The following is a 47,500-nucleotide window of genomic DNA, read 5'->3' as shown; positions in this document are numbered from 1 at the left end:
TACTCAACTAGAAAAACTGCCAGCAACTAACTGGCAGTTCTTCTTTCTTTCACGTAATTATAGGAAGTGTGTAGAAGAATGTCAATCTTCTCCGTCCTCCTTATTAACCAACGTAAATTGTTTGTTGTTTCGCCTCTACTTCTTCTACAAATGCACCTAATACATTCGCAAGGTCTTCACGCGTGTTGCAAGTATTGATACCATTACGCACACTCGCATTACCACGAACACCTTTTAAATACCAAGCCGCATGCTTTCTCATCTCTCTTACAGCAACATTTTCGTTCTTTAAATCGATAAGACGATCTAGATGCAACATACATACATCAATTTTCTCACGGACTGTTGGTTCCGGCATTAATTCACCTGTCTCTAAATACTTTACCGTACGATAAATCATCCATGGATCCCCAAGAGCTGCACGACCAATCATAACACCATCTACACCAATCTCATCAAGCATACGCTTCGCATCTTGCGGTGTTTCTACATCACCATTTCCGATAACCGGGATATTCACAGCTTGCTTTACTTGTTTAATGATATCCCAATCTGCTTTCCCTTCATACATTTGCACTCGCGTACGTCCGTGAACCGCCACAGCTTGTCCGCCAGCACGCTCAACAGCTCTAGCATTTTCTATTGCGAAAATATGTTCTTCATCCCAACCGATACGCATTTTAACCGTAACCGGCTTTTCAACAGCATCTACAACCGCTGCTACCATTTCGTATATTTTATTTGGATCTAGAAGCCACCTTGCCCCCGCATCACATTTAACGATTTTCGGTACTGGGCAACCCATATTAATATCAATAATGTCTGCTGTCGTATATTTATCTACGTATTTCGCAGCATCTACAAGCGTTTCTTTCTCTCCACCGAAAATTTGTAAACTTAATGGTTTTTCTCTCTCATCAATATATAACATATCTAATGTTCTTTTGTTATTCAGTAATATTGCCTTATCACTTACCATTTCAGCACAAACTAAACCTGCACCAAATTCTTTAACTGTTAAACGGAATGCAGAGTTACAAACTCCCGCCATCGGTGCTAATACAACCGGATTTTTCATCTCAATATTTGCAATCTTTAACAATCAACCTACTCCTTCCTGCACAGTCACTTTGGCATTAATTCATCTATCGAAACATTTAACGCCTTAGCAACTTCTACTACAAAATCTTGAGAAGGCGATCGATTCCCTCTCTCAACTTCACCTAAAACAGATACTGATACCCCTAATTCTTTAGCAAAACCTTCTTGCGTGTAGCCTTTTAGCTTTCGAAAAGCACGAATGCGTCTTCCCCATTTTTCTGCTTCCATACCGTTACTCCCTCTCGCCTTTTCATTTCTTCTACTTGTGAACGTGAAATGTTTTGTTTTATATCTTGATTAATCTCTAACAACGGAACGATAACAAAAGCTCTTTCGAACATCCGCGGATGCGGAACAATAAGATTCTCTGCTTCAATATTCTCTTGATTATAAAGTAAAATGTCAAGGTCGATAGTCCTCGGCCCCCACCTAATTTCCCTTTTTCTTCCTAGGTCATTTTCTACTTTTTGTGTTACTTTCAATAATTCTTGCGGTGATAAATTGGTAGAAATTTTTATAACTAAATTTAAAAAACAACTTTGGTCAGTATAGCCAACTGGATCAGTTTCATACACTGACGAAACATCATCAACTTGAATATACGGACTTTTATTTAAAAACTGAATGGCTTCAGTTAAATACGTATAACGCTCTCCAATATTTGACCCTAATGCAATGTACGCTATATTATTCATGGACGTTCTCTCGTAATTTCTACTGCTACAGCGCGATAATGGCCCGGTATCGGCGGATCTGGTTTAATCACCTTAATTGTACACCGTGAAATCCTTTTATATTGCTTTAATATATCTGCAGCAATATTTTCAGCGATACTCTCCACAAGCTTATACTTTCTATCCTCAACAACTTTTCTACATAATTCGAAAAGCTCTCCATAATTGACAGAATGCTCTAAGTCATCACTTTCCCCTGCACGCTTTAAATCCAACTCCACCGTTAAGTCAACTTTAAATCTCTGACCTAATCTATTCTCCTCTGGAAACACACCATGATAACCATAAAATTCCATATCATGGATATAAATTTTATCCAATTACCTTACCCCCTTACCAATCATCGCATCCATCATTTTAGCCATACGCGCCATTTCTTTCACATCATGGACACGAACAAACTCACAGCCCTTTTCAATACCAAGACAAACAGTAGCTCCCGTTCCCTCAAGGCGTTCCTCTACTGGCAAATCTAATACGTGCCCAATAAAGGACTTTCTCGAAGTACCTAAGAGAACCGGATAACCTAGCACATTTAACTGTTCTAAATTACGCATCGCCTCTAAGTTCTGCTCCGGTGTTTTAGCAAAACCGATACCTGGATCTAAAATAATATTCTCATCTCGCACACCAGCATTTTTAGCAATTTTAATACTGTCATACAAATCAGCAATCATATCCGCCATTAAATTACGATAATTCATATTATCACGGTTATGCATTAAAATGATGGGTACATCATAATGGGCTGCGACTTCAGCAATTTTCGGCTCCGCCTTCGCCCCCCAAATATCATTAATAATATGAGCACCAGCCTCAATTGCTTGTTTTGCAACTTCAGCTTTATATGTATCGATAGATATAGGTAATTTTACTTCTTTTGAAACTGCTTGAATCATCGGGACGACTCGCTTTATTTCTTCTTCTACTGATACTTTAGCAAAACCTGGGCGAGTAGATTCGCCACCAATATCAATAATATGAGCACCTTCACCTTGCATTTCTTTTGCGTGACGTACCGCAGCATCTACCTCGTTGTAACTCCCACCATCAGAAAACGAATCTGGTGTTACATTTAAAATCCCCATAATTAATGTCTTTTCATTTAAATTCAATGTATATTCGCCGCAGCGTAAATCATAATCCCACTTCAAACTACACATCTCCTCTTCGTAATTCATTTCTGCTCCATAATTTCTCTCTTTGCATTCCATAAAGGTACATTAAACTTTTTGTAACCACTCCTACTTTACCCGGGAAATCCTGCGCTTCTATACGATAAAGCGGAACAATTTCTTGAATGGAGTTTGTTACGAAGACTTCATCCGCTGAAAGTAGCTCATCTTTTGTAAAGAAACCTTCCTTTACTTCTATATTTAATTCTTCAGCACTCTTTATAATAAACGCACGAGTGATACCATTTAAAATACCTGTCTCTAACGAAGGTGTATATAAAACATCACCTTTCACAAAAAATAGATTCGAAACAATACCCTCTGCAACATAACCTGCTTCAGTAAGGAAAATACCTTCCTTGCTCACAACATTTCCAATTTCACGCTTACCTAAAATATTATTTAAATAGTGATGAGACTTCAGGCGAAATGTCCCTTCCGGTGTATTTCGCACTTGTTTTAAAATAACACCTTCTTTTTCTACTACATCTCCTGGAGCTGTTAAAGGTTTTATAAAAACAATAACCGAAGGCTCTTCGTATATTTCCGTTTGTAATCCTATTTCATCTATACCTGCCGATACATTAAAACGTACATATGCATGCTTCAATTCATTCTTAGCGAGTAAATCTTTCAAAATAAGCATCACATCATTTTTTGTCATTGTCCATTTAATTTGCAATGTATCCAGCGCCTCTATTAAACGGTCATAATGATCATCCAATAAGAAAGGATGACCATTATAAATACGAAACGTTTCAAAAACTCCAAGACCATATAAATAACCATGATCATAAGGAGAAATCCTCGCTTCACTTGCTTCTACATACTGACCATTTACGTAAATTAACATAATGTCGCACTTGGACTGTATTTACGAATGAAATTCTGCAATAACTCTTTCCCATGAGAAGTCATAATAGATTCCGGATGGAATTGCACACCCTCTATCGGCAATGTCTTATGACGAAGTGCCATAATTTCCCCTTCCTCCGTCCAAGATGTTACCTCTAAGCAATCTGGTAACGTCTCTTTCTTAACAATAAGGGAATGATAGCGCGTCGCAGTAAACGGATTAGGAATATCCGAAAAAATCGTCTTTCCATCATGATGCATAAGCGAAGTTTTCCCATGCATTAATCGTTCTGCACGAACAACCTCTCCACCAAACACTTGTGCAATAGATTGATGCCCTAAACAAACTCCAAAAATCGGAATCTTCCCCGCGAAGTATTTAATAACTTCCATACTAATCCCCGCTTCATTAGGACTACATGGACCTGGAGAAATCATTAGAAAATCTGGTTTCATATTCTCGATATCTGAAATCGTCACTTCATCGTTACGTTTAACAACGAGCTCTTGTCCAAGTTCTCCAAGAAACTGCACTAAATTAAATGTAAAAGAATCATAATTATCAATCATTAATATCATTTCTCTCACCTAACCGTTTCTTCGCTACGTTCTTTTGCACGCCATAAAGCAATCGCCTTTTTTAACGACTCTTTATATTCGTTTTCCGGATTTGAATCAATTACAATTCCCGCCCCCGCTTGTACATGAGCTTTTCCATCTTTAGCAAGAAGTGTTCTAATTACAATATTCAATTCTGTATCTCCAGAATAACCAATCCAACCGATTGAACCTGTATAAATCCCTCGGCGAACAGGTTCTAATTCCTCAATAATTTCCATTGTACGTATTTTCGGGGCACCAGTAATTGTTCCACCAGGGAATACAGCCTTCACTAAATCAAAAGCATCTTTATCTTCTTCCACCTCACCACGCACATTAGAAACAATATGCATAACATGTGAGTATTTCTCAATTACCATAAATTCATCTACTTCTACAGTGCCATATTTACAAACACGCCCTAAATCATTTCTTTCTAAATCCACAAGCATTACATGCTCTGCTCTTTCTTTTTCGTTCTCAATTAATTCTCTTGCTAATTCTTCATCCTCTTGCTCATCCGCGCCTCTAGATCTCGTTCCAGCAATTGGTCTTGTACTTACTTCAGTTCCTTGTTTCTTAATTAACAACTCTGGCGATCCACTAACAATTTGAAAATCCCCAAGCTCCAGGTAACCCATATATGGAGATGGATTAATTTCACGAAGACTTGTATAAATTTCTAGTGGATGCGTTTGTAAAGTTCTTTCTTGTCTAGTCGACAAGTTTACTTGGAACACATCACCCGCTCCAATATATTCTTGAATACATTCAACTGCCTTCATAAAGCCTGTTTCTGTAAAGGCAACCGCTTCATTTTTCTTTTTAGGACGTTCAAACGGCATAGTCACTTCAGGCACTTCTGCCACCCAAAGATCCTTCCATTCATTTAAACGTTCTTCTGCTTCTGCATGCTTATCTACATAATGTGTAATAATCCACAATAGCTTTTCTTTTTGATCATAGACAAACACATCGTCAAATAATAAAAAGTATATATCGGGTATATTCAGATCATCCTCTGCAAGAGAAGGGAGTTTTTCGATATAACGGATACAATCATAACTAAAGTAGCCAATTGCACCACCTTGAAAAGGCGGGTACTCTGGATTGTAGTCTGTTTTCCATTTCTCCATATATTCTTGCATTAAATCTAATGGATTCCCTCTTTTTATTGTTTCCTTACCGCTTTCACTTATATGTAACTTTTCACCCTTCCCTTGGATTACCGCTACCGGGTTTAAACCCACTATGTTATAACGACCGCCACGTCCACTTTCCAGCAAAATATGTTGCGGCTTATCCTGAGAAAGAAATTTATATTGCTTAAAGAAATCTAACTGATATGGAATAGAAAGCGCTAAAGATTTTCTTCGTTGCATATCAACACCCCGTCTTCTTTTATCCCACCCTCTTAGATGAACCAGCTCCAACTACATAAGTTATTTATATAGAGATTGATTATACTCGAAGGCTAGTGAAAATAATTTAATTATACTACCTCTTATTTTACATGAAGTTTTCTAGTCATTCACTCTTTTCCTATTTCCAATCCAAAAAGAAAAAGCATCCTTTTTCAAGGATGCTTTTTCAATCGCATTTAATTATGATTCAAATTGATAAAGTGGTGTACTTAAATAACGTTCACCGTTACTCGGGATAATAACAAGTACCTTTTTCCCTTTACCTAACTTTTTCGCAACTTCTGTTGCTGCATAAATAACTGCGCCTGAAGAGATACCAACTAAAATACCTTCCTCTTTAGCCACTCTTCTCGCATATTCAAATGCTTGCTCTGTTTTCACTTGAATAATTTCATCATATACTTCTACATCCAACGTCTCCGGAACAAATCCCGCCCCAATTCCTTGGATTTTATGTGGACCTGGTTTCCCCCCAGATAATACTGGTGAATCTGCAGGTTCTACTGCATAAATTTTAATATCTTTATACGCTTCCTTCAGCACTTCACCAGCACCAGTAATCGTTCCACCTGTACCAATACCTGCAATAAACGCATCTAATTGGTCGCCCATTTGTTCAATAATTTCTGGACCTGTTGTTAAACGGTGAATTTCTGGATTTGATTGGTTTTTGAACTGTTGTGGTATAAAGTAGCCATGCTCTTTCGCTAATTCAGTCGCTTTACGAATTGCTCCACCCATCCCTTCAGGACCTGGAGTCAATACTAATTCAGCACCGTAAGCACGTAATAAATTACGACGCTCAATACTCATTGTTTCTGGCATTACTAAAATTGCATTATATCCTTTAGCAGCCGCTACCATCGCTAAACCAATCCCTGTGTTACCACTTGTTGGCTCAATGATTGTATCGCCCTCTTTTAACAATCCCTTTTTTTCAGCATCTTCAATCATAGCTAGTGCAATACGATCTTTAACGCTACTCCCTGGATTCATAAATTCTAGTTTTAAGTATATATCTGCGCTGTCTGATTCTACGATGCGGTTCAACTTAACGATCGGCGTTTTCCCGATTAATTCTGAAACTGATTGTGCCACTCGCATTCCTGTCACTCCTAACACCGAGTATTTTTATTGGTTTTATCTATATTTAGATTTTGTCAGAAAATTCCCTGTTTGTCAATCTATTCGGAGGGTTAATCCCCTTATTACAAATTCTCAATTAAATTTGTAATATCTTCTTTAGAGAACTTGTATCGTTCATTACAGAAATGACAATGAACTTCTGTTTCTTCTTCTTCTTCACGAATTTGCTCTAACTCTGTTTTACCTAAACTAATTAACACACTCTCAATACGTTCACGTGAGCACGTACAATTAAATTGAACATCCATTGTTTCTAATACTTTTACTTTATCTTCTCCAAGGACTGCATATAGTAGCTCTTCTGGAGAAAGACCTTGTTCGATCAATGTTGATACAGGCGGGATTTTTTGCAAACGATCTTCAATGAATGAAATTGTTTCTTCCTGTGCGCCCGGCATAATTTGAAGGATAAATCCACCCGCCGCTAATACGCTGTCATCTCCATTTACAAGTACACCCACACCAACAGAAGAAGGCGTCTGCTCAGAAACTGCGAAATAATACGTGAAATCTTCCCCTAGTTCTCCCGAAACGATTGGAGATTGACCGATAAACGGCTCACGCATACCAATATCTTTAATTACTGTTACAAACCCTTCTGTACCTACCGCTTGATATACACGTAATTTCCCTTGTTCCGTTCCTTCAAAATCAACATGTGGATTCGTTACGTAGCCACGTACATCCCCATTTGCATGAGCATCTACTAAGATAGGGCCAATCGGACCATTACCTTCTACCTTAATCGTTAACTTTTGATCACCTTTTAACATCGCACCCATCATTGTACCTGCAGTTAAAGAACGACCAAGTGCCGCCGAAGCTGTCCTCCATGTATCATGACGTCTTTGTGCCTCACTTACTGTATTCGTTGTACGTACACTATACGCACGTACTTCTCCATCAAACGCTAACGCTTTTACTAAATAATCTTTCATACTTATTTATTCACCTTTCTCATGCTGTAAATTTGCATTACGCTCATATAACATATACAAGCCTTTTAACGTTAAAAATGGATCTACAATATCAATTACATTCGATTCTTCTGAAATTAATTTCGCCAATCCACCTGTTGCAATAACTTTCGGTTCTTGTTTAGCTTCTTCTTTCATACGCTTAACAATACCTTCCACTTGTCCTACATAACCATAAAGAATACCTGATTGCATCGCACTTACTGTATTCTTCCCAACAACACTGCTCGGTTTTGTAATTTCAATACGAGGAAGTTTTGCTGCCCTACTATATAAAGCCTCTGCTGAAATCATAATTCCTGGCGTAATAACTCCACCCATATAATGCTTTTCTTCATTAATATAACAATATGTAGTAGCCGTACCAAAATCAACAATAATAAGTGGACTTCCATACAATTGGATTCCCGCTACTGCATTTACAATTCGATCTGCGCCTACTTCACGTGGATTTTCATATTTAATATTTAGCCCCGTTTTTATTCCAGGCCCTACTACAAGCGGTTTAATTTTAAAATATTTTTCACACATACGTTCTAAAGCGAACATAATTGGTGGTACGACTGAAGACACAATAATACCTTTCACATCTTCAAACGAAAGACCCTCATGATCAAGTAACTGTTTTACAAGCATTCCATATTCATCTTCTGTCTTATGACGATCTGTTTCCATGCGCCAATGCTGACGAAGTTCCCCCTCTTCAAACACGCCTAGTACAGCATTTGTGTTCCCTACATCCAATACAAAAATCATATTCTCACCACTTATCTTATTTAATCTATATTTGTGTAGTATGTATAAAACTTATAAAAACATCATATCACACATACTTATATAATCAGCTTTCCTATCCTCATCATTTTACAAAAAGATTGCTCTCTATTTCAATTTTTAATACTAGTTTTACTTAAATTACTTTATCCACTAAGCCCTTAATAGTAATTAACAAAAATCTTAACAAACAAAAAAGGAGTGACGATAGTCACTCCTTCATTTCTTACTTATCTTCTTTATCTTCATCGTCTTTCTTCATATTGATGTTTACTTTCACATCATCTGAAGATGTTGGACGCTCAGGTAATCTGCCATAATCATATAAATGATTAATTTGCTCTGCGTCTAATGTTTCTACTTCAAGTAACGTTTTCGCGATAATATCAAGCTTATCTCGTTTTTCAGTAAGAATATGTTTCGCACGAGCATAACATTCTTTAATAATTGTTTGCATTTCCACATCAATTTCATGTGCGATTGCATCACTGTAGTTTTGTTCTGAATGGAAGTCTCTTCCTAAGAATACCTGACCACCTTGTGAGCTACCAAATTGCATCGGTCCAAGCTTATCACTCATACCGAATTCCGTAACCATACGTCTTGCAATACCAGTTGCACGTTGGAAATCGTTGTGAGCACCTGTACTTGCTTCACCAAATACAATCTCCTCAGCTACTCGACCACCAAGTAAACCAGTGATTTTATCAAGTAACTCTGGCTTTGTCATGAAGTAACGATCTTCCTTCGGAAGCATTACCGCATATCCACCAGCCTGACCACGAGGGACAATTGTTACTTTATGAACGACATCAGCTTCATCAAGAACAACACCAATTACAGTATGGCCTGCTTCATGGAAAGCAACGATATTACGTTCTTTTTCAGAGATAACACGACTTTTCTTAGCTGGACCTGCAATAACACGATCCGTTGCTTCATCGATATCACTCATATCAATCTTCTTCTTATCTCGACGTGCAGCTACTAAAGCAGCTTCGTTTAATAAGTTTTCAAGATCCGCACCAGAGAATCCTGGTGTACGAGTCGCAATTGCTCTTAAATTAATATGCTCATCAAGCGGTTTATTACGCGCATGTACTTTCAGTACAGCTTCACGGCCATTTACATCTGGACGATCTACTGTAATTTGACGGTCAAAACGACCTGGACGTAATAACGCTGGGTCAAGAATGTCTGGACGGTTTGTCGCAGCAATGATAATAATACCTTCGTTTGCACCGAATCCATCCATTTCAACAAGTAACTGGTTCAATGTTTGCTCACGCTCATCATGACCACCACCAAGACCTGCGCCACGTTGACGACCTACTGCATCAATTTCATCAATGAAAATGATACAAGGAGCATTTTTCTTTGCATTTTCAAATAAATCACGTACACGTGATGCACCGACACCGACAAACATCTCTACAAAGTCAGAACCACTGATAGAGAAGAATGGAACGCCAGCCTCACCTGCAACAGCACGTGCTAATAAAGTTTTACCTGTACCTGGAGGTCCAACTAATAGGACACCCTTTGGAATACGGGCACCAACTTCAGAAAACTTACGAGGGTCTTTTAAGAATTCAACTACCTCGACAAGTTCTTGTTTCTCTTCATCCGCCCCAGCAACATCTCTGAAACGAACTTTTTTCTTTTCATCATTATATAACTTCGCCTTACTTTTCCCGAAGTTCATAACACGGCTACCGCCGCCTTGAGCCTGGTTTAATAAGAAGAAGAATAAAATGAAGATGATGACAAACGGAATGATTGAAGTAAAGAATGTTACCCAAGCACTTGTTTCTTCTGCTGGTTGATACTTAACTTCGGCACCTTTCGCTTTATCATTGATTTTCTTTTGTAATTCCTCAGTATTTGGTGCATAAGTAACAAATTGTTCTCCTTGGCTAGAGTTATTGAATTGTCCTTTTACCTCAAATACACCATTTTTCGGTTGAAGTTGCACATTACGCACTTCACCGCTTTCTAGTTTAGTAATGAATTTGTCGTAGCTAACTGATGTCGTTTTTTGTGTCGAACCATTAAAATAGCTCACGATTCCAATTACTACTAAGAATATCAGTAAATAAAAGATGGTATTACGGAAGATACGATTCATTCCTAACCTCCTCTCACGGCATAAACACTATAGTAAATCGTAACATAGAAAAACTTTCCTATACAATTGTAAAGCCTGTATTTAATTAATTTGAGTAAACGCTTGGTTTTAATACGCCTACATAAGGAAGATTACGGTACTGCTCTTTATAATCTAATCCATATCCTACTACAAATTCATGTGGAACAGTAAATCCAACATAATCCGCTTTCAGATCAACCTTACGGCCTGTTGGCTTATCTAATAATGTAACAATTTTTACAGACTTCGCTTTACGATATTTGAATAAGTCTACTAAGTAGCTTAGTGTAAGACCACTATCAATAATATCTTCGACGATTAAAATATCGCGACCTTCTACAGAAGTATCAAGATCTTTTAAAATTTTCACTTCGCCTGTTGAAACTGTAGAGTGACCATAACTAGATACAGCCATAAAATCCATTTCAAGATATGTATCTGTTCTCTTTAATAAATCTGCCATAAATGGCATTGCGCCTTTTAATACACCAATTGCAAGAGGTACTGTGTTTTTATAATCCTCTGCAATAACTGCACCTAGTTCGCGCACCTTTTCTTGTATTTGTTCTTCAGAAATTAATACTTTTTCGATATCTTGATTCATCATTTCATTATCCTCCCGGAAGACTCCTTGCTTTTGTAGTGAATAATCATATATTTACCCTTCTTTGCCATCTCTTTCGAAATTGCAAATGCAGATCGCTTCAACAAGGGTACCCAAATAATGTTCCCACTTGCATCACAAACGACCGGCCATTCTTCTCTTTTTTCTTTTGGTACTTTCGCTTCGATAAAAATAGCTTTTATCTTTTTCGTGCCATCCATACCTTGTATTGACATGCGATCTCCATTTTCCCTAGAACGAATACGAAGTGGATATGATATATCATTATACTTAGCAACAAATACTGTTTCATTCATGTTACTTGGTATATCTTCGCTCACCTCTGTTACAAATTCATCCCCGTTCAATAGTGTAATGGTCCCGGGTACTGATAAATCTTGCAAAAAAGGAGAGACAATTTCTTGTTTAAATCTAAAGCTACACTCCTCGTATGTGCGAACAATTTTCAAATCACCTGGAAAATCAAGTGAACCTGAAGGTTGTGTCCGCTTAAAAAACTCAATCACCTTGTCAATATGTATAGAAGAAAGAGAAGATGGAATCTTATATTCATAAAGATAGTTTAATATTAGTTGAATCCCTCTTCTTTGTAAAGGCATAGACATGGATTCAAAGGCAGGAATTGATAAGCTAATTTGTTTATCACTTTTTTTTGTAATTACTTTATTCATTTTCTCAAAAGCTAATTCCTGCAAATAAGCCTCATCCTCTTGCATCTGCACGCTAAATTTTTGGAATTTCTCATGCATTTGTGGATTTTCTTCTTTTAAGTGAGGAAGGACATATTTACGTAATCGATTCCTTGTATATACTTCCTTTTTATTACTCGGATCTATACGTGGAATTAAATTTAGCTTATTACAGTAATCAACAATTTCTTCCTTCGTTACCCCAAGTAACGGCCTAATTAAATATCCATTATGAAAAGGACGCTTCACTGCAATTCCTGCATATCCTTTCGGAGTACTCCCTCTTACAAGACGCATTAAAATTGTCTCGACTTGATCATCTCCATGATGTCCAAGAGCAACATATCTTGCATCATATTTCTTCATTATTCTTTCCAAAAATGCATATCTGCATTCTCTAGCAGCAACCTGTGCATTCATTCCGTATTGCTGTTGATATTGTGATACATTAATCCTTATCGTTTCACAAATAATTCCCAGTTCTTCACAAAGGTCCTGCACAAACTGTAAATCCTCATGAGATTCATCACCTCTAAACATATGATCCACATGAGCTACTACAATTTCCAACTGTTTTTCCGCTCTTTTTTCTAATAAATAATATAAAAGGGCTAACGAGTCAGGACCACCAGAAACTCCCACAACAATTGTTGAATCATTCTTTAATACATCATGCTGCTTTACAAAGTCATCTACTTTTTCAACAAATGTATCTTTCAACTTCGCAATCACCTTTCATTAAACAAGAACAGCAACGTTAGTTACCTTGTCTATAATGGTACAACTTTTACAAACATTGTGCAAAAAAAAGATATACAAAAATTACATTTTTATCTTACATCCTCCGTGTATATTCATAAAATCAATAACATTACCTTTTCCCACAAAAAAACCTAGGTATTCACCTAGGTTTTTAAAATCAAATTATAGATAAACATTCCACTTATATTTTACTGCGCCTGCATTCCTACAATCGGAATCGTAGCCCACTTCGGCATATTTTTCTTCACTTTTGCCACCACAATAGTCATATCATCATTTATATAACCATCACAAGAGCGAATCACTTCTTCCATAATGATATCAGCAATTTCTTGCGGGTCTTCGGTTTGCAATTCTTTAATTTTCCGCTTCATCCATAATTCATGATTCTCTACATGCTGCGCGCCCTCAAAAATCCCATCGCTCATCATAATAAGGATATCGCCCGTTTTTAATTGTTCACCCACCACATCAACTTCAACATCTTCGATGATTCCCATCGGTAAATTACTTGCTTCAATTTTCAAAATATTATTCGCGCGTTTAACAAAACTCGGCGTTGATCCAATCTTTAAAAACCTAGCACTCGCATCCCGCAAATCTACCATAGCTAAATCTAATGTTGTAAACATCTCTTCTGTCGTTCTCAAAGAAAGGATTGAATTGATAGACTTAATAGCTATTTCTTCATCAATACCCGATTGGAGTATTTTTTGTAATAATTTCACCGTTTCCTTACTTTCCATATGAGCTCTTTGCCCATTACCCATACCATCACTAATCGCAAGTGCGTATTTACCAACACTTAAATCCATCATCGCATAAGAGTCACCCGAAACAAACCCACCGCCTTTTGCGGCTGTAGCCAATCCTGTATCAAGAGAATACGTCTTCGCCGAACCAAATGATATTAAACTGTGACCATTCGGATAAGAAGACTTTTCTTCATGTTTAACGACAATATTTTCTTTAAGGATATCCGAAAGCATCGGTGCAACTAACTTTTCACATTCACCATGTTCATTAGATGCAACTGGAATCAACATTTCAATATCAATACTTCCTCTATCTAAACAATAAATATCAACATGCTCTACTTCGACACCAAAATCACGGAACGCTTGCATAATCTGCTCTTCCTGCACTTGATGATTTTCACGCTCTCGTTGTATCTCCTTAGCAAAATCTTCCATAACTTTTGATACACCTAATAGTTGCTCCGCTACTATTCTACGATTTTCCTTCATTTGTTTTCGCAATTTTTGTCCCTCATAGAAGTGATCTAATTCACCCGCTACTAAATCCGTCACTTTTTTCCCTCTCACACAATGCTTGTCCCACTCACGAACTAATTTACGATTATGTTGCAGGGTTCCTTCTTCCGTTTCATTCATTATTTGTTTCATATAATCGTACGTTTTATCGAAATTCACTACCCAGCATTGATCCTTTTTAAAGCACGTTTGACATGTTTTCGCAGTAATTGTACTCAAAAACAAATCTGCTTCTGTCTCTTTATCTTCTTCCTCTACATACCCATATACAGAAAAACTATTAGATAAAGCAGCAAATACATTTGCGAATTGGTTGATTTTGTTCGCTGTAACATCACGCATCCTTCTTAAATATTGTTGTTGATCTTGCGAATGCTCTTGTGTACCTGGCATAAATTTAGCAATACGATCCAAAACAAGCTTTGGCGTTAATAAGAAGATAGCAATCGCTACACCTGACTCAATTAAAGTTGTTACAATATTTGTCTGCTTGTCTACATATAATGTAATTAAGCTTGTCCCTATTAATAAACCTAAACTAACACCTAAACGCTTCCCTTCTTTTAACAACCCACCAAGTAATCCAGAAAAAGCGAGAAGGCTAAGCTGAGACAAACTAGACACATTTGCTAAACTTAATATCAATCCTGTTACGACCCCCACTGTAGATCCTGTAGCAGCACCCGCAATAAATGCAAATACTAGTACTAAATACCTTGTAAAAATATGTTGAATAGAAGCATCATATACAAACCAATCTGTTGTACCCGTTAAAACAGATGCTAGTAATATAATCAAACAAACAATTTCTTCTGTCTCTAAAGCCTGTTGTTTTCCTTTCCTTTCCACTAAAAGCGGGACACTTTGTAAAAATATCATAGTTAATACGAAACTAAGCCCAGCCTCAATGGTACTAACGAGTAAATCGTACATGGTGACAGTTTGTTGCGCAAAATATACAACAACTAAGTGTGCGGTTAATGCGGAGATAAATACTTGAAATGGAACAAGTCCAACGGTTTTACGTGTAAATCTACTAAAGAAGATATTATAAATGAAGAAAGTAAAGATAGATGCAAAAGTAAAAAACAAATTATCTATCGAGACTGAAAGAGCTCCTCCCATTAGAGCTAAAAATGCTAGCGGCATCTTATCCCGCTTCATAACATAAACAGCAGCAAAAAACGGTAGTGCAAACGGTAAAATATTTGTTAATATATATGCTCTTCCCAAAAGAAAACCAATAACAACAATAATAAATCCCCATCTAAAGAAAACTTGTTCGAATTTCATTCGCAACTTACTCGTCCACTTTATTCCTCCAAGCTGACTCTCATTCATTGCCAATGCACTTGTATTCATAGTATTCCTTCCTGCTTTAGGCATATTTTTAACACCACCTGCATAGTTTAATTACTGTCATTATAAAAGATGATTGTTGGGATTTTTGTCAAAACAACAGTTTTCACTTTTATAATCGTTCGACTTTTTATTCGAAATAACTCTACAGATATACACGGTATGTAAGTTATCCTTGATTTTTTAATTAAATATTCAGAAAATATAGGGTGATTTTGTAGAAGTGTTGTATGTCTTAATCCATTTAACAAAAAAAGATCATGCAAATTTGCATGATCTTTTTAGATGACCCGTACGGGATTCGAACCCGTGTTACCGCCGTGAAAGGGCGGTGTCTTAACCACTTGACCAACGGGCCGTTAAAATAAATATAGCGGCGGAGGGGATCGAACCCCCGACCTCACGGGTATGAACCGTACGCTCTAGCCAGCTGAGCTACACCGCCATGTCGTCTTATTTAACGGACAATTAGTATCTTACATCAGATATTATTTAAAGTCAACACATCTTGAAAACTTTTTTAAAATATATTTTCACATATAAAAAAGCACCCTGAGCCATCACTCTGGGTACCTCTCTATATGTTAAAAACTAAACGGCCTTATTATCCGCGACGTGCGCCACGGCCACCACGTTTAGACTCTGTGTTACGCTTTAAAGAAGTTAAACGATCTTCGCTATCCTTTAAGAAGCGTGCCATCTTTTGCTCAAATGTTTCTTTTGGAGCTCGGTCGTTACCGCCACCACGATTATCTCTGTTGAAAGAGCGATTATTACGTTGTGGACGTCCAGAACGTTGTTGATCACCACCGCGTTGGTATTCACCGCGTGGACGATCTCCTTCTGTTTTTTCACGTTCTTTCGCTTTTTTGATAGATAAACCAATCTTTCCATCTTTTTCAACATTAATAACTTTTACTTCTACTTGGTCGCCCACTTTTAAGTGATCGTTAATATCTTTTACATAGTTATCAGCAACTTCACTAATATGAACAAGACCAGTTAAGCCTTCTGGCAGCTCCACAAAAGCCCCAAAATTTGTAATACCTGTTACTTTACCCTGTAACTTGCTGCCTACCTCGATTGACATAAAAAAAATGCTCCTCCTTAGTGGTTAAAAAGTCAAATTTTACTTTATTATATATAATCCTAAAATATAGTGTCAATAAGACATACTCTACTTCGAAACAGGAAAAATTATCTCCCCTTTACCAGAGAAGAAATAATCCCTTCTAGCAATCTTTAATACGTACTCTTCATCATTTAACTTTTGAACTTCGTCTTTTAGACTTTTTTCTTTATTCGTTAATGAATCCAGTTCTTTTTTCATGTCCTTAACTTTTGCTTCTTTTGCTTTAATGGAACTGTTTTGTTGATAAAACGTTACACTAATACTCGCAATAATTGTAAAAGTAAAGACAAGAAAAACCGCTAAACGGCGATAAAGTCGCTTCCTGTTCTCATCCGTTTGTATTATATGCTCTTTAACAGGATTTGGACTCTGTTTTTCGATTGTTCTTTGTCTCAGTTCCCTCATTTCCGAGGTCCCCCTAACTTCTTTTTTATACGCTCCCATATTTGGAAGATATGTCCCTTCAATTTTGCTATATATTGCAGGAACCCTATATGTTTCACTATAAAAAGTTTAACACGATTAGGGAGAAGTTTCCATATGAGCGAAGCAATAAATCGAACAGGCCAGAAAAAAACTTTCCATATGAAAAGTAATATCCAAATCACAATTTTCCATAACACATGTCCAATTGAAAGCAGTATACGAAATAAGAATAATATAAATGCAATAAATAGCTGCGCTATAATAATAACAGGTTTTATCATGAGTAGCTGTATAATTCGAACAAAAAAATATGTTGTTTGCATAAAAATATAGATGAGAAAATTTAACAGCTTCATGTATAGTGCTTTCAGTAAGCTTTGATATGCCGCAAAACCACATAACAATGCCAAAAACACATATATACGTAGTTCAGCTTCATTTACGAGAAGCAATACATAAAAGACGAATAATGCTTGGACAATCCAAAATAATATATCTTGTATAAATACAAGCCAACGTTTACGTTCTTGGCGCTTTAAAAAACGTTGATATGTATCTAAAGACGCTCCAATCCAAGCACCCATTCCAATCATTGAAAGCATTGTATACAACTGAATTGTTAGACTCATTTAAACAACTTACTAAAGAAACCTTTAGTTTTTTCTCCTTGATTTTCATCAATATACAGCATCTCATTAACTTTCCCTTTAATCGACACAATACCTTTTTCTACATCTAAATTTTTCATTTGTAAATTTTGACCACGAATCGTTAAAAAACCCATTACGGTCTCTAGCAAAAACTCTTCGCTATCAAAACTCTCTACCTGCTTCACACCGGTAATATCAATTATACGCCTGCCACGCATAATAATGTCATGTTCTACAGAAACATTTTGTTGATTAGAAGACGTAGGTGAGTAACCATTATTCACGTAAATCCCCCCATAGGTTTTTACTAGCTAATAGTAATGTATGAGGGGATACATGATTTTAGAACAAGCCTTCTTCCGCTTTTACTTTTTCTTCACGAACTAAGCTATACATATTTGCTGCATCTTCTTTTTTAGTTGTTTCTTTCAATTCATTTATTTTTACAGTCACTATTTTTTGACCAAAACGAATTGTTAATTCATCAGCTACTTTCACATCAGAACTCGCTTTTGCCACTTGACCATTAATAGATATTCTTCCTTGATCAGCTACTTCTTTCGCTAATGTTCTTCTTTTAATTAAACGTGACACTTTTAAAAACTTATCTAGACGCATATCAAATCCCCCTATTAACGCTCTGTTTGTTTCGCTTCTTCCCATAAAACATCTAACTGTTCTAATGATAAATCTTCCATCTCTTTATTCATTTCAGCTACTTTTGCCTCCATGTATAAAAAACGACCAGTAAATTTCTCATTAGTTGAACGTAACGCCTCTTCTGGATCTATTTTGTAATGACGGGCTATATTAACAAATGCAAATAGTAAATCACCAAACTCACCTAGCATCTTTTCCTCATCCATGTTTGTAACTTCTTGTTGGAACTCTTGCCATTCTTCCAAAGCTTTCTCTATCATCGGCTGCACATCAACCCAATCAAATCCAACCTTACCAGCTTTCTTCTGAATTTCAAAGGCGCGTAGTAACTGCGGCAAACTTTTAGGAACGCCATTTAAAACAGATTCTTTCACGAATCCTTTTTCTTGTTTTTTAATTTCTTCCCAATTGGCAATCACTTCATCAGCATTGTTTACATCCGTATTTCCAAATACATGTGGATGGCGACGAACCATTTTTTCAGATAGAGTTCGAATGATATCATCTATAGAGAACCAACCTTCATCTTCTCCGATTTGAGCATGAAGCATAACTTGTAATAATATATCACCTAATTCTTCTACTAAGTGATCATCATCCTCTTCATCAATTGCTTCCAACACCTCATAAGCTTCCTCAATTAAATATTTCTTTAATGATTGATGCGTTTGCTTTTTATCCCACGGACAACCATTTGGACCACGCAGGTCTGCAATAATTTCTCTAAGAACATCAAACTGTTGATACAAGGACGCACGCTCCTGAACAGGTGGCACGTACACACTTGTTAAATTATTCAATTCCGTTTCATGATCTAACATGTACAACGGTACCTTCTTTACTTGTTCAAATGAAGTTCCTGCAGCTGTTACGATATACACTTCATAATCATCTGGCAACATCTCCATTAATGTTAATTTCACATCAGATGCAACGAATGCATCATATACTTGGCAAAAGATTAAATGTTGACGTAATTCTAATTGCCCTCTTTCAAATGATGTAGCATCAAGTAATTGAAATCCTTCAATCGGATCAATTTTTAGGCTTGCAAACATAGGATCAAGGAAACTTTGTCCACCCTCAATTCGCACTTCAACATTTGAAACGTCTCCTTTTTCCAACAATAGCTGAACTGTTCTTTCTGCTACAAGTGGATGCCCCGGAACCGCATAGATAATTTCTGTACCTTCAGCTTGTTCTAGCAATTTATTCGCAATTGTTTCATATACAATTTCAAACGTATCATGTGCTTCATATACAGCATCAAAAGCCGTATATTGTATACCTTCTTTCTCCAATTCTTCTATAACCGGATGTTCCTTCGTTCTAACAAACAGATGGTCTGCTTCTTTTATTTTTCGATATACACCCATCGTTAGCTGATCTAATTCACCAGCACCTAAACCTAAAACAGTAATGATTCCACTCACAACCTGTCACCTCTATCCACTCTTCTTCAATGAACCTTCTTTTTTCTCTTGTTTCATAACAGTTCCTAATTCTTTTTTTGTAAATACACGTAATTTTAAAATAAAAAACATATATGTCAATCCGCCGATGGCTACACCTAACAACGCTTCAAGCGTCGCGCTCGCTCTATGTTCCGTATCAATTACTAATCCAGACATCTGCAACACACGCGTGAACATCATTAATACAAATCCCATACAGATACCACTAATTACTACACCTAACATATTTCGCTTATTGATAAGTGACCCTGATACAGCTCTCATAAGCAACAAACTATTTAGTCCAGAAATTATGATTAACGCACATAAAGTCGCTAAGGCTGCCCCTTTCACACCAAAATAAGGCATGAATATATAATTTAACGCTAACTTTAAGCAACCTCCAAATACAACAAATAATGCTGGCTTAAATGTTTGTCCCAACCCTTGTAAAATAGAAGCCGTCGTAATTGACAATGAACTAAATAAAATAGATAAAGATAAAATAGATAAAACATCTGATCCATCACTATTTTCAAACAACATAATATTCGTAGGTTGAATAATACAAGTTAGTCCAATAGCTGCTGCAAATCCAATAACAAATGTTATTTTCATTGCTAACTTTACCTTTTCTTGAATAAAGGAAAGATCTCCTCTTTCCTTCGCCGCTGTAATAATTGGAATAAGTGATAACGAGAAAGAAGTCGTCACAACAGTACCTAATTGCATTAGCGGAATACTTCTATCATAAACACCCTTTAATACTTTTGCACTTTCAGCCTGTTCTCCCGCACCAATAAGTAAAGTGTACAAGGACATTGAATCAGCCATCTGTATAAAAATAAGCACTAAATTACTAACACAAATCGCTAACCCCTGCCAAAAAAGGATTTTAATTATCTTCCTTTTACCCTTAATTCTCGCTACACGTTTAAAAAATATGGAACGAAAATCTCGACGCATATACAACATAAGTACAATAATCCCAATAAGTCCACCCGCAATTGAGCCTAACATAGCCCCTGCACCAACTGTATATAAATCAAATCCGTGAGCAATTAGGAATAGCGATAAAAATACAATAATAGAAACTCGAATTGTTTGTTCTATTACTTGCGAAACAGCCGTTGGCATCATATTATTGAACCCTTGAAAATACCCTCTTGCTACAGACAAAAACGGCATCAATAAGAACGAAAATGAAATAACACGTACCAACTTATCTAAGTGCATATCGCCCATAGCTATCGCGATTGTTTCGGCCCCAAAAAACAATGTAAAGAAACCTATAAAACCAATTCCTAATAAAAACCAAAAAGATACACAAATAATTTCTTCTGCTTCTCTCTGTTTTCCCCACTCTAGTCGTTCTGCAACCATTTTTGAAATGATAACAGGAAATCCATAAGTAGCTAAAATTAAACAAAATCCATAAAACGGGTAAATTTGTTGGTAAATATAAAAACCAATATCCCCTGCTATATTTTGATATGGAATACGGTAAAAAGCGCTTAATACTTTTGTAACAAAACTTGCAATCGTTAATATAATAGCCCCACGCCAAAAGGCTTGATACTTCTTCGCTTCCATACAAGAAAACTCCTTTTTCTATTCTCACCTCTCGTATTATATCATAAAGAAAAGTACAAACTCCCTTACCACCACGGGTAATACTAGGTCCCTACACGTTAAAAATATTCAATGAAAAAAGGTAGCAAAGCGCTACCTTCATTCAATATACATATATCTCCAAATAATTGATTTCTCAAAAAGAAAGATCATAATTAGGAAAGATTGCTACTTCTAAAATCAATATACCCTTACTGTTCCATTTGTTTCGCTAAGAAACTGGCAGCAGTATTAACCGCTTTATGCTCGATTTCGCTTATAATAGCTTCTTTTGAAAAAATAATGACGGCTCCAATTGGGTCTCCGTTTGCAACAATCGGTCCAACTGTATAAGAATGAACCTTTTCTGTTACACCATCGATAATGGAAATATCACTTTCGTCCGTCATAATAACAGACTTTCTTTCTTCCATCGTTTTTTCGATTAGATCGCCAACACTTTTATTTAAGTATTCTTTTTTCGATACGCCTGATACTGCGATGATAGAATCTCGGTCACAGACAAGCACATTATGTCCTAAGCTGTCATATAAAGCCTCAGCATATTCCTTTGCAAAATCACCTAGTTCACTAATTGGAGAATACTTCTTTAAAATTACTTCTCCATCGCGATCAACAAATATTTCTAGTGGGTCTCCTTCTCGAATACGTAAAGTTCTACGAATTTCCTTTGGGATTACTACCCTGCCTAAATCATCAATTCGACGTACGATTCCAGTTGCTTTCATTCTAATGCTGCCTCACTTTCTACTGATGATCAAAGTGGTGAATTTACCTGTTCATGTAAAAATCACCAACTGTTAGACATAGTATTTTACACATTAGTTCTTCTATGCACGTCGAATTGTATTTTTTTATCTTATTTTAGGCATTTATTACTTCTTTTTTCACATCTGGTAAGCCTTTTAATAAATTTTCAGCAATTGTTAACCACTTCGATGTCTCTAAGCCATTTGTTTTCATAACAATTTTCAATTGTGATCCTTCCATTCCTAGACCGATCATACGCCCAAAACTATTTCCGAGCATGAATAATTTTCCACCATCAATATTTTGACTTGCTTGTTCAGAAAACAGGAATGTTACTTCAAATTTATTCTGCTTAATTAACTCAATTTGTTCTTTCATTGCCAACACTTTAATATTTGCAATTTGTAATAAATAACCAACTTCTTGTGGGTAATCACCGAATCTATCGATCATTTCTTCCTGCAATTCTTCAATATCCTCAATTGCAGAAACACCTCTAAATTGTTTATACATCATAATTTTTTGCTTACTATCTGAAATATAAGCATCTGGTAAGTATGCATCTACCTCTAAGTCAATTTCAACATTAACTGTATTTTCAGCCCCATCTGTTCCTCTTCGCTGTTCAATTGCATCTTTTAACATTTGAGAATACAGATCAAATCCGACAGAATCAATAAACCCATGCTGTTCTGCTCCTAACAAATTACCTGCTCCACGAATAGATAAATCTCTCATCGCAATTTTGAAACCAGATCCAAGTTCTGTGAACTCTTTAATTGCTTGCAGACGCTTCTCTGCAACTTCTGACAGCACTTTGTCACGTTTATAGGCAAAGTATGCATATGCAACACGATTAGAACGTCCAACACGCCCACGAAGCTGGTACAACTGTGATAACCCCATACGATCTGCATCAAATACAATTAACGTATTTACGTTCGGAATATCTACACCCGTCTCAATAATTGTTGTACTTACAAGAACATCATGCTGTCCTTCTAAAAATGATAGCATAACAGACTCTAATTCACTTTCGTTCATTTTCCCATGTGCGTACGTTACGCGAGCATCTGGAACTAACATCGAAATTTCATCTGCTTTTCTTTCAATATCCTCTACACGGTTATATAGGAAGTAAATTTGACCGCCTCTTGCAAGCTCTCGCTCTATCGCCTCTCGCATTAATGCTGGATTATACTCTACTACATACGTTTGGACTGGGAAACGATTTTCTGGCGGTGTCTCAATAACAGATAAGTCGCGCACACCAAGCATAGACATATGAAGCGTCCGCGGAATCGGAGTTGCCGTTAATGTTAATACGTCAACATTCGCCTTCAATTGTTTAATTTTTTCTTTATGCGTCACACCAAATCTTTGTTCTTCATCAATAATAAGAAGCCCTAAATCTTTATAAGTGACATCTTTAGATAAAATACGATGTGTTCCGATTACAATATCTATTGTGCCATCCTTTAAGCCCTTAATCGTTTCATTTTGTTGCTTTCTCGTACGGAATCTACTTAATAATCCTATATTGATTGGATAATCTTGAAAACGCTCTCGAATTGTTTCATAGTGTTGCTGCGCAAGAATCGTTGTCGGTACTAAAATCGCAACTTGTTTTTCATCCATAATTGCTTTAAATGCCGCACGAATAGCCACTTCCGTCTTTCCATACCCTACATCACCACAAAGGAGCCTATCCATCGGGCGTCCGCGTTCCATATCTTTTTTAATCTCGTCAATAGAACGTAACTGATCCTCTGTCTCTTGATATGGGAAAGATGATTCGAACTCTTGTTGTTCTGCCGTATCTGGCGTATATGCATAGCCTTTTGAAGCTTCGCGCTCAGCATATAGTTTAATTAGGTCATCCGCAATGTCTTGTACAGATTTTTCAACTTTCGTTTTAACCTTTTTCCAATCATTTCCGCCTAATTTGTAAACTTTCGGATCCTTACCTTCAGACCCTACATATTTTTGGACTTGATCAATTTGTTCAATTGGAACGTATAACTTATCATTACCTTGATATTTAATATTTAAATAATCTTTATGAACACCATTAATCTCTAATGTCTCAATACCTAAAAATTTACCTATACCATGATTTACGTGAACTACATAATCTCCAACTTTTAATTCCGAATAACTTTTAATACGTTCAGCATTCGATAACTTTTGTTTACGTTGTGATTTTTTAACTTTCTTATGAAAAAGCTCCTTTTCAGTAATGACAACAAGCTTTTGCATCGGCATTTCAAACCCTGCATGTAAATCACCTACAGCAATTTGTAGCCTTCCAGGCAATAAGATATCTGTGCCTTCTACAATATCTGCCTCAATATCATAATCACTTAAAATATGTTGTAATTTCTTCACACGTTCATCATCTGTTCCAAGTACAACAGTCGTAAAATGCCCTTCATTCCATCTATCAATTTCTGTTTTTAACAAATTCATCTGTCCATGGAAATCTTGCATTGTTTTACATGTTACATTTACAATATTTTGCGGATGTGTGTGTGCGATATGACGCAAGAATAACGTTAAATATACAAAACTTCTTTTTTTATGATGAAGAAACCCCTCAAATGCGTGAGAGAAAGATAAATCTTGAATAATTGTTCCTTCACCAAGAAGTGATATATACCATTCCGCCTCTTCTGTTTCAAGATGTGATGCTGTTTCTTGAATACGGGAAATCTCATCTAAAATTACAACACCATCTTCTGGTAAATAATCTATCAGACTAGCAGGTTCTTTATAGAAAATAGATAAGTATTTAAACATCTGTTCTATACTTTGCCCGTTTTTCAACATCTCAATTTCATGACTTACCGTCTCAAGCACTGTAGTCTTTAGTTTATCATCAGAAAGTTTTTGCATCGTCTTAGTCAAACCTTCTTCAAGATGCTGAATTCCTGATTTTAATTCTTCCTGTGAAAATAAAAACTCTGTTGCCGGACCAAACCTAACGCTTTCTTTTTTACCTTGAGAACGCTGTTCATCCACATCAAATAATCGAATAGAATCGACTTCTGTATCAAAAAATTCAATACGAAATGGTAGTTCTTCAGTTAAAGGATAAATATCTAATATTCCCCCGCGTAAACTGAACTCCCCTGGAGCTTCTACCATCGACTTACGTTCATAGCCAATATGATGTAAAGTATGCAAGAGCGCATCTAAATCAATCTCTTGCCCTAGATTGATTTCAACTTGCTTTTGCTTCCACAATTCTTTTATTGGTAAAAATCTACGCAATCCTGCCACTGGCGCTACAATGATTCCATTCTCTCCCGCAGCCAAGCGATTTAACACTTCTATACGTTGCGCCTTCAATTCTGGACTTGCAACCCCAATTTCCGATGCTATCAGTTCATTCACTGGATATAGCCACACATCTTTTTCACCAAGTAACGCCACTAAATCTTCATGTACTTTTTGTGCTTGGTATAAGTTATGTGTAACGATTAATTGTGATTTTTTTGTTTTTTTATATAAAGCCGCCATTAATAATGAACGAGAAGACGTTGCCATCCCTGATATAAGTTGTTCTTTTAACCCATCTTCTAATCCATTAATAACCGATTGTATCTCTTCATTTTTATAAAATTGCTCTAATAAACCTATCATTTTTAAAACTCCTCTCAACATAAAGAGCAAGTCATTCTATTTTATGCAAATATTTTGGAAAAGGAAAACAGAAAAATGCTTTGGACATGCCAAAGCGACAACATTTTATTGCAGAAATTTTTCATACTCATAATACTCAGGATAAGATGCGAGCGTTTCTTGACACGATTCACAAATTGTTTTTATATATATATTTCCATTCTCATGAAAATGAATCATCTCTACTACTTCTTGCTCTGTTAGTTGAAATAAAACGTCGCTATATACTTTTTCTGCGTTAATGGAGCCTACATTACCTCCGCAGTGTCTGCAATAATAATACCCTTCCATACTAGCCTCCTAAAAATTCAATTACTACTAGTATGGGTAAAACAAAAGAGAAATATTCCCAATCTCATTTTTAACTATTGAAAGTATTCATGATTTGGAGAAAAGGCTTATTTAGCCACTCTTCACATGCATCCGCTGCTTTTTCAATAGAATGGTTAACATCCGGAATCTCTTCAGATGTAAAGCGTCCTAATACATAATCGACTACCTTCATTCCATTTTTCGGGCGATCGATTCCCATACGGATACGTTGAAATTCTTGTGTTCCTAGGTGCGAAATCGTTGACTTTACACCATTATGTCCACCAGCACTACCTTTCATGCGAAGACGCAATTTACCTACAGGAATGTCTAAATCGTCGTACATAACAACGAAGTCCTCAACATCAATTTTATAATAATCCATGAGTGGACGAATACTTTCCCCAGATAAATTCATATATGTTAGCGGCTTTAATAAGATTACCTTTTCTCCATTAACAAACCCTGCACCAAATACACCTTTAAATTTTTGTTCATTCAAAGAAATGTTCCAACGCTTCGCAAGTTCATCAATGGCCATAAATCCAATATTATGCCTTGTTAATTCATATTCTCTACCTGGGTTCCCAAGTCCTACTATCAATTTCATTCTTGTACCACTACTTTCTTTTTTCGATACGAAAAGACGTAACCAAAATTGGTTACGTCTCATTCTATCCAATTAATTGAATAATACACTCACAGATTCTTCTTCGTATACACGAATGATTGCTTCTCCAATTAATGGAGCAACTGAAAGTTCATGTACTTTGTCGATTTTCTTCTCTTCTGGTAATACGATAGAGTTCGTTACAACTAACTCTTTAATATTTGAATTTTGAATACGCTCAATTGCTGGGCCAGATAATACTGGGTGTGTACAGCAAGCATATACTTCAGAAGCACCGTTCTCAACAAGAGCGTTTGCTGCTAATGTAATTGTACCAGCTGTATCAATGATGTCATCAATTAAAATCGCTGTTTTTCCTTCAATATTACCGATAATGTTCATTACCTCTGATACGTTCGGGCGAGGACGACGCTTATCAATAATAGCGATTGGCGCTTTTAGACGATCTGCCATTTTTCTTGCACGAGTTACACCACCATGATCAGGAGACACGATTACGATATCTTTAAGACCTTTTGTTTCAAAGTAATCAGAAAGAATCGGTACACCCATTAAGTGGTCGATTGGGATATCAAAGAACCCTTGAATTTGTGGAGCATGTAAATCTAGAGTGATTACACGAGTTGCACCTGCTGTTTCAAGCAAGTTTGCTACAAGTTTCGATGTAATTGGTTCACGAGAACGCGCTTTACGGTCTTGACGCGCATAACCATAATAAGGAATAACAATATTAATTGTTTTCGCAGATGCACGTTTTAATGCATCGATCATAATAAGTAATTCCATGATATGTTCGTTTACTGGGAAGCTTGTAGATTGAATAATGAATACATCGCAACCACGGATACTTTCTTCAATGTTAATTTGAACTTCTCCATCACTAAAACGATCAACAGAACATTTTCCTAGTCCTACTCCAATATGCTTTGCAATCTGCTCAGCAAGTTCCTTATTAGAGTTTAAAGAGAATACTTTCAAATTAGAATTTAGATATTGAGTCGACATCTAGATTAACCCTCCACATTATGATTTTTTCTTATTCAGCAATTGATCAACATAGTCTTCTTTGTTAACTTGACGTGCACGTGCTACCGATAATGCTTTTGATGGAACATTCTCTGTAATTGTAGAGCCTGCTGCCACATAAGCACCATCTTCAACTGTTACTGGAGCAACAAGGTTTGAATTACATCCAATAAATACCCCATTACCAATCACAGTTTTGAATTTATTCTTACCGTCATAGTTCACCGTAATTGAACCACAACCAAGATTCACGTCTTCTCCAACTTGTGCATCCCCGATATAACTCAAGTGTGAAGCTTTACTTCTATTACCAAAGACAGTTTTTTTGATTTCCACGAAGTTTCCAACGCGTACTTCGTCTCCAATAACTGAATCTGGGCGAATGTGTGCAAATGGACCAATCGATACTTCTGTACCAAGTTTACTATCATGTACAGTAGATTGACGAATTGTCGTACGATCTCCAATTTCACTATCACGAATTACTGTATGCGGTCCAATTTCACAATCAGAACCAATTACAGTGTTCCCCTCAATAATTGTTCCTGGATGAAGAACTGTATCACTACCGATAATTGCATCAGCAGAAATATAAGTGTTACTTGGATCAATAATTGTAACACCATTTACCATGTTCTTTCGGTTGATACGGTTTTTCATAATAATTTCCGCTTGCGATAGAGCGACTCTGTCGTTAACACCTAACGTTTCATCGAACTGCTCTGTTTGATAAGCTGATACGATATGACCTTCATTTTTTAAAATCTCAATAACATCTGGAAGGTAATATTCACCTTGTACGTTATCATTTGAAACTTTAGAAAGTGAAGCAAATAAAGCCTTATTATCAAAACAATACGTACCTGTATTGATTTCTTTAATAGCTAATTCTTTCTCATTTGCATCTTTATGCTCAACAATCTTTTCAACATGACCATTCTCATTACGAACAATACGGCCATATCCAGCAGGTTCTTCTATGTACGCTGTTAGCACCGTCGCCATTGCTCCTGCTTCTTTATGTTGCTGAAGTAATGCTTCCATCGTTTCAGCAGTTATTAGCGGCGTATCCCCACAAATAACTAAAGTTGTTCCTTCTTCATTTGCAAGTACACTTGCAGCTTGATCTACAGCATGTGCTGTACCAAGTTGTTCTGCTTGTAATGCAAACTCACTTACGTTTCCTAGCTGTTCTTGTACCATTTCAGCACCATGCCCAACAACCGTTACAAGTTTCTGCAATCCTAATTGAGATACTTGATCGACTACGTGTTGTACCATAGGTTTTCCACATACAGGATGCAGCACTTTGTATAGCTTAGACTTCATACGTGTGCCTTTACCTGCAGCTAGAATCACTGCAAATCTGTTTGACATATAGACCCTCCATCGCAACCTATTTATCCATTAAAGATATTATCCTAAATCATCATATATTTCAAGAAACACATTTTAACTATTAAATTTTACCATAATTCTTATAAGATGTTTTACTCTTTAGTATCTTTTTTAAGAAATAAGCTATACTATTTAAAATGATTTTGAAAAAATTAGTAGTTTCTTCTTTTTATGTTAATGAATTATGAAATTTTCAAATATAAAGCAAAAAAAAAAACAAACTCCTGTAAATGCTTACAGGAGTTTGCTACAAAATTATAAGGCTTTTCGTCAAAGCCCTTTTCATTCGAATTTTACGAAGCACCTGCTTCTTCAAACTCAACCTCTTCTAACTCGCCTAAACGATGATACTCTGTTAAAACCGCATCTTGAATTTTAGAGCGTGTACCAGAATTAATCGGATGTGCAATGTCACGGAACTCTCCATCTGGAGTACGTTTACTTGGCATTGCTACAAATAATCCATTATTACCATCAATTACACGAATATCATGAACAACAAATTCATGGTCCAAAGTAATAGAGGCAATTGCTCTCATGCGGCCTTCTGTGTTTACGCGGCGTAATCTTACGTCAGTCACTTCCATCTTGTGTTCACCACCCTTTTCTAAATAAGCGATATATTTGTATAAATTCCACAAATTTTCTATTTTCCCTTTAATTTTTTAAAAATTTTTAAGATAAAAATTTTTAATGTAGTTGAATATAGAGATTAGTGGAGGTTATCGCTTACAAAAGGTTACTTAACTAGGGCGATTACTTCAATTTCAACGGAAACATCTTTCGGTAATTTTGCTACTTGCACACAAGATCGAGCTGGTTTATGAGTAGAGAAATAAGAGCTATATACTTCATTCACAGCATTAAAATCATCCATGTCCTTTAAAAATACTGTTGTTTTTACGACTGTATCAAATGAAGCACCCGCTTCCTCTAATACCGCTTGTAAATTTTGAAATACTTGTTCTGTTTGTACTGTTACATCTCCTGTTACAAGCTCCCCATTTTCCGTTAATGGAATTTGTCCTGAGCTATAAAACATATTATTTACAATAATCCCTTGTGAGTAAGGTCCAATCGCTTGTGGTGCCTTGCTTGTTTGAACAACTTTCATACTTTTCACCCTTTTATTATTTATTTTACTCTTTAAAAATAGTGTACGAAAGGCAGTTTGTCCATCTATTTTATAATCTATAAATAAAATAAAAAAAGATAGAGCTATCTGCTCTACCTTTTATTCAGCCTCTACAAGCCCTTCATCAAATGGTGCAAGAGAATAATTCCCTTTTTCCACTTGAATCGTTTTTTCTTTCACATCAACTTCCGATAGACGAATTAATGATACAAAATTATTAATTAGTCGTTCTTCAATATCTGTGGATTCTACTAATACACCAATACCAACAACATTAGCCTTGAACTCTTCTAACATACTCATCATACCTTGAATCGTTCCGCCAGCTTTCATGAAGTCATCAATAATTAAAACATTCGATCCTTCTGGAAGGCTGCGTTTTGCTAACGTCATTGTTTGAATTCGTTTAGAAGAACCCGACACATAGTTAATACTAACAGTCGGACCTTCTGTTACCTTATTATCTTTCCTTGCAATTACAACTGGTACATCTAAGTAATTTGCCACTGCATAAGCAAGTGGAATCCCTTTCGTTGCCACTGTCATAACCGCATCAATTGATTGCCTAGCAAAAACAGAAGCAAACAAACGACCTGCGCCATTAATATGGCGAGGATTACTCAATAAATCTGTCATGTATAAGTAACCGCCAGGCAAAATACGATCTGGATTTTCAAATAAGCCACAAAGCTCATCAATAATTAGATCTGCCTCTTCTTCACTTATATACGGTATATATTTCACTCCTCCTGCTGCTCCTGGTATCGTTTGCAATGTGCCGACCCCTTGTTGTTCAAACGTTTGCTTAATAATAACTAAATCCTCACTAATGGAAGACTTAGCCGATTGATACCTTTCAGCAAAAAAAGTGAGAGATACTAGCTGACGAGGGTTTTGTAGCAAGTAATAAGTCATATCGACTAATCTTGTACTTCTTCTAATTTTCATACTCTCACCTCAAATCACGAATATTCTAAACAAATCATAACGTATTATACGTCTTTATTCAAGCGTTTCTCGCTCTCCTAATAAACGTACCGCATAGACCTGTTCACAAAATCCTTTTAATCCGTTATAAATGCGATGCATTCGAGAATCATGGTGTACAAGTCCAAATACAGTTGGACCACTTCCACTCATCAATACAGCATCCGCTCCGAATCGCTTCATCTGTGATTTAATACGTGCAACTTCAGGATGCATTCCAAATGTTACATCTTCTAAAACGTTACCAACAGTATCACAAATCCCTTTATAATCTCCAGAATTTATGACATCAACCATTTTATCTACATTTGGATGTGTAACTCGATTTAACTTTAAATTTCCATACACATCAGCAGTAGATACACCTATATGTGGTTTCGCTAAAATAACCCAACAAGAAGGCGGAGTCTTTATATGCTCAATTTTCTCTCCTCTTCCAGTGGCAATTGCTGTGCCGCCGTATACACAGAAAGATACATCTGATCCAATTTCTGCGCCAAGCTCTGCTAACTCATCAATTGTAAGCCCTAAATTCCATAATTTATTAAGACCACGTAATGTCGCTGCTGCATCACTACTTCCACCTGCTAATCCAGCTGCTACTGGAATCGTTTTTTCAATAGTAATAGATACACCTTTTTTTACATTAAACTTCTCTTTTAATAATTTCGCTGCCTGATAAGCTAAATTTCGTTGGTCGTCTGGGACATACCGATTATGGGATAAAATTTCAATACGGTCTTCTGCTAATTCCGTTAGTTCTAGACGATCTGCTAAATCAATGGTTGTCATAATCATTTTCACTTCATGATATCCGTCTTGTCTTTTTCCCAGTACATCTAACGACAGATTAATCTTTGCTGGTGCTTTCACTAGTAGCTTCAATCTATTCACCCACTCTATGTACTCAATCTTTTATCGTTTATTTTACCATAAATTTATAGTAAGACGATGACACTTCCCTAATTATAACGAAAAGCATTCAGAATGAAACTACTTATGTAAAATGATGGCACCTTTTAGAGTACAAAAAGCCGAGGAATGTCTCCTCGGCTACCGTAGCATAGAAAGTATCTTACAACTACTGGTTTCGTTTCATTAATTGCTGTTCTGCAATTTCTATAGCACGTTTCACCATGTTACCAGCATCTTTCGCACGAATTCCGCCCCATCCTTCTTTCTGAACAACATCATAAAAGCCAAGCTCTTTTGCTAGCTCTTCTTTAAATTGGTTTGACATGACACCTCTTCGTCTACTCAATGCAGAGTCCCTCCTTATTTTGCTACGGTATAGTTAGTATGCAAAATAATATAGCTTTTCATTTATGGGAATATATGTAATGATATATGGATTATAAAATGACCTCATCATGAGGGTCTCCATAAAATGTTAACTCTACTGTCTCTGTTAAAACATCTGCATAACTATAAGATACACGTTGCAACGCATCTTCTTGTTGATCCAATTGTACAACAAAAACAGAACGGTATGTTTCTGCTAGTACACCTGATTGCTCCACAGTTTTTCTTCTTCCACTATTTGCTTTTAACATAAGTCGCTGTCCAAGATGGTGATCTAATTCGCTTTTAATTTCATCTAAACGTTTTGACATATACTTCGCTACACCTCGCTGTAATTTAGATTGAACACTTAAAACACGATATATCTATCCTAATTATTAACCTCGATTCACAGCTAATATCATCTTGCGTTTGAATAGATAGAAGAAATACTATATTGTAAAAGTATCATTACGTAGTCTGTACGTTCTTGTCTCTTTTTATCCAAATTCATTTAAATCCTTCCATACAAAAAAGCAAGATACATATGTACCCTGCTTACTCCTCGTAATGTTGAAAAGGTAATCCCGTTCGTAAAATCCCTCTCGTTTCAATTCCACCTAGTCCCTTTTCACCAGTAATTGTATTACGTACGACATCCCATACATTGACTCTCTCCATAAATGAAGTAAAACTAATTTTACCAACTACATATACAGGATCTAGTGCATGAATATTAATTCTAGATGGTGAACTAGCGAAATTGGCCCCTGCACGAATTAGTGCCTCAAAGTGCGATTGACATGCCCCAGCAAAAATAACAAGTTGATCCAATGATGGATATTTTTTTCGCACTTCTCGAACAGCCTGTACAAAATGCCTTGAATGCCTATATGCCGCTAAATCTCCCTTCACTCCTTTCGATTTTGTATATGCATCATGCCCCGTAATAACGAGAATGTCTGGGCGAAAGTGATCTATTAAGTCTACTACTTTTTCATGCATCTCCGTTTCTTTACAATGAATACCTTGTACAGGAACGCCAATTTTGTTATATAAGTCTAAGCACTTGCGCAAATATAAAGGGTCTCCATCTATATGCAATACACGTCCCGGCATTTGAAAATAATTCACCTCACTTGTGTATCCACCAGTTGAAGTATGTTCATGCCTTTGTTTCATTAACACATAATCTTGTTGAAACAAACGATACGTGCGCTCCATTGTTTCTTTCTCACGCTTCACCCTTTTTTTATGTTCTCGTTGATCTATACTAATTAAATCTTCAAGTGGCGCATCCGCCACCAGTCTAATTTCCTCTCCAAACAATATAGCTATCTCGCCTTTTATTTCTATAATACGAAAAAGAATATCCCTCTTATGAGAATATCGTTCCACTAATTCTCCAACATGTAAAGCCATTCTCCTACCTCCAAACTCATTAGGCCATCTTACCTGTTTTTAAAATATGAATTTAGAGGGAGAAAGGTGACAAAAGGGACAGTTCAAGTTGAACTGTCCCTTTCATATTCTTATGATAATTTATGAAGAACCAATGCATTACTTAATGTTGCAAACTCTTCAATAGATAGCGTTTCGCCTCTTCGCTTTGGATCAATTCCTACTTCTGTTAAAATTCGATCCAATAATTCCTTATCTTTCGGGAAACCATTTAAATTATTTGATAAATTATTCATCAAAGTTTTACGGCGCTGTGCGAAACTTGCTCGTACTACTTCAAAGAAGAATGTTTCATCTGTCACCTCTACAACCGGTTTCGGACGCTTTAGAAGGCGAATAATTGCAGAATCAACATTTGGCTGTGGTACAAACACTGTACGCGGTACAGTCATAACTGTTTCAACTTCTGTATAATACTGAATAGCAATCGATAAAGAACCATACTCTTTCGTTCCAGGTTTAGCAGCTAAACGATCTCCAACTTCTTTTTGCATCATAACAACAAATCCACGAACTGGTAACTTTTCTTCAAGCAATTTAAATAAAATTGGCGTTGTAATATAGTATGGCAAGTTAGCTACTACCATTACATCTTGCCCTTCTTCAAATTGCTCATTAAATACTTCATGTACATCCGCTTTTAGTACGTCTTTATTAATAACTGTAACGTTACCATATGGTGCTAACGTCTCATCTAAAATTGGTAATAGTCTTTGATCAATTTCAAAAGCCACTACTTTTTTAGCACGCTTCGCTAATTGCTCTGTTAATGCACCGATACCTGGTCCAATTTCAATTGCACCACTTTCTGAACCAATTTCTGCATGATCGACAATACGATTTAATACATTTGTATCAATTAAAAAGTTTTGTCCTAAACTTTTTTTGAATGAAAATCCATACTTTTCAACAATGTCTTTTGTACGATTTGGCGTTGCGATATCCTTCATTTTTTTTCCTCCTGTATTACTTGCTTATAAGCTTCTCCAAATGATTCCTTTGAAACTTGAAACATCTGTAATCGTTTATGTAACTGTTTTGCATTTGTATAACCAATCTTTAATAGCTTACCCATTCTTTCTCTGCGGCTCTTTGCCATTTCTCCGCCCACTAAGCCTGCATCGACTAAATCACTCCAACTAATTTCACTTGTATAAGCTTCCATTTCTTCATGTATATTCTCTAGAGCACGGCGAATCGACTCATTAGAAGCATGTTCGATCCCAACTCCCTTTTTCCTTTTAGCAAGCGCTTCTTCCTTCGGTAAAAAGGCATGCTTACAGCCGGGAACCTTGTCAGAAATAATTTTTCGAATACGCTCTCCAGGATAATCTGGATCTGTGAAAATAATAACGCCCCTTTTTTGCTGCGCTAATTTAACTTGCTCAATAACATGATCACCGATTGCTGAACCGTTCGTTTCAATTGTATCCGCATCAACAGCACGCTTAATCGCAACTGTATCATCTTTACCTTCTACAACGATAATCTCTTTTATTTTCATGCTTGCCTCCACACTCGTTTCGTCTCTACTTAGTAAAACAAAAAAATGACGACTTTTCCATTATTATTTTCCTCATTCTTATATTTTAAAAAATAGAATAGAAAAATCTTTGTTCTCTGTCCTTATTGTAACACTTCATCATTCACATTTATTTTCTTCATCACTTCTACTAGTGTTTTTTCAAAATAAAAAAGAACAGGTTTCCCCATTCTTTTTTATTCAACACCAAATAAAGCTTTTGCATTTTTGGTTGTCATTTCTGCTACTTCCTCATAAGAAACACCTTTTAAATTCGCAATTTCTTCTGCTACGAGTTTTACATAACTCGGTTCATTTCGTTTCCCTCGAAATGGATGCGGCGTTAGATATGGACAATCCGTCTCTATTAACAATTTCTCTAATGGAATCTCCGTAGCAACCTCTTTCGGCTTTTTAGCGTTTTTAAATGTAACCGGTCCGCCTAACGAAATTAGAAAGTTCATATCAACACATCGCTCTGCTACTTCTACGCTGCCGCTAAAACAATGCATAATGCCTCCTACTTCAGCTGCATTCTCTTCTTCTAGAATATCAACAATATCTTGAGTTGCATCGCGATTATGTATAATAATCGGCAATTTCACTTTTTTCGCTAATGCAATTTGTTTACGAAATACTTCTTTCTGTATTTCTTTTGGAGACTTATCCCAATGATAATCTAAACCCATTTCTCCAAGTGCAACGACTTTAGGATGAGAAGCAAGTTCTTCTAACCAAGCTAAATGTTCTTCTGTCATGTCAATTGCATCAACTGGATGCCATCCAACCGCAGCGTAAATAAAATCATAAGCTTCAGCTAATTCCATCGCCTTTTTTATCGTTACTTCATCAAAACCAACAACAACTGTATAAGTAACTCCCGCTTCTTTCATTCGGGCAATAACTTCTTGCAAATCTTCTTCAAATTGCTCTGCATTCAAATGCGAATGTGTATCAAACAACATAATACATAACTCCTTTTATATTGAAATCCAGTTTATTCTACAAAAATAAGTTCTTTAATAACTTAACGATAACAATACTACAATCTTAATGCAAAAATAGAGAATGTAAAAAGAAAAAAGACGCTTCACACATGTTACACGTGAAACATCTCTTTTCTTGTCTTAATTACTTGATTTTTGTACCATTTGGTAGATTTTGGTCAATTGATGCTAATGACAATACGCCATTCTCTTCACCCGCTAAAATCATACCTTGCGATAATTCACCGCGTAATTTTACAGGTTTTAAGTTTGTTACACAAATAACCTTTTTACCTTTTAGGTCTTCTGGCGAATAGAATTTTGCAATTCCAGAAACAACTTGACGCTTTTCTGTGCCTAAGTCTAGTTGAATTTTTAACAACTTGTCTGCTTTTTTCACAGGTTCAGCAGATAGTACTTCAGCTACGCGTAATTCTACTTTAAAGAAATCATCAATTGTAATTTCTTCTGCCTTCGGCTCTTCTTCTTTTTTCTCTTCTACTTTAGGGGCAGAGCTTTTCATTTGTTCTTTAATGTACTCTACTTCCACTTCTATTTCTAAACGAGGGAAAATCGGGTTTCCTTTTTCTACTTTTGTTCCAGCTGGAATACAGCCAATTGTAGATAGACTTTCCCAAGATTTATGAGCCTCATCAGTAAGGCCAAGCTGAGCAAACATCTTGCTTGGTGCTACTGTTAAGAATGGCATAAGCATAATACCTGTTTGACGAAGTACTTCTGCTAAATGAGCCATTACGGAAGCTAACTTTTCACGATCATTCTCATCTTTTGCTAATACCCATGGTTGTGTTTCATCAATATATTTATTCGTACGACTAACCAATTGCCAAATAGATCCTAACGCTACAGAGAACTCCATATTCTCCATTGCTTCTTCTACTTTTTTCAAAGTATCTTGTGCAAACGCTACTAACGTTTCATCAAATTCTGTTACATTTGCTTTAAATGCAGGGATTTCTCCGTTAAAGTACTTATCAATCATAGCTACTGTACGATTTAATAAATTACCTAAGTCATTTGCTAAGTCGAAATTAATACGCTCCACAAATCCTTCTGGTGTAAATACGCCATCAGATCCAAATGGAACTTCACGAAGTAAGTAATAACGTAATGCATCCAATCCATAACGATCGATTAATGTAACTGGATCTACTACGTTTCCTTTTGACTTACTCATCTTTCCATCCTTCATTAAAATCCAGCCATGAGCAAAGACTTTCTTTGGAAGAGGTAAATCTAATGCCATTAAAATTATCGGCCAATAAATTGTATGGAAACGAACGATTTCTTTCCCAACTAAATGCACATCTGCAGGCCAGAATTTTTTATATTTCTCTTCATTTGCTGTTCCATAACCTAACGCCGTAATATAGTTAGATAATGCGTCAACCCATACGTAAATAACGTGTTTTGGGTTACCAGGAACACGAACTCCCCAGTCAAATGAAGTACGAGAAACTGCTAAATCTTCTAATCCTGGTTTAATAAAATTATTAATCATTTCATTTTTACGAGACTCCGGCTGAATGAAATGTGGATTATCTTCATAGAACTTTAATAGTCTGTCGACATATTTACCCATTCTAAAGAAATAAGATTCTTCACGAACAAGTTCTACATCATGACCACTATCTGGGCTTTTCCCTCCAACTACTTTGTCACCTTCCATAATTGGATCTACTAATTGATGCTCTGTATAGAACGTCTCATCTTGTACAGAATACCAACCTTCATATTCATCAAGATAAATGTCACCTTGATCTACTAATTGCTTAAAGATTTTTTCGACAACATCTTTATGACGATCTTCAGTTGTACGAATAAAATCATCATAAGAAATATCCATCTTCTCCCAAAGCTCTTTAATTCCTGCAACAATATTATCAACATATGCCTGTGGCGTAATATTTAACTCTTCTGCTTTCTTTTGGATCTTCTGTCCATGCTCATCAGTTCCTGTTAAATAATGCACATTATATCCTTGCATACGCTTATATCGTGCCATCGCATCTCCTGCTACTGTCGTATAAGCATGTCCAATGTGTAATTTTCCACTTGGATAATAAATTGGGGTAGTAATATAAAAGGACTTATTTTCCTCTGTCATTGTTTTGGACCTCCCGAATAACCTCATATGTATTTATAAACAGTATATCAAAAACTCATATATAAAGTGAAACTTTAATCAGTGGGGTTTTTCTTCATCCCCACTGATTATTAGCCCACATCAATCGGGCTTTTACGAGCAGCCCGAATCTCACTTATCTTCTTTAAGCCAACCTAATTTTGAATTCTGGGTCTTAATGCTCGATATCTTTATCATCTATTGCTCATATTTCAAAAAAATATACAATCTCCACTTGAAATTTGTTATTTTTTTCTGAAAATATTGTGAATAATTGTGGAATTTCCTCTCAATCTATTATATATAAGAAATAAGAAATCTATAAATCTTTTTAAAAAATATAGAATTTAAGAATTGACGGAAATGTAAATGATTGGTATCATATGTCCATAGGGTATTTTGTCGAAAAATGACGAATCTAAAAATAGACTCGAAACTTATAAACTATTTATTTAGGAGGAAAAAAATTATGAAATCTACTGGTATTGTTCGTAAAGTTGATGAATTAGGTCGTGTAGTAATTCCAATCGAATTACGCCGTACTTTAGGTATTGCAGAAAAGGACGCTCTTGAAATCTATGTTGATGACGAAAAAATCATCTTAAAGAAATATAAACCAAACATGACTTGCCAAGTAACTGGTGAAGTATCTGACGGTAACCTTTCTTTAGCTGAAGGTAAAATCATCTTAAGCAAAGAAGGCGCTGAGCAAATCTTAAACGAACTTCAAGATTATATCGAAACAGCAAAATAAGCTTCTCAATTATGAGAAGCTTATTTTTTATCGACATGATAGATTTGATATACATCTCTTTTCGACAAATCTCGATCTTTAGCGACTGTTTTAATCGCTTCTTTTGAATTCATACCTTTTTCATTTATATAGTGTTCAATATGATCATATACTGAAAGAGATTCCCACCATTGTTCTTCTGGAGCAGGTTCTTCTGTTGAACCAGCTACTAAAATACAAAACTCACCACGTACTTCATTTTGCTTCGTCCACTCAATTGCTTCTTGAATTGTCCCTCGAATAAATTCCTCAAATTTTTTCGTTAACTCTCGACACAATACAATCTCTCTATTTCCCAACACTTCCTGCATCGAAATTAAAGTATCATCTAAACGATGAGGCGCTTCATAAAACATCATTGTAGTTTGTACATAACGAAGCTTTTCTAACTCCATCTTCCGTTCCTTTTTGTTTCTCTGCAAGAAACCATAGAAATAAAACTGCTTTGTTTCAAGACCGGATGCAATTAATGCTGTAAGGGCTGCATTTGCTCCAGGAAGCGGAATTACATGATATTGCTCAGCTACTGCCTCAACAACAATATCGTAACCCGGATCAGAAATACACGGCATACCAGCGTCACTAACAAGTGCTACATTCTTTCCATCCTCTAACTTCTCTAATATTCTCTTTCCACTTACTTCTTTATTATGCTCATGATAACTCGTGACAGGTGTTTCAATTTCAAAATAATTACAAAGTTTTTTCGTTTGTCTCGTATCTTCAGCAGCAATTAAATCAACTTCTTTTAAAATTCGGATTGCACGAAATGTCATATCTTCTAAATTTCCAATAGGAGTTGGTACTAAATATAAAACTCCCTTTTCATTTTGTTGAAAGCTTTTTTGTTGCCACATAGCGTTCTCCTTTTTGCATATATGCCTCTTTTTGTTTTCTCGTTAATTGCTTAAAGTAATACTCCGCTTGCATAGCTGTACGCTTATCATCATGGGTCTCTACATATTTTAAAACGACAGGAAGCCTGACGCGTGTATACTTAGCTCCTTTGCCGCTATTATGAGTCTGTATTCGTTTTTCTATATGGTTTGTATATCCAGCATAATAACTTCCATCAGAGCACTCTACCACATAAAAAAAATGCTTATTCTTCTCCATATAAAATTGAACGTATCTCCTTTGTATATTCGTTATTGTTCTCATATACAACGAGAGGTGGTAAAATTTTTAAATCTGCATTTCCATCCTTAATTCCTTCAATTAACAATGTATTTGCTTCTTTTCCAACCTTAGGATAAACAAATCGCACACGCTTTGGTTCAATTTTATATTTACGCATTAATGTGACAATGTCGAGTAATCGCCCTGGACGATGTACAAACGCCACTTTCCCACCTTGTTTTACTAACTGACTACTTGCAGATACAACATCTTCTAATGTACACATAATTTCATGACGAGCTATCGCTAAATGTTCATTCATATTTTTCTCTGAAGTTTGAGGTGTTTGAAAATATGGTGGATTACATGTAACAACATCATATTGATGACGTCCGAGTTTCTCTGGCATATCTTTCAAATCTCCATGTATGAGGTGAATTCTTTCTTCCAGCCCATTATATTGAACACTTCTTACTCCCATATCATATAAGCGTTCTTGAATTTCCACACCAGTAATCTTTCCTTTTGTTCTTGTACTTAATAGAAGGGGGACAACTGCGTTACCTGTACACAAATCAAGTAAATTCCCCTTTTGAATTGGTACCCATGCAAAATCTGCCAGTAAAACAGCATCTAAAGAAAAATTAAATACTGATGGGCTTTGTATAATCTTCATGTCTTGCGCTAATAAGTAATCTAAACGTTCATCTTCATATAAATTCATATACTGCTCCTTTTCTTACCCTTAACCTACCCTATTTCATGTATAAAAAATTACCTTTCCAATTATAATTGGAAAGGTAATTTCACTTTTTATTTAAGAATGACAGACAGAACAAACAATCTCCCTCTTTACGTACACTTCCATAATGTAGATTGCAAATATGAAAACCTTCTTGATACAGTCTCGCTAAATTGTCATAGCCTTCACCAATATCTGTTTTCGGCTTCACTTCTTTACGCTTTTGAGTTTTTTGTTTTTCTTTATTCTGCACTTCTTCAAAACGGTGTCGCAAATTGTTATTTTCCATTTTTATATGCTGGTTTTCTTCCAACAACTCTGCAAGATGCTGTTTTAACTCTCCCAACTGTTTGTATAAATGTCCAATTTGCTCTTCCATACTAGAAACCGATTCAAAAATATCTTTTTTCTCCACAAGCACCCACCTCATTAATCTGTGGTTTGACTCGAAACGACCCCTTTATTCACTAACTCATCTAACGTATATTCTACTATCCGTTCCTTGTCTACTAGTTCCACTTGAATTAATCTTTCTAAAATATTTAATCCGATCACACGGCCAGTACCATGCGGGGTTTGTATACGTTGATCTAAATCAGGAAGTTGTTCCTTTGCCGCCTCATATTCATCATTCTCATATTTTAAGCAACACATTAAGCGACCACATAAACCAGAGATTTTTGCAGGATTTAATGATAAATTTTGATCCTTTGCCATTTTAATGGATACAGGTTCAAAATCTCCTAAAAAAGTAGAACAACAAAGCATACGACCACATGGACCAATACCACCTAGCATCTTCGCTTCATCACGAACACCAATTTGTCTTAGTTCAATTCTTGTTCTAAAAATTGCCGCTAAGTCCTTCACTAGTTCGCGGAAATCAATCCGACCATCCGCAGTAAAATAGAAAATAATCTTATTACGATCGAATGTATACTCTACATCTACAAGTTTCATATCAAGATTATGCTCTACTACCTTTTGCTGACAGACTTGATATGCTTCTTTTGCAGCATGTTTGTTCTCTTCAACAATGGTACGATCATTTTCATTTGCAATACGAATAACCTTTTTTAGCGGTAATACAACGTCGTTTTCATCAACTTGCTTTTTGGTAATAACTACTTTTCCGTATTCAATACCTCTTACCGTTTCTACAATAACAAACTCATTTTCAGAGATATCGAACTGATTTGGATCAAAGTAATATACCTTTCCGGCCTTCTTAAAGCGAACACCTACTACATCATACAAAACGGTCATCCCTCCTGCAACCGCAACACTAACTGTTCGAACACAAGCTGCGCATTTACATTAGCGTTGATTCTATTTTTTGCCTCTAATATATTAAAGAGAGCTGATACAATGCGCTTCTGAGCATAGGAAAACGATTCAAACATCTCTTTCTGCTCATGAAAAACAAGACGATCTTCTTCTCCAAGTTGAACATATAGTAAATCCTTATAAATAAGGAGTAACATATCTAACCCTTGCTGTAATTGTTCTTTCTCTCCAAAGTGTTTTCCCCATTTTTCTTGTACAAAAAAAATAGAGGTTTTATCTTTTTCGAGCGCTTCACATAATTTTATCACTAAAGCTCGTGCTTGTGCAAACCATTCATCACTACATAAAGCTAAAGCTTCATCAAAACTATTTGTGAGTTGAGCAGCAAGTGTCGATAAAGATGCTGTAATACCTTCTTCCTGTAATCTTCTAATTAAAGATTCTGTAGGTAACGGTCTAAACGTAACAACTTGGCAACGAGATAAAATCGTATTTAAAATTTGATGACTTTGTTCAGTAAGTAAAATAGCGGTTGTATCACTACTTGGTTCTTCTAAAAATTTCAAAAGTGTATTTGCCGCATTTGCCGTCATACGATCTGCGTGCTCAATAATATATAATTTTTTATTTGCCTCTAATCCTGTTTTTGAAAACTCTTCTTGTAAATCATGAATTTGCTGCTTCTTAATAGATAATCCGTCTGGTTTTACAATATGTAAGTTAGGGTGGTTACCTGAATCAATTCGCTTACAATTTGTGCATACATGACAGGGCTCTACTCCATTCCGCTGAGAACAGAGGAAACTCTTTGCCATTTGAATTGCTGTCGCAAACTTTCCCGTACCTTTCCCTCCCTCTAACAAGTAAGCGTGGGATATACGCTCTTTTGCAATGCTATTCATCAACATTTTTACACCGATGGGTTGTATAGCAGAAAGCTGCTCCCACGTCTTCATCATAATGCATACCTCACTTATTTTATTCTTTCCTTCTATTATAACAATTTATCTTCTATAATCTGAACAACTTCTTCTATAAGTTTTTCCATCGGCTGATCAGCATTTACCAATACAATACGCTCCGAGAAACGTTCTACAACTTGTAAATACCCTTCGCGCACACGTTTATGGAAAGAGATATCTTCCATATCTAGTCGATTTACTTCACGTCCTGCATCTTTTTCAATCCGAGCCAAGCCAACCTCAGGCTCAATGTCTAGATAAATTGTTAAACTAGGCATACAGTCCTCTGTTGCGAAACGATTTATTTCAAATACCTTATCCATACCCAATCCTCTTGCATAGCCTTGATATGCTAAAGAACTATCTATAAAACGATCACATAACACGAGATAGTTCTCATTAAGTGCTGGCATAACTTTTTCTACTAAATGTTGTCTGCGCGCAGCAGCATAAAGAAGCGCTTCTGTACGTGCTTCCATCATCGTATATTCTTGTTTATGTAAAATCGTCCTAATGTCCTCAGAAATTGCAATACCACCTGGTTCCCTTGTCGCCATTACCTTTTGTGCTTTTTGTTCAAAATATGGCAATAAGCTTTTAATTAACGTTGTTTTACCTGAACCTTCTGGGCCTTCAATTGTTACAAATAATCCCTTCATCCTAAAACCTACTTTCTATATCATACACTTTCATATATTTCGTATTACCTTGAAAACGAGCTCCTGCTCTCTCTAAATACATAATTTGCTCTTTATGCTCTGAAGTAATTCTCTCTCCATACATAACCAATGGAATCCCAGGTGGATACGGAATCACCATTTCCGCCGCTATCATTCCAACAGCCTCTTCTATAGATACTATCCTTGTTCCATATCTTTCTAGTTGTTTATACGTATACGGCAACGGAGAGAATTCACCTTTATAAGTATAACGAATAGATTCCCTCTTGTCTTTCACGTCATAATGTTGCAATGCTACTCGGATCATCTCTATAACCTTCATATACCCCTCATTTGCTTGCAGGGGTAAAATAAATAGGACATTGTACGGATCAGCCATCTCTGTATATATACCGACCTTTTCAAATACGGACTGTAATTCGTACCCTGATAACTGACAACGAGTTTGTACGGTAACCTTTAACTCGTCTTGCAACGGATATTCTAAAATGGCGATTTGGGGAATAGAACGTAACCGTTCCTTAAATCTCCGTAAAAACTCAACAATTTCACCATGACCTTCTTCTTTTATACGCGCCATTGTAAAGCGTGCTATATCCAAGGAAGCCATAATTGGATACGATGGACTACTAGATTGTAGCATACTTAAATAAGTAGTAACCTTCTCTTCGTCTACTAAGTGACTATTTATATGTAAATAGGAACCCATTGTCATTGCGGGTAATGTCTTATGTGCAGAATGCACTACAATATCTGCACCATATGTTAACGCTGATTTCGGGAATGGTTCTCCTAAACAAAGATGTGCCCCATGTGCCTCATCTATCAAAACAGGGATTTCATGTGCATGTGCAAAAGCGATGCTTGCCTCTAAATCCATCCCCATACCATAATAATTAGGATGCGTTAGAATGAGTGCTTTCGCATTTGGATATTTTCCAATTGCTTTCTTAATAATTTCATTACGAACTCCCACTGGTACATTATAAGTTTCATCAATCCATGGATCTAAAAAAATGGGATTTGCTCCCGCTAGTTTTAAACCATTAATAATTGATTTATGACAATTTCTTTGTACAAGAACAATATCATGTTCCCCACAACAAGACAAAATCATCGCTAAGTTCCCGACTGTTGAACCATTAATTAAAAAATAACTTTTCTTTGTATCATACACTTCAGCCAATAATTGTTGTGCCTCATCTATACATTCAAACGGACTATGCAAATCATCTAGTCCTGCTAACTCAGTTACATCAATAGATAGAATATCTTTAAACTCTCTTATTGCCTTCTGAGGGAAGTTTAAACCATTCTTATGACCTGGGACATGAAAGGATAACGGCCCTCTTTCTTTAAACTCGATTAACGCCTCATATAAAGGCATATGATTTTGATTCATCTACATCTCTTCCTTATTATTCATTCTCCATCTATTATACAGAACAAAAAAAATAATAGGCATATGCCTATTTAAAAATATGATACTTCTAATTTTCGAAGTTGCTTTAAATAATGTATATATTTCGGATCATCTGTCTCTGTATTCACCATATCCTTTTCACATTCATAACATATTAAATTATTATAAACATATATACCTTCTTTTCTTTTTGCCTCACAAACAATACAAACTTCACTTTGTAATTTCATAACCTTCCCTCCCTATTTAAGTGAACCTATTTTATACTTCTAATCCTTAACAATTTCCAGAAAAATATACACCCATCTCTTATATAATATGATTAACTCTTGGGCAACGTGTTTGTATTACCATTACTTCTTTCCCATTCTTTTTAACAATACAAAAAACACAAGTCAAAAGACTTGTGTTTTTAGTTGCTTGGCGACGTCCTACTCTCACAGGGACAAGGTCCCAACTACCATCGGCGCTAGAGAGCTTAACTTCCGTGTTCGGTATGGGAACGGGTGTGACCTCTCTGCCATCATCACCAAACTATGAAGGCATATTCCTTCAAAACTAGATAACATTGCTACATATTATATGGTTAAGTCCTCGATCTATTAGTATTCGTCAGCTCCACATGTCACCATGCTTCCACCTCGAACCTATCAACCTGATCATCTTTCAGGGATCTTACTAGCTTACGCTATGGGAAATCTCATCTTGAGGGGGGCTTCATGCTTAGATGCTTTCAGCACTTATCCCTTCCGCACATAGCTACCCAGCTATGCCCTTGGCAGAACAACTGGTACACCAGCGGTGCGTCCATCCCGGTCCTCTCGTACTAAGGACAGCTCCTCTCAAATTTCCTACGCCCACGACGGATAGGGACCGAACTGTCTCACGACGTTCTGAACCCAGCTCGCGTACCGCTTTAATGGGCGAACAGCCCAACCCTTGGGACCGACTACAGCCCCAGGATGCGATGAGCCGACATCGAGGTGCCAAACCTCCCCGTCGATGTGGACTCTTGGGGGAGATAAGCCTGTTATCCCCGGGGTAGCTTTTATCCGTTGAGCGATGGCCCTTCCATGCGGAACCACCGGATCACTAAGCCCGACTTTCGTCCCTGCTCGACTTGTAGGTCTCGCAGTCAAGCTCCCTTATGCCTTTGCACTCTACGAATGATTTCCAACCATTCTGAGGGAACCTTTGGGCGCCTCCGTTACACTTTAGGAGGCGACCGCCCCAGTCAAACTGCCCACCTGACACTGTCTCCCGGGTCGATAAGACCCGTAGGTTAGAATTTCAATACAGTCAGGGCGGTATCCCACCAGCGCCTCCACCGAAGCTAGCGCTCCGGTTTCAATGGCTCCCGCCTATCCTGTACAAACTGTACCAAAATTCAATATCAGGCTACAGTAAAGCTCCACGGGGTCTTTCCGTCCTGTCGCGGGTAACCTGCATCTTCACAGGTACTATAATTTCACCGAGTCTCTGGTTGAGACAGTGCCCAAATCGTTACACCTTTCGTGCGGGTCGGAACTTACCCGACAAGGAATTTCGCTACCTTAGGACCGTTATAGTTACGGCCG

The 47,500-nt window shown here is 36.5% G+C and carries 49 protein-coding genes, 2 tRNA genes and 2 rRNA genes (1 of these 53 only partly in view); 1 reads left to right on the top strand and 52 read right to left on the bottom strand.

Features of this window, described 5'->3' with window-relative positions:
* Window positions 1-103: 103 nt before the first annotated feature.
* From dusB to metG, 41 genes are all read right to left on the bottom strand, one after another.
* Window positions 104-1,102 (bottom strand): tRNA dihydrouridine synthase DusB, encoded by a 999-nt coding sequence (gene dusB / locus MHH27_RS00425; RefSeq protein ID WP_000912249.1) that lies wholly within the window; start codon window positions 1,100-1,102, stop codon window positions 104-106.
* A 23-nt stretch (window positions 1,103-1,125) separates the two neighbouring features.
* Window positions 1,126-1,329, bottom strand: a complete 204-nt coding sequence (locus tag MHH27_RS00420; protein ID WP_000387030.1) for a helix-turn-helix domain-containing protein — start codon at window positions 1,327-1,329, stop codon at window positions 1,126-1,128.
* Window positions 1,281-1,796 (bottom strand): 2-amino-4-hydroxy-6-hydroxymethyldihydropteridine diphosphokinase, encoded by a 516-nt coding sequence (gene folK / locus MHH27_RS00415; RefSeq protein ID WP_001059456.1) that lies wholly within the window; start codon window positions 1,794-1,796, stop codon window positions 1,281-1,283. Before folK ends, MHH27_RS00420 begins: the two co-directional genes overlap by 49 nt.
* Window positions 1,793-2,155 (bottom strand): dihydroneopterin aldolase, encoded by a 363-nt coding sequence (folB, locus tag MHH27_RS00410; protein WP_000358069.1) that lies wholly within the window; start codon window positions 2,153-2,155, stop codon window positions 1,793-1,795. Before folB ends, folK begins: the two co-directional genes overlap by 4 nt.
* Window positions 2,156-3,016: a dihydropteroate synthase gene (gene folP, locus MHH27_RS00405; RefSeq protein ID WP_002103948.1), complete on the bottom strand. Its 861-nt coding sequence runs from the start codon at window positions 3,014-3,016 to the stop codon at window positions 2,156-2,158. It lies immediately after the preceding gene.
* Window positions 2,991-3,863: an aminodeoxychorismate lyase gene (pabC, locus tag MHH27_RS00400; protein ID WP_016513295.1), complete on the bottom strand. Its 873-nt coding sequence runs from the start codon at window positions 3,861-3,863 to the stop codon at window positions 2,991-2,993. The genes folP and pabC overlap by 26 nt, the downstream gene beginning before the upstream one ends.
* Window positions 3,857-4,444 (bottom strand): aminodeoxychorismate/anthranilate synthase component II, encoded by a 588-nt coding sequence (gene pabA, locus MHH27_RS00395; protein ID WP_000602297.1) that lies wholly within the window; start codon window positions 4,442-4,444, stop codon window positions 3,857-3,859. Before pabA ends, pabC begins: the two co-directional genes overlap by 7 nt.
* 5 nt (window positions 4,445-4,449) lie before the next feature.
* Window positions 4,450-5,847: an aminodeoxychorismate synthase component I gene (gene pabB / locus MHH27_RS00390; protein ID WP_016513294.1), complete on the bottom strand. Its 1,398-nt coding sequence runs from the start codon at window positions 5,845-5,847 to the stop codon at window positions 4,450-4,452.
* A gap of 222 nt (window positions 5,848-6,069) precedes the next feature.
* Window positions 6,070-6,993, bottom strand: coding sequence for a cysteine synthase A (gene cysK, locus MHH27_RS00385; protein ID WP_001261712.1), 924 nt, complete (start codon window positions 6,991-6,993; stop codon window positions 6,070-6,072).
* A 104-nt stretch (window positions 6,994-7,097) separates the two neighbouring features.
* Window positions 7,098-7,973: a redox-regulated molecular chaperone HslO gene (gene hslO, locus MHH27_RS00380; RefSeq protein ID WP_000656367.1), complete on the bottom strand. Its 876-nt coding sequence runs from the start codon at window positions 7,971-7,973 to the stop codon at window positions 7,098-7,100.
* A 6-nt stretch (window positions 7,974-7,979) separates the two neighbouring features.
* Window positions 7,980-8,768 carry a type III pantothenate kinase gene (locus MHH27_RS00375; protein WP_000578365.1) on the bottom strand — a complete coding sequence of 263 codons (789 nt, stop codon included), beginning with the start codon at window positions 8,766-8,768 and terminating at the stop codon, window positions 7,980-7,982.
* Window positions 8,769-9,012: 244 nt separating this feature from the next.
* A complete protein-coding gene (gene ftsH / locus MHH27_RS00370; protein WP_001079669.1) occupies window positions 9,013-10,914 on the bottom strand; it encodes an ATP-dependent zinc metalloprotease FtsH in 1,902 nt (633 codons plus the stop codon).
* Window positions 10,915-10,999: 85 nt separating this feature from the next.
* Window positions 11,000-11,542 carry a hypoxanthine phosphoribosyltransferase gene (hpt, locus tag MHH27_RS00365; protein WP_000981846.1) on the bottom strand — a complete coding sequence of 181 codons (543 nt, stop codon included), beginning with the start codon at window positions 11,540-11,542 and terminating at the stop codon, window positions 11,000-11,002.
* Window positions 11,539-12,969, bottom strand: coding sequence for a tRNA lysidine(34) synthetase TilS (tilS, locus tag MHH27_RS00360; RefSeq protein WP_000655457.1), 1,431 nt, complete (start codon window positions 12,967-12,969; stop codon window positions 11,539-11,541). The genes hpt and tilS overlap by 4 nt, the downstream gene beginning before the upstream one ends.
* Before the next feature lie 230 nt (window positions 12,970-13,199).
* A complete protein-coding gene (gene spoIIE / locus MHH27_RS00355) occupies window positions 13,200-15,671 on the bottom strand; it encodes a stage II sporulation protein E (protein WP_001123550.1) in 2,472 nt (823 codons plus the stop codon).
* Between the two features lie 259 nt (window positions 15,672-15,930).
* A tRNA-Glu gene (locus tag MHH27_RS00350) sits at window positions 15,931-16,002 on the bottom strand.
* Between the two features lie 13 nt (window positions 16,003-16,015).
* Window positions 16,016-16,089 (bottom strand) — tRNA-Met (locus tag MHH27_RS00345).
* Window positions 16,090-16,248: 159 nt separating this feature from the next.
* Window positions 16,249-16,734: a S1 domain-containing RNA-binding protein gene (locus MHH27_RS00340; RefSeq protein WP_000021451.1), complete on the bottom strand. Its 486-nt coding sequence runs from the start codon at window positions 16,732-16,734 to the stop codon at window positions 16,249-16,251.
* Window positions 16,735-16,821: 87 nt separating this feature from the next.
* A complete protein-coding gene (divIC, locus tag MHH27_RS00335) occupies window positions 16,822-17,181 on the bottom strand; it encodes a cell division protein DivIC (protein WP_001208739.1) in 360 nt (119 codons plus the stop codon).
* Window positions 17,178-17,831 (bottom strand): spore cortex biosynthesis protein YabQ, encoded by a 654-nt coding sequence (gene yabQ, locus MHH27_RS00330; RefSeq protein ID WP_000059781.1) that lies wholly within the window; start codon window positions 17,829-17,831, stop codon window positions 17,178-17,180. The genes divIC and yabQ overlap by 4 nt, the downstream gene beginning before the upstream one ends.
* Window positions 17,828-18,136, bottom strand: coding sequence for a sporulation protein YabP (yabP, locus tag MHH27_RS00325; protein WP_001059104.1), 309 nt, complete (start codon window positions 18,134-18,136; stop codon window positions 17,828-17,830). Before yabP ends, yabQ begins: the two co-directional genes overlap by 4 nt.
* Before the next feature lie 58 nt (window positions 18,137-18,194).
* The gene (locus MHH27_RS00320) at window positions 18,195-18,470 is read right to left on the bottom strand and encodes an RNA-binding S4 domain-containing protein (protein ID WP_001234876.1); all 276 of its coding nucleotides are present in this window, start codon (window positions 18,468-18,470) and stop codon (window positions 18,195-18,197) included.
* A gap of 14 nt (window positions 18,471-18,484) precedes the next feature.
* Complete coding sequence (gene mazG, locus MHH27_RS00315) at window positions 18,485-19,945, bottom strand: nucleoside triphosphate pyrophosphohydrolase (protein ID WP_000014278.1); 1,461 nt, start codon at window positions 19,943-19,945, stop codon at window positions 18,485-18,487.
* A gap of 12 nt (window positions 19,946-19,957) precedes the next feature.
* A complete protein-coding gene (locus MHH27_RS00310) occupies window positions 19,958-21,559 on the bottom strand; it encodes a putative polysaccharide biosynthesis protein (RefSeq protein ID WP_090978608.1) in 1,602 nt (533 codons plus the stop codon).
* 230 nt (window positions 21,560-21,789) lie between these two features.
* The gene (gene spoVT / locus MHH27_RS00305; protein ID WP_000648306.1) at window positions 21,790-22,326 is read right to left on the bottom strand and encodes a stage V sporulation protein T; all 537 of its coding nucleotides are present in this window, start codon (window positions 22,324-22,326) and stop codon (window positions 21,790-21,792) included.
* Window positions 22,327-22,462: 136 nt separating this feature from the next.
* The gene (gene mfd, locus MHH27_RS00300; protein ID WP_000579684.1) at window positions 22,463-25,993 is read right to left on the bottom strand and encodes a transcription-repair coupling factor; all 3,531 of its coding nucleotides are present in this window, start codon (window positions 25,991-25,993) and stop codon (window positions 22,463-22,465) included.
* Between the two features lie 105 nt (window positions 25,994-26,098).
* The gene (locus MHH27_RS00295) at window positions 26,099-26,323 is read right to left on the bottom strand and encodes an anti-sigma-F factor Fin family protein (protein ID WP_000399438.1); all 225 of its coding nucleotides are present in this window, start codon (window positions 26,321-26,323) and stop codon (window positions 26,099-26,101) included.
* Window positions 26,324-26,393: 70 nt separating this feature from the next.
* A complete protein-coding gene (gene pth, locus MHH27_RS00290; RefSeq protein WP_000767702.1) occupies window positions 26,394-26,954 on the bottom strand; it encodes an aminoacyl-tRNA hydrolase in 561 nt (186 codons plus the stop codon).
* 72 nt (window positions 26,955-27,026) lie between these two features.
* Window positions 27,027-27,980 carry a ribose-phosphate diphosphokinase gene (locus MHH27_RS00285; protein ID WP_000107420.1) on the bottom strand — a complete coding sequence of 318 codons (954 nt, stop codon included), beginning with the start codon at window positions 27,978-27,980 and terminating at the stop codon, window positions 27,027-27,029.
* Between the two features lie 18 nt (window positions 27,981-27,998).
* Entirely contained in the window at window positions 27,999-29,378 is a 1,380-nt protein-coding gene (gene glmU / locus MHH27_RS00280) for a bifunctional UDP-N-acetylglucosamine diphosphorylase/glucosamine-1-phosphate N-acetyltransferase GlmU (protein ID WP_053563253.1), read from the bottom strand.
* Between the two features lie 314 nt (window positions 29,379-29,692).
* Window positions 29,693-29,986, bottom strand: coding sequence for a septation regulator SpoVG (gene spoVG, locus MHH27_RS00275; protein WP_000454041.1), 294 nt, complete (start codon window positions 29,984-29,986; stop codon window positions 29,693-29,695).
* 152 nt (window positions 29,987-30,138) lie between these two features.
* Window positions 30,139-30,513 (bottom strand): RidA family protein, encoded by a 375-nt coding sequence (locus MHH27_RS00270; protein ID WP_000869823.1) that lies wholly within the window; start codon window positions 30,511-30,513, stop codon window positions 30,139-30,141.
* Between the two features lie 120 nt (window positions 30,514-30,633).
* Entirely contained in the window at window positions 30,634-31,482 is an 849-nt protein-coding gene (gene purR, locus MHH27_RS00265; protein WP_000702467.1) for a pur operon repressor, read from the bottom strand.
* 54 nt (window positions 31,483-31,536) lie between these two features.
* Entirely contained in the window at window positions 31,537-32,406 is an 870-nt protein-coding gene (gene ispE, locus MHH27_RS00260; protein WP_000772104.1) for a 4-(cytidine 5'-diphospho)-2-C-methyl-D-erythritol kinase, read from the bottom strand.
* A 196-nt stretch (window positions 32,407-32,602) separates the two neighbouring features.
* Window positions 32,603-32,782 carry an acid-soluble spore protein SspF gene (gene sspF, locus MHH27_RS00255; RefSeq protein ID WP_002094215.1) on the bottom strand — a complete coding sequence of 60 codons (180 nt, stop codon included), beginning with the start codon at window positions 32,780-32,782 and terminating at the stop codon, window positions 32,603-32,605.
* Between the two features lie 91 nt (window positions 32,783-32,873).
* On the bottom strand, window positions 32,874-33,134 hold the full coding sequence (gene veg, locus MHH27_RS00250) for a biofilm formation stimulator Veg (RefSeq protein WP_000044346.1): 261 nt from the start codon (window positions 33,132-33,134) through the stop codon (window positions 32,874-32,876).
* 226 nt (window positions 33,135-33,360) lie between these two features.
* Window positions 33,361-34,224 carry a sporulation peptidase YabG gene (gene yabG, locus MHH27_RS00245; RefSeq protein WP_001173734.1) on the bottom strand — a complete coding sequence of 288 codons (864 nt, stop codon included), beginning with the start codon at window positions 34,222-34,224 and terminating at the stop codon, window positions 33,361-33,363.
* 110 nt (window positions 34,225-34,334) lie between these two features.
* Complete coding sequence (gene rsmA / locus MHH27_RS00240) at window positions 34,335-35,213, bottom strand: 16S rRNA (adenine(1518)-N(6)/adenine(1519)-N(6))-dimethyltransferase RsmA (protein WP_000651548.1); 879 nt, start codon at window positions 35,211-35,213, stop codon at window positions 34,335-34,337.
* Window positions 35,210-35,767, bottom strand: a complete 558-nt coding sequence (gene rnmV, locus MHH27_RS00235) for a ribonuclease M5 (protein ID WP_000692837.1) — start codon at window positions 35,765-35,767, stop codon at window positions 35,210-35,212. Before rnmV ends, rsmA begins: the two co-directional genes overlap by 4 nt.
* Window positions 35,768-35,982: 215 nt before the next feature.
* Window positions 35,983-36,750: a TatD family hydrolase gene (locus MHH27_RS00230; protein WP_000895840.1), complete on the bottom strand. Its 768-nt coding sequence runs from the start codon at window positions 36,748-36,750 to the stop codon at window positions 35,983-35,985.
* 166 nt (window positions 36,751-36,916) lie between these two features.
* On the bottom strand, window positions 36,917-38,899 hold the full coding sequence (gene metG / locus MHH27_RS00225; RefSeq protein ID WP_000134131.1) for a methionine--tRNA ligase: 1,983 nt from the start codon (window positions 38,897-38,899) through the stop codon (window positions 36,917-36,919).
* A 487-nt stretch (window positions 38,900-39,386) separates the two neighbouring features.
* Between metG and MHH27_RS00220 the strand changes: the two genes are divergently transcribed.
* Window positions 39,387-39,671 (top strand): AbrB/MazE/SpoVT family DNA-binding domain-containing protein, encoded by a 285-nt coding sequence (locus tag MHH27_RS00220; RefSeq protein WP_000843036.1) that lies wholly within the window; start codon window positions 39,387-39,389, stop codon window positions 39,669-39,671.
* A 20-nt stretch (window positions 39,672-39,691) separates the two neighbouring features.
* Here the strand turns inward: MHH27_RS00220 and rsmI are convergent, their stop codons facing one another.
* From rsmI to MHH27_RS00165, 11 genes are all read right to left on the bottom strand, one after another.
* Window positions 39,692-40,567: a 16S rRNA (cytidine(1402)-2'-O)-methyltransferase gene (gene rsmI, locus MHH27_RS00215; protein WP_000267824.1), complete on the bottom strand. Its 876-nt coding sequence runs from the start codon at window positions 40,565-40,567 to the stop codon at window positions 39,692-39,694.
* Window positions 40,536-40,826 (bottom strand): GIY-YIG nuclease family protein, encoded by a 291-nt coding sequence (locus MHH27_RS00210; protein WP_000414350.1) that lies wholly within the window; start codon window positions 40,824-40,826, stop codon window positions 40,536-40,538. Before MHH27_RS00210 ends, rsmI begins: the two co-directional genes overlap by 32 nt.
* Entirely contained in the window at window positions 40,813-41,553 is a 741-nt protein-coding gene (locus tag MHH27_RS00205) for a tRNA1(Val) (adenine(37)-N6)-methyltransferase (RefSeq protein ID WP_001055355.1), read from the bottom strand. Before MHH27_RS00205 ends, MHH27_RS00210 begins: the two co-directional genes overlap by 14 nt.
* 82 nt (window positions 41,554-41,635) lie before the next feature.
* Window positions 41,636-41,986, bottom strand: a complete 351-nt coding sequence (gene yabA, locus MHH27_RS00200; RefSeq protein ID WP_000412063.1) for a DNA replication initiation control protein YabA — start codon at window positions 41,984-41,986, stop codon at window positions 41,636-41,638.
* 14 nt (window positions 41,987-42,000) lie between these two features.
* On the bottom strand, window positions 42,001-42,828 hold the full coding sequence (locus MHH27_RS00195; protein ID WP_000272429.1) for a PSP1 domain-containing protein: 828 nt from the start codon (window positions 42,826-42,828) through the stop codon (window positions 42,001-42,003).
* A 5-nt stretch (window positions 42,829-42,833) separates the two neighbouring features.
* Window positions 42,834-43,817, bottom strand: a complete 984-nt coding sequence (gene holB, locus MHH27_RS00190; protein ID WP_000978578.1) for a DNA polymerase III subunit delta' — start codon at window positions 43,815-43,817, stop codon at window positions 42,834-42,836.
* Window positions 43,818-43,852: 35 nt separating this feature from the next.
* Window positions 43,853-44,479 (bottom strand): dTMP kinase, encoded by a 627-nt coding sequence (gene tmk, locus MHH27_RS00185; protein ID WP_000677220.1) that lies wholly within the window; start codon window positions 44,477-44,479, stop codon window positions 43,853-43,855.
* A gap of 1 nt (window position 44,480) precedes the next feature.
* Entirely contained in the window at window positions 44,481-45,902 is a 1,422-nt protein-coding gene (locus tag MHH27_RS00180; protein ID WP_001073004.1) for an aminotransferase class I/II-fold pyridoxal phosphate-dependent enzyme, read from the bottom strand.
* 71 nt (window positions 45,903-45,973) lie between these two features.
* Window positions 45,974-46,153: a sigma factor G inhibitor Gin gene (locus MHH27_RS00175; RefSeq protein ID WP_090978606.1), complete on the bottom strand. Its 180-nt coding sequence runs from the start codon at window positions 46,151-46,153 to the stop codon at window positions 45,974-45,976.
* A gap of 188 nt (window positions 46,154-46,341) precedes the next feature.
* Window positions 46,342-46,457, bottom strand: a 5S ribosomal RNA gene (rrf, locus tag MHH27_RS00170).
* A 48-nt stretch (window positions 46,458-46,505) separates the two neighbouring features.
* Window positions 46,506-47,500, bottom strand: a 23S ribosomal RNA gene (locus MHH27_RS00165) (it continues 1,927 nt past the right edge of the window).

The organism is Bacillus sp. FSL L8-0152 (assembly GCF_038006365.1).
Classification (GTDB): Bacteria; Bacillota; Bacilli; order Bacillales; family Bacillaceae_G; genus Bacillus_A; species Bacillus_A cereus.
This window is presented reverse-complemented; position numbering and strand designations above follow the sequence as displayed.

Excerpts from the sequence above, each read along its gene's own strand:
- MHH27_RS00420 (WP_000387030.1), bottom strand. The coding sequence starts at position 1,329 with ATGGAAGCAGAAAAATGGGGAAGACGCATTCGTGCTTTTCGAAAGCTA.
- folK (WP_001059456.1), bottom strand. The coding sequence starts at position 1,796 with ATGAATAATATAGCGTACATTGCATTAGGGTCAAATATTGGAGAGCGT.
- folP (WP_002103948.1), bottom strand. The coding sequence starts at position 3,016 with ATGAATTACGAAGAGGAGATGTGTAGTTTGAAGTGGGATTATGATTTA.
- pabC (WP_016513295.1), bottom strand. The coding sequence starts at position 3,863 with ATGTTAATTTACGTAAATGGTCAGTATGTAGAAGCAAGTGAAGCGAGG.
- pabA (WP_000602297.1), bottom strand. The coding sequence starts at position 4,444 with ATGATATTAATGATTGATAATTATGATTCTTTTACATTTAATTTAGTG.
- pabB (WP_016513294.1), bottom strand. The coding sequence starts at position 5,847 with ATGCAACGAAGAAAATCTTTAGCGCTTTCTATTCCATATCAGTTAGAT.
- cysK (WP_001261712.1), bottom strand. The coding sequence starts at position 6,993 with ATGCGAGTGGCACAATCAGTTTCAGAATTAATCGGGAAAACGCCGATC.
- hslO (WP_000656367.1), bottom strand. The coding sequence starts at position 7,973 with ATGAAAGATTATTTAGTAAAAGCGTTAGCGTTTGATGGAGAAGTACGT.
- MHH27_RS00375 (WP_000578365.1), bottom strand. The coding sequence starts at position 8,768 with ATGATTTTTGTATTGGATGTAGGGAACACAAATGCTGTACTAGGCGTG.
- ftsH (WP_001079669.1), bottom strand. The coding sequence starts at position 10,914 with ATGAATCGTATCTTCCGTAATACCATCTTTTATTTACTGATATTCTTA.
- hpt (WP_000981846.1), bottom strand. The coding sequence starts at position 11,542 with ATGATGAATCAAGATATCGAAAAAGTATTAATTTCTGAAGAACAAATA.
- spoIIE (WP_001123550.1), bottom strand. The coding sequence starts at position 15,671 with ATGCCTAAAGCAGGAAGGAATACTATGAATACAAGTGCATTGGCAATG.
- MHH27_RS00340 (WP_000021451.1), bottom strand. The coding sequence starts at position 16,734 with ATGTCAATCGAGGTAGGCAGCAAGTTACAGGGTAAAGTAACAGGTATT.
- divIC (WP_001208739.1), bottom strand. The coding sequence starts at position 17,181 with ATGAGGGAACTGAGACAAAGAACAATCGAAAAACAGAGTCCAAATCCT.
- yabQ (WP_000059781.1), bottom strand. The coding sequence starts at position 17,831 with ATGAGTCTAACAATTCAGTTGTATACAATGCTTTCAATGATTGGAATG.
- MHH27_RS00320 (WP_001234876.1), bottom strand. The coding sequence starts at position 18,470 with ATGCGTCTAGATAAGTTTTTAAAAGTGTCACGTTTAATTAAAAGAAGA.
- MHH27_RS00310 (WP_090978608.1), bottom strand. The coding sequence starts at position 21,559 with ATGGAAGCGAAGAAGTATCAAGCCTTTTGGCGTGGGGCTATTATATTA.
- spoVT (WP_000648306.1), bottom strand. The coding sequence starts at position 22,326 with ATGAAAGCAACTGGAATCGTACGTCGAATTGATGATTTAGGCAGGGTA.
- mfd (WP_000579684.1), bottom strand. The coding sequence starts at position 25,993 with ATGATAGGTTTATTAGAGCAATTTTATAAAAATGAAGAGATACAATCG.
- MHH27_RS00295 (WP_000399438.1), bottom strand. The coding sequence starts at position 26,323 with ATGGAAGGGTATTATTATTGCAGACACTGCGGAGGTAATGTAGGCTCC.
- pth (WP_000767702.1), bottom strand. The coding sequence starts at position 26,954 with ATGAAATTGATAGTAGGACTTGGGAACCCAGGTAGAGAATATGAATTA.
- MHH27_RS00285 (WP_000107420.1), bottom strand. The coding sequence starts at position 27,980 with ATGTCGACTCAATATCTAAATTCTAATTTGAAAGTATTCTCTTTAAAC.
- glmU (WP_053563253.1), bottom strand. The coding sequence starts at position 29,378 with ATGTCAAACAGATTTGCAGTGATTCTAGCTGCAGGTAAAGGCACACGT.
- spoVG (WP_000454041.1), bottom strand. The coding sequence starts at position 29,986 with ATGGAAGTGACTGACGTAAGATTACGCCGCGTAAACACAGAAGGCCGC.
- MHH27_RS00270 (WP_000869823.1), bottom strand. The coding sequence starts at position 30,513 with ATGAAAGTTGTTCAAACAAGCAAGGCACCACAAGCGATTGGACCTTAC.
- purR (WP_000702467.1), bottom strand. The coding sequence starts at position 31,482 with ATGAAAATTAGAAGAAGTACAAGATTAGTCGATATGACTTATTACTTG.
- veg (WP_000044346.1), bottom strand. The coding sequence starts at position 33,134 with ATGTCAAAACGTTTAGATGAAATTAAAAGCGAATTAGATCACCATCTT.
- yabG (WP_001173734.1), bottom strand. The coding sequence starts at position 34,224 with ATGGCTTTACATGTTGGAGAATTAGTGGAACGATATTCTCATAAGAGG.
- rsmA (WP_000651548.1), bottom strand. The coding sequence starts at position 35,213 with ATGAAGGATATCGCAACGCCAAATCGTACAAAAGACATTGTTGAAAAG.
- rnmV (WP_000692837.1), bottom strand. The coding sequence starts at position 35,767 with ATGAAAATAAAAGAGATTATCGTTGTAGAAGGTAAAGATGATACAGTT.
- MHH27_RS00230 (WP_000895840.1), bottom strand. The coding sequence starts at position 36,750 with ATGTTGTTTGATACACATTCGCATTTGAATGCAGAGCAATTTGAAGAA.
- metG (WP_000134131.1), bottom strand. The coding sequence starts at position 38,899 with ATGACAGAGGAAAATAAGTCCTTTTATATTACTACCCCAATTTATTAT.
- MHH27_RS00220 (WP_000843036.1), top strand. The coding sequence starts at position 39,387 with ATGAAATCTACTGGTATTGTTCGTAAAGTTGATGAATTAGGTCGTGTA.
- rsmI (WP_000267824.1), bottom strand. The coding sequence starts at position 40,567 with ATGTGGCAACAAAAAAGCTTTCAACAAAATGAAAAGGGAGTTTTATAT.
- MHH27_RS00210 (WP_000414350.1), bottom strand. The coding sequence starts at position 40,826 with ATGGAGAAGAATAAGCATTTTTTTTATGTGGTAGAGTGCTCTGATGGA.
- MHH27_RS00205 (WP_001055355.1), bottom strand. The coding sequence starts at position 41,553 with ATGAATTTATATGAAGATGAACGTTTAGATTACTTATTAGCGCAAGAC.
- holB (WP_000978578.1), bottom strand. The coding sequence starts at position 43,817 with ATGATGAAGACGTGGGAGCAGCTTTCTGCTATACAACCCATCGGTGTA.
- tmk (WP_000677220.1), bottom strand. The coding sequence starts at position 44,479 with ATGAAGGGATTATTTGTAACAATTGAAGGCCCAGAAGGTTCAGGTAAA.
- MHH27_RS00180 (WP_001073004.1), bottom strand. The coding sequence starts at position 45,902 with ATGAATCAAAATCATATGCCTTTATATGAGGCGTTAATCGAGTTTAAA.
- MHH27_RS00175 (WP_090978606.1), bottom strand. The coding sequence starts at position 46,153 with ATGAAATTACAAAGTGAAGTTTGTATTGTTTGTGAGGCAAAAAGAAAA.